The 56843-nt window shown below is 60.5% G+C and carries 52 protein-coding genes and 1 tRNA gene (2 of these 53 cut by a window edge); 17 read left to right on the top strand and 36 right to left on the bottom strand.

Annotated elements, in window-relative coordinates; genetic code table 11:
• The 13 genes from SFU85_11835 to SFU85_11775 form a co-directional block, all read right to left on the bottom strand.
• Positions 1–1931 carry the 5' portion of an Rne/Rng family ribonuclease gene (locus SFU85_11835; GenBank protein ID MDX6767468.1) on the bottom strand. It extends 859 nt beyond the left edge of the window, so 1931 of the gene's 2790 nt are visible here — the first part of the coding sequence; the start codon lies at positions 1929–1931; the stop codon falls past the left edge of the window.
• Between the two features lie 270 nt (positions 1932–2201).
• Complete coding sequence (gene rodA / locus SFU85_11830; GenBank protein MDX6767467.1) at positions 2202–3293, bottom strand: rod shape-determining protein RodA; 1092 nt, start codon at positions 3291–3293, stop codon at positions 2202–2204.
• On the bottom strand, positions 3286–5196 hold the full coding sequence (gene mrdA, locus SFU85_11825; protein MDX6767466.1) for a penicillin-binding protein 2: 1911 nt from the start codon (positions 5194–5196) through the stop codon (positions 3286–3288). Before mrdA ends, rodA begins: the two co-directional genes overlap by 8 nt.
• A gap of 4 nt (positions 5197–5200) precedes the next feature.
• Positions 5201–5746: a rod shape-determining protein MreD gene (gene mreD / locus SFU85_11820; GenBank protein ID MDX6767465.1), complete on the bottom strand. Its 546-nt coding sequence runs from the start codon at positions 5744–5746 to the stop codon at positions 5201–5203.
• A 2-nt stretch (positions 5747–5748) separates the two neighbouring features.
• The gene (mreC, locus tag SFU85_11815; GenBank protein MDX6767464.1) at positions 5749–6807 is read right to left on the bottom strand and encodes a rod shape-determining protein MreC; all 1059 of its coding nucleotides are present in this window, start codon (positions 6805–6807) and stop codon (positions 5749–5751) included.
• Positions 6808–6885: 78 nt separating this feature from the next.
• Positions 6886–7911, bottom strand: coding sequence for a rod shape-determining protein (locus SFU85_11810; GenBank protein ID MDX6767463.1), 1026 nt, complete (start codon positions 7909–7911; stop codon positions 6886–6888).
• Positions 7912–8442: 531 nt separating this feature from the next.
• Positions 8443–9771, bottom strand: a complete 1329-nt coding sequence (locus SFU85_11805) for a M24 family metallopeptidase (GenBank protein ID MDX6767462.1) — start codon at positions 9769–9771, stop codon at positions 8443–8445.
• A gap of 3 nt (positions 9772–9774) precedes the next feature.
• On the bottom strand, positions 9775–11841 hold the full coding sequence (locus SFU85_11800) for a carbon starvation CstA family protein (GenBank protein MDX6767461.1): 2067 nt from the start codon (positions 11839–11841) through the stop codon (positions 9775–9777).
• Positions 11842–12045: 204 nt separating this feature from the next.
• Positions 12046–14910 (bottom strand): DNA polymerase I, encoded by a 2865-nt coding sequence (gene polA, locus SFU85_11795; protein MDX6767460.1) that lies wholly within the window; start codon positions 14908–14910, stop codon positions 12046–12048.
• A gap of 104 nt (positions 14911–15014) precedes the next feature.
• Complete coding sequence (locus tag SFU85_11790) at positions 15015–15584, bottom strand: PrsW family glutamic-type intramembrane protease (GenBank protein MDX6767459.1); 570 nt, start codon at positions 15582–15584, stop codon at positions 15015–15017.
• 158 nt (positions 15585–15742) lie between these two features.
• Positions 15743–16207: a heavy metal-binding domain-containing protein gene (locus SFU85_11785; protein ID MDX6767458.1), complete on the bottom strand. Its 465-nt coding sequence runs from the start codon at positions 16205–16207 to the stop codon at positions 15743–15745.
• Between the two features lie 6 nt (positions 16208–16213).
• A complete protein-coding gene (locus SFU85_11780) occupies positions 16214–16528 on the bottom strand; it encodes a YbjQ family protein (GenBank protein MDX6767457.1) in 315 nt (104 codons plus the stop codon).
• Positions 16529–16601: 73 nt separating this feature from the next.
• The gene (locus SFU85_11775) at positions 16602–17081 is read right to left on the bottom strand and encodes a DUF309 domain-containing protein (GenBank protein MDX6767456.1); all 480 of its coding nucleotides are present in this window, start codon (positions 17079–17081) and stop codon (positions 16602–16604) included.
• 68 nt (positions 17082–17149) lie between these two features.
• Here SFU85_11775 and SFU85_11770 point away from each other — a divergent pair, with 68 nt between their 5' ends.
• The 5 genes from SFU85_11770 to SFU85_11750 all read left to right on the top strand — a co-directional run bounded on the left by SFU85_11770 (position 17150) and on the right by SFU85_11750 (position 20895).
• Positions 17150–17794: a hypothetical protein gene (locus tag SFU85_11770; GenBank protein MDX6767455.1), complete on the top strand. Its 645-nt coding sequence runs from the start codon at positions 17150–17152 to the stop codon at positions 17792–17794.
• Positions 17784–19268 (top strand): NAD(P)/FAD-dependent oxidoreductase, encoded by a 1485-nt coding sequence (locus SFU85_11765; GenBank protein MDX6767454.1) that lies wholly within the window; start codon positions 17784–17786, stop codon positions 19266–19268. The genes SFU85_11770 and SFU85_11765 overlap by 11 nt, the downstream gene beginning before the upstream one ends.
• Positions 19269–19309: 41 nt before the next feature.
• Entirely contained in the window at positions 19310–19540 is a 231-nt protein-coding gene (locus tag SFU85_11760) for a hypothetical protein (protein ID MDX6767453.1), read from the top strand.
• A 66-nt stretch (positions 19541–19606) separates the two neighbouring features.
• Positions 19607–20455, top strand: a complete 849-nt coding sequence (locus SFU85_11755) for an MqnA/MqnD/SBP family protein (protein ID MDX6767452.1) — start codon at positions 19607–19609, stop codon at positions 20453–20455.
• Between the two features lie 11 nt (positions 20456–20466).
• Complete coding sequence (locus SFU85_11750) at positions 20467–20895, top strand: CAP domain-containing protein (GenBank protein ID MDX6767451.1); 429 nt, start codon at positions 20467–20469, stop codon at positions 20893–20895.
• A 19-nt stretch (positions 20896–20914) separates the two neighbouring features.
• Here the strand turns inward: SFU85_11750 and SFU85_11745 are convergent, their stop codons facing one another.
• Both SFU85_11745 and SFU85_11740 read right to left on the bottom strand, forming a co-directional pair.
• Entirely contained in the window at positions 20915–21322 is a 408-nt protein-coding gene (locus tag SFU85_11745; protein ID MDX6767450.1) for a PIN domain-containing protein, read from the bottom strand.
• A 15-nt stretch (positions 21323–21337) separates the two neighbouring features.
• Positions 21338–21550 (bottom strand): hypothetical protein, encoded by a 213-nt coding sequence (locus SFU85_11740; GenBank protein ID MDX6767449.1) that lies wholly within the window; start codon positions 21548–21550, stop codon positions 21338–21340.
• A 121-nt stretch (positions 21551–21671) separates the two neighbouring features.
• Between SFU85_11740 and SFU85_11735 the strand changes: the two genes are divergently transcribed.
• Positions 21672–23066, top strand: coding sequence for a hypothetical protein (locus SFU85_11735; GenBank protein MDX6767448.1), 1395 nt, complete (start codon positions 21672–21674; stop codon positions 23064–23066).
• 15 nt (positions 23067–23081) lie between these two features.
• On the opposite strand, the gene lpxA is transcribed toward SFU85_11735, so the two are convergent.
• The 3 genes from lpxA to SFU85_11720 all read right to left on the bottom strand — a co-directional run bounded on the left by lpxA (position 23082) and on the right by SFU85_11720 (position 25560).
• A complete protein-coding gene (lpxA, locus tag SFU85_11730) occupies positions 23082–23849 on the bottom strand; it encodes an acyl-ACP--UDP-N-acetylglucosamine O-acyltransferase (GenBank protein ID MDX6767447.1) in 768 nt (255 codons plus the stop codon).
• 91 nt (positions 23850–23940) lie between these two features.
• Entirely contained in the window at positions 23941–25251 is a 1311-nt protein-coding gene (locus tag SFU85_11725; protein ID MDX6767446.1) for a bifunctional UDP-3-O-[3-hydroxymyristoyl] N-acetylglucosamine deacetylase/3-hydroxyacyl-ACP dehydratase, read from the bottom strand.
• 93 nt (positions 25252–25344) lie between these two features.
• Positions 25345–25560, bottom strand: coding sequence for a hypothetical protein (locus tag SFU85_11720; protein ID MDX6767445.1), 216 nt, complete (start codon positions 25558–25560; stop codon positions 25345–25347).
• Positions 25561–25719: 159 nt separating this feature from the next.
• On the opposite strand from SFU85_11720, the gene SFU85_11715 reads away from it, so the two are divergent.
• Positions 25720–26136 (top strand): secondary thiamine-phosphate synthase enzyme YjbQ, encoded by a 417-nt coding sequence (locus SFU85_11715; protein MDX6767444.1) that lies wholly within the window; start codon positions 25720–25722, stop codon positions 26134–26136.
• 31 nt (positions 26137–26167) lie between these two features.
• Here the strand turns inward: SFU85_11715 and SFU85_11710 are convergent, their stop codons facing one another.
• From SFU85_11710 to SFU85_11680, 7 genes are all read right to left on the bottom strand, one after another.
• On the bottom strand, positions 26168–26575 hold the full coding sequence (locus SFU85_11710; GenBank protein MDX6767443.1) for a dihydroneopterin aldolase: 408 nt from the start codon (positions 26573–26575) through the stop codon (positions 26168–26170).
• 26 nt (positions 26576–26601) lie between these two features.
• Positions 26602–27654 carry an HAD hydrolase-like protein gene (locus SFU85_11705; protein MDX6767442.1) on the bottom strand — a complete coding sequence of 351 codons (1053 nt, stop codon included), beginning with the start codon at positions 27652–27654 and terminating at the stop codon, positions 26602–26604.
• Positions 27655–27737: 83 nt separating this feature from the next.
• On the bottom strand, positions 27738–28196 hold the full coding sequence (locus SFU85_11700) for a L,D-transpeptidase (GenBank protein ID MDX6767441.1): 459 nt from the start codon (positions 28194–28196) through the stop codon (positions 27738–27740).
• A 27-nt stretch (positions 28197–28223) separates the two neighbouring features.
• Positions 28224–29258 (bottom strand): LOG family protein, encoded by a 1035-nt coding sequence (locus SFU85_11695; protein MDX6767440.1) that lies wholly within the window; start codon positions 29256–29258, stop codon positions 28224–28226.
• Between the two features lie 22 nt (positions 29259–29280).
• Entirely contained in the window at positions 29281–30159 is an 879-nt protein-coding gene (gene metF / locus SFU85_11690; GenBank protein ID MDX6767439.1) for a methylenetetrahydrofolate reductase [NAD(P)H], read from the bottom strand.
• A gap of 37 nt (positions 30160–30196) precedes the next feature.
• Positions 30197–31270 carry a 23S rRNA (adenine(2503)-C(2))-methyltransferase RlmN gene (gene rlmN / locus SFU85_11685; protein MDX6767438.1) on the bottom strand — a complete coding sequence of 358 codons (1074 nt, stop codon included), beginning with the start codon at positions 31268–31270 and terminating at the stop codon, positions 30197–30199.
• Between the two features lie 96 nt (positions 31271–31366).
• Complete coding sequence (locus tag SFU85_11680) at positions 31367–32761, bottom strand: sugar transferase (GenBank protein MDX6767437.1); 1395 nt, start codon at positions 32759–32761, stop codon at positions 31367–31369.
• Between the two features lie 92 nt (positions 32762–32853).
• Between SFU85_11680 and SFU85_11675 the strand changes: the two genes are divergently transcribed.
• Complete coding sequence (locus SFU85_11675) at positions 32854–34395, top strand: hypothetical protein (GenBank protein MDX6767436.1); 1542 nt, start codon at positions 32854–32856, stop codon at positions 34393–34395.
• A 79-nt stretch (positions 34396–34474) separates the two neighbouring features.
• On the opposite strand, the gene SFU85_11670 is transcribed toward SFU85_11675, so the two are convergent.
• Positions 34475–35089 carry a superoxide dismutase gene (locus SFU85_11670; GenBank protein ID MDX6767435.1) on the bottom strand — a complete coding sequence of 205 codons (615 nt, stop codon included), beginning with the start codon at positions 35087–35089 and terminating at the stop codon, positions 34475–34477.
• Positions 35090–35191: 102 nt separating this feature from the next.
• On the opposite strand from SFU85_11670, the gene SFU85_11665 reads away from it, so the two are divergent.
• Positions 35192–36034: a histidinol-phosphatase gene (locus SFU85_11665; protein ID MDX6767434.1), complete on the top strand. Its 843-nt coding sequence runs from the start codon at positions 35192–35194 to the stop codon at positions 36032–36034.
• A 58-nt stretch (positions 36035–36092) separates the two neighbouring features.
• Positions 36093–39575, top strand: a complete 3483-nt coding sequence (locus SFU85_11660; protein ID MDX6767433.1) for a pyruvate carboxylase — start codon at positions 36093–36095, stop codon at positions 39573–39575.
• Positions 39576–39588: 13 nt separating this feature from the next.
• Here SFU85_11660 and SFU85_11655 read toward each other — a convergent pair whose 3' ends face one another.
• Positions 39589–39945 carry a response regulator gene (locus tag SFU85_11655; GenBank protein ID MDX6767432.1) on the bottom strand — a complete coding sequence of 119 codons (357 nt, stop codon included), beginning with the start codon at positions 39943–39945 and terminating at the stop codon, positions 39589–39591.
• A 100-nt stretch (positions 39946–40045) separates the two neighbouring features.
• Positions 40046–40894: a tetratricopeptide repeat protein gene (locus SFU85_11650; protein MDX6767431.1), complete on the bottom strand. Its 849-nt coding sequence runs from the start codon at positions 40892–40894 to the stop codon at positions 40046–40048.
• Positions 40895–41004: 110 nt separating this feature from the next.
• Here SFU85_11650 and SFU85_11645 point away from each other — a divergent pair, with 110 nt between their 5' ends.
• Both SFU85_11645 and SFU85_11640 read left to right on the top strand, forming a co-directional pair.
• The gene (locus SFU85_11645; protein MDX6767430.1) at positions 41005–41649 is read left to right on the top strand and encodes a tetratricopeptide repeat protein; all 645 of its coding nucleotides are present in this window, start codon (positions 41005–41007) and stop codon (positions 41647–41649) included.
• 82 nt (positions 41650–41731) lie between these two features.
• A tRNA-Cys gene (locus SFU85_11640) sits at positions 41732–41803 on the top strand.
• 187 nt (positions 41804–41990) lie between these two features.
• Here the strand turns inward: SFU85_11640 and SFU85_11635 are convergent.
• Positions 41991–42575: a shikimate kinase gene (locus SFU85_11635; protein ID MDX6767429.1), complete on the bottom strand. Its 585-nt coding sequence runs from the start codon at positions 42573–42575 to the stop codon at positions 41991–41993.
• A 94-nt stretch (positions 42576–42669) separates the two neighbouring features.
• On the opposite strand from SFU85_11635, the gene aroC reads away from it, so the two are divergent.
• Positions 42670–43764, top strand: a complete 1095-nt coding sequence (aroC, locus tag SFU85_11630; GenBank protein ID MDX6767428.1) for a chorismate synthase — start codon at positions 42670–42672, stop codon at positions 43762–43764.
• A 219-nt stretch (positions 43765–43983) separates the two neighbouring features.
• Here the strand turns inward: aroC and SFU85_11625 are convergent, their stop codons facing one another.
• Positions 43984–44790, bottom strand: a complete 807-nt coding sequence (locus SFU85_11625; protein MDX6767427.1) for a prepilin peptidase — start codon at positions 44788–44790, stop codon at positions 43984–43986.
• A gap of 711 nt (positions 44791–45501) precedes the next feature.
• Here SFU85_11625 and SFU85_11620 point away from each other — a divergent pair.
• The 3 genes from SFU85_11620 to SFU85_11610 all read left to right on the top strand — a co-directional run bounded on the left by SFU85_11620 (position 45502) and on the right by SFU85_11610 (position 49774).
• On the top strand, positions 45502–48048 hold the full coding sequence (locus SFU85_11620; protein MDX6767426.1) for an N-6 DNA methylase: 2547 nt from the start codon (positions 45502–45504) through the stop codon (positions 48046–48048).
• Between the two features lie 3 nt (positions 48049–48051).
• Positions 48052–48594 (top strand): type II toxin-antitoxin system VapC family toxin, encoded by a 543-nt coding sequence (locus SFU85_11615; GenBank protein ID MDX6767425.1) that lies wholly within the window; start codon positions 48052–48054, stop codon positions 48592–48594.
• Between the two features lie 70 nt (positions 48595–48664).
• Positions 48665–49774, top strand: a complete 1110-nt coding sequence (locus SFU85_11610; protein MDX6767424.1) for a hypothetical protein — start codon at positions 48665–48667, stop codon at positions 49772–49774.
• A gap of 334 nt (positions 49775–50108) precedes the next feature.
• Here the strand turns inward: SFU85_11610 and SFU85_11605 are convergent, their stop codons facing one another.
• The 6 genes from SFU85_11605 to SFU85_11580 form a co-directional block, all read right to left on the bottom strand.
• Positions 50109–50999 carry a shikimate dehydrogenase gene (locus SFU85_11605; protein MDX6767423.1) on the bottom strand — a complete coding sequence of 297 codons (891 nt, stop codon included), beginning with the start codon at positions 50997–50999 and terminating at the stop codon, positions 50109–50111.
• Between the two features lie 227 nt (positions 51000–51226).
• On the bottom strand, positions 51227–52501 hold the full coding sequence (locus SFU85_11600) for an NAD(P)/FAD-dependent oxidoreductase (GenBank protein ID MDX6767422.1): 1275 nt from the start codon (positions 52499–52501) through the stop codon (positions 51227–51229).
• Between the two features lie 6 nt (positions 52502–52507).
• Positions 52508–53203 carry a hypothetical protein gene (locus tag SFU85_11595; protein MDX6767421.1) on the bottom strand — a complete coding sequence of 232 codons (696 nt, stop codon included), beginning with the start codon at positions 53201–53203 and terminating at the stop codon, positions 52508–52510.
• Between the two features lie 64 nt (positions 53204–53267).
• Positions 53268–54542: a hypothetical protein gene (locus SFU85_11590; protein ID MDX6767420.1), complete on the bottom strand. Its 1275-nt coding sequence runs from the start codon at positions 54540–54542 to the stop codon at positions 53268–53270.
• Positions 54543–54605: 63 nt separating this feature from the next.
• Entirely contained in the window at positions 54606–55853 is a 1248-nt protein-coding gene (locus SFU85_11585) for an MFS transporter (GenBank protein MDX6767419.1), read from the bottom strand.
• 101 nt (positions 55854–55954) lie between these two features.
• A complete protein-coding gene (locus tag SFU85_11580; GenBank protein MDX6767418.1) occupies positions 55955–56641 on the bottom strand; it encodes a zinc metallopeptidase in 687 nt (228 codons plus the stop codon).
• 152 nt (positions 56642–56793) lie between these two features.
• Between SFU85_11580 and SFU85_11575 the strand changes: the two genes are divergently transcribed.
• Positions 56794–56843, top strand: the start of a protein-coding gene (locus tag SFU85_11575) for a phosphoenolpyruvate carboxylase (GenBank protein ID MDX6767417.1). 2719 nt of this gene lie beyond the right edge of the window; 50 of the gene's 2769 nt are visible here — the first part of the coding sequence; the start codon lies at positions 56794–56796; its stop codon lies beyond the right edge, outside the window.

Genomic DNA, 56843 nt, shown 5'->3' with positions numbered 1-56843 from the left:
TTCTTGGCCTCCGCTTTTTTGCGGACGTCCATCCACAGGGAATGCAGAAACTCCATGTCCGCCAGAATTTCCGATTCCGCACGGCCCTCCCCAGCGGTCCGAATAATGAAGCCGCCTTGGATCGTATCGCGGCGCGATTGCAAAATGCGCTTCAAGCGCGCACGCTCTTCATCGCTGCCAATCTTGCGGGAAACGCCCGTATGCTCCACGGTTGGCATATAGACGCAGTAGCGGCCCGGCAGGGCGATATGCGAGGTGATGCGGGCGCCTTTTTGCCCCAAGGGCTCCTTGGCAATCTGCACCAATACTTCTTGGCCTTCTTTCAACAGTTCCGAAATGGAAGGCGGTGTGCGTCGCTCGCGTTTATCGTCGCGGCGATCTTCCCGCCGTTCCTCGCGGCGTTCTTCCCGTCTCTCCGGCTTGCGCTCACGGTTGCGGCTTTCGCCCGGCAACAATGCAGGCAACGATGCTGCCTCTTCCGCTTGGCCTTCGGGCAGGGAAGCAGCTTCAGCGGGTGCATCAACTTTCGCTTCCACTCCGCGTTCGCGTCCCCCGCGCCCACGCCGGCGGCGACGCCCACCGCGCTCCCGCGCTCCATCTTCCGTTCGCGGCTCATTCTGCCGCAAATGCGCGGAATAACCCAAGGCCGGCAACACAACGGCTTCGTCCCCTTCGTTAGATTCCTCTTCTCCTTCGGCGTCACCCGCCAATTCGGCTTGGACTTCTTCGGCCGCTTCCTCGCCGTCTTCCGCCAGCGCCGTCTCGTCAGATGCCGCTTCCTCTATTTCGTCCTCATCGCCTTCGTCTTCTTCGGCCTCTTCCGCCTCGTCGCCTTCCTCTCCCTCGTCTCCCTCTTCCGGATTTTCTTCCTGGCCCTCTTCTTCCCCTTCTTCTTGGCCTTCGTCCAAGCGCGCCGCTTCTTCGTAGTCGCGCTCTTCTTCTTTTTCGCGGGCAATCTCGGCCAGGTGCTGCTTCACTTCCTCCATCACCTCGGCCTCTTCTTCTTCGGCCAAGGCTTCCCGCGTCAAGAGATGGACAGGGGAAATGGTAGATTCCTCGGCGTGCCGCATTTCCGGCGCTTCGGCCCCGGCGCTCATAGCCAGCGGCGCGGCCTCGCTTTCGGCTTCTTCAGCCTCTGCCGGCTCGTCTCCGCCTACGGCCAAAGGCAGCACGATCGGCGTAACTCCCTTGGATTGCAATTTTTTCCGGGTTTCTCCCGGAAGCAGCACAATCTCTTCCGGCAGCGATTCCGGCTCTTCTTCCCCAGCCTCCTCGTTGCCTTCGGGTTCGCTGTCTTCCGACGGATCCGCGTACTTGCTCTCCGGAAAGCTACCAGGCTTTCCGTTGCGGCGACGGCGGCGGCGAGTGCCCGTGCCTCCGCTTTCGCTTTTCCTGTCCGCACTCGCCTCGCTCACCACTTCGATTTCCACGCCGTCCCCGAAACCCGCTAATTCGTTCGGGGCAAACTCGGCAATCGACTCATGCTCGATCAGTTCTTCAACGGCTTCCGAAGCTTCCGCCGGCGCTGCTTCCCTCAACGGCGCCTCGTTGCTTCTCCCGCGCCGCCCACGGTCACGCCCACGCCGTCCCCGGCGTCCGTTGTCTCCCCGGTCTCCCCGCTCGCTCCGGCTCGCTTCGCTCCGGCCGTTATCCGGACCGCGTTCCGCACCCCGGCCTTCAGTCACCTTTTCAATATCGTCCTCCTCGTCAAAGAAGTCCGACACATAAAGGAACGTATCCCGCTCCAAGCCAAGATCTACAAACGCCGACTGCATGCCCGGCAATACACGCGTTACCCGGCCTTTGTGTATGGAACCCGCCAGCGAGTATTCGTTCTTCCTTTGGAAGTAAACCTCAACCAACTGATCATCTTCGAGCACGGCCACGCGTGTTTCGTGGCGGCCACCCGCAATTACTAATTCTTTCGCCATCTCGCTTCTCCTTTAGAGAAGCCCTTCGCTGCACCGTCACCGTTCTGCGGACCTTACTCGGCCGCTGTCCCACTAGAATTTTCCAAGCTCTCGATTGCCTTCCCGGGGCGATCTCCCCCGGCGGTTTGGGAGTGTTTCTGGCTCCTTGCGGTTGGCCCTACTTGCTCTCCCTCACCTGAAATCTTTTTCGTTACGCTCGCTTCCAGTTGCAAAATCTGCTTTCGCCGGAACGGGTCTGGTCTCTTCTCTTCCGCGAAGAGCCTCACATCTTCATAACAAGAACCGCCGGAGCCGAACATTGTTCACAAGCCCCAGCATGATAAACACCGACAAAATGTTTGAGCCGCCATAACTCATTAGCGGCAAAGGAATTCCGGCTACGGGCATCAGCCCGGCAACCATACCAACATTCTCCAAAACGTGAAACAGCAAAATCCCTGCGACGCCCATACAAATGGCTGTACCGGCCCGGTCGGGTGCGGTCTGCGCGTTCTGCAGGATTTGCATCAATAAAAGGAAATATAACCCAAGTACGGTCACCACGCCGATAAACCCGTGCTCCTCGGCAAAGGCGGCGAAGATAAAATCCGTATGGGCAAAGGGCAAAAACTGCAATTGGATCTGCATTCCCCGCGTCACTCCCGCCCCCCACATGCCGCCTGATCCAACTGCGATCTTCGACTGCAACACCTGGTAGCCAGAGCCCTGCGGATCCTGCGCCGGATCCAAAAAGCTGGTCAAACGCGCGCGCTGGTAATCCTTTAGGACAAACCAACCCACCGGCAAAACCAGCATCACAATCAGCAACAACACCACCGCCTGCTGCCGGTTCATGCCAGCCAGCAGTAAGCCCACCGCCAGCACGGGCAGGTAGCAAAGCGAAGTGCCCAAGTCCGGCTGCAAATTCACCAGCACAAAGGGCATGAATACAATCCCCATTAACTTCATCAGGTCAACGTTGTCCAAAGACTCGGTCTTCAAATCTGCCAAAAAACGCGCCATGAAAAGCACCAACACGATCTTCATGAACTCCGAGGGCTGCAGTTTCATCCCTCCCCCCAGCGAAATCCATCGCTTCGCCCCGAGCACTACCCGGCTGAAAATCATCAAGCCAAACAGTATGACCGTAAACACCACGTACAAGTAAGGCGCCTGGCCCAAAAACGAGTGGTAATCAAAATGGCTGATAACCCAAAAAACCAGCAGTCCCGCCCCAACGAAGATCAACTGCTTCCACCAAAGGCTGCTGCCCTCTTCGCTCTGTGTCGCCGAATAAATCTGCAAAATGCCAATCCCCGCCAGCAGCAGGGCAATCAGCAGCATCGTCCAATCCACATCACGCAAGCCACGGGATTCAGTCATTTTCCGCGGTCCTTTCCCCACTGGACAAGCCCGCGGGCTGTTCCAACTTAACCTGCACACCCTCACCCGCACCTTGCGAATACTGCTTCCGCGCCCGTTTATCCAAATACGCCTTCACCACATCGCGCGCGATTAAGGCCGCATCCGGCCCGTGCTCGCCTTCCTCCCACAACACGGAAACCACAATCTCCGGGTTCACCCGCGGGGCAAACGCCACAAACCAGGCATTGTCCTTCAAGCGGATTCCTTTGGCCTTCTGGTATTCGTTCGAAGCGATTTGCGCCGTCCCTGTCTTACCACAGAATTCCCCGTTCGGCAAACGCGAACGCCCCGCCGTGCCTCCGCCATTCACCACATCGCACACGCCGTCCATAATCGTTCGCACGTGCGTCAAGTCTATCTCGGCTTTCCGCGCAGCCTTCTGTGGCGCGTCACCCTTACGCAAGTGCGGCGTATGCCAAACTCCCCCCATCACCAACCCTCCCATCCCGTGCGCCAACTGGATCGGTGTCGCCGTCAAGTAGCCTTGGCCGATCGATACCGATATCGTATCGCCGCCATACCAGCGCTCCCGCAAGGCGCGGATTTTCCATTTCGTGGAAGGTAGAGTCCCCGATGCCTCCGCCGGCAGGTCAATACCTGTCTTTTTCCCAAAGCCCGCAATCTCGGCCCACTTAGCAATTTGGTCAATGCCGATGCGGTTTCCCACCTGATAAAAGTACACGTCACAACTTTGCGCCAAAGCCTTTTTCAAACTCGTCCCTCCGTGCCCGCTCTTCTTGTGGCAATGAAAATAGCGGCCAAAAAAATTGAAGCCGCCGCCACAGCCGAAGCTCGTATTCTCGTCCACCTCGCCGGATTCCAGTGCGCTCAGCGCCACAAAGGGCTTGAACGTGCTCCCCGGCGCCAACTGCGCTTGGATGGCCCGATTCAGCAATGGCTTCTCTGGGTTCGTCGTAATCTCTCTCCACTCCGCCCCGCGATCGCGCGAGGCCAACTTGCTCAAGTCATAACTTGGCCGCGAGGTCAAAGCCAGCACTTCCCCGTTGCGCGGGTCCAAGGCCACCACCGCGCCGCGCTTGCCTTCCATGGCCAACTCGGCCACCGTTTGCAAATCCAGATCAATCGTCAATTGGATGGACTCCCCCGGCACCGCCGCCTTAAAGCCCAACACTCTCCGCTCTTCCCCTTTGTTGTTCACCAATACCTGGCGCTGCCCATCTTCCCCCGTCAAGATGTCGTTGTATTGGCGCTCCAACCCGGTCTTGCCCACCAAGTCGCCCGGTTGGTTTTTCACGAACTCCGGCTGGTTTAATTCGCTCTCGCTGATTTCTCCCACATACCCCAACATGTGCGCCGCAAAGCCATTGCCCGGATACACGCGACGCTCCGTGTGGATCAACTCCAACTCTGGAAAAGTATCCGGGTCCCGATGCGATTCCACAAACGCGATTTCCGCCGGCGTCAATTCCTGCTTCAAAATCAATGCCTGATACTTTGGCCGCTTGCGAAAGCGGTTCAAGCGCGCCACCAATTCCTCGTAGTCCAAATTCAGGCCCTCGGCAATCGGCGCCAAATGTTCTTCCTGCAAGTTTTCCCGGCTTAACAACACACTGAAGCTCGAATGGTTGTCAACAATCACCCGCCCGTCGCGGTCCAAAATCTTTCCCCGCGCCGCCGGTATCGGAAAGCTCTTAATGCGGTTCCGCTCCGCTTTTAATGAATAGACGTCCTCGTTGCGAATTTGCAGATTCCAGTAACCACCAACCAGAAATAAGAACACCCCCACCGTCACGTACTGCAAGAGCCCAATTTTGCCCTGCGCAAACTTTCCTTCGTCCCGCTGTAGGCTCAAGCGCTCTTGGTATTCTTCCCGGCCGGCTCGGCCAGAGGCACGAAACATCAGATTAGTCCTCAGAATCCTCTCTCAGTCTATCCAAGAGCCAAAATAAGGGAATCGCCAACGCCGAGTTCAAAGCCGCCTTTACCATCTCATCCATCACATCGATCGAAGGCGCCAAGCCCAATAGGGCCTTCATCATCACCCAGTAAAAGAACTGGTGAAACAGGAAGAAAAACATGGAAAGGCCAAAGCGCATCGCCGGGTTGTTCACATCAAAGCGCAGGCTGACACTCGCCGAAAAATAACCCACCAGCGTTTTCACAATGCCAAAAATCCCCAGCGGCTGTTGGGAGAGCGAGTCCTGCATCAAGCCAATGGTGGCCCCAATCGCAATGCCGGCGATTGGCTGCCGCTTCATCAACGAAAAGTAGATGGTCACCAGCAGGGGGAAGGCCAGCACTTGGCTCCACTCCACAAATCGCCGCAAGAAGACATCGAGCAGGACGCTCAACAGCGGGATCAAGAAAAACACGATGGGCCGGAAGGAAGAAGTATTCTTCTTTCGCCGCCCATCCAGTAGATGAGAATCCGAATAATCCGGGCTCGCCACGTTCAGTTCTTCTCCGGGGCGGGCTTGGGAGTCTTCGGCGCATTGAAATTGGGGATCTTTCCCCCGGCTCCAAACGTCACGCCCTGCTCCGCACCTAATTCTTTATAGCGGTTCAACAATCGGTCGGCATCGGTCGTTGGCCCTACGCCTTCGCTTGAGGTGGAAGCTGGGGCTGTCGCGGGAGTGGGGCTAGCAGGCACGGGGACCGCGTCACCGCTTCCTTCCGGCGGCGGCAACGGCTTAGCCATGGGCCCTTCGCCCGTTTGTAAGTTCCACTCGGGCAATTGCTGGTGCACGCCCTCCAGCACCACCAGCACCTCTTCCAAGCCTTTGTCGAAAGCCGTTGGCGCTATGTAAACCTCCTTGAAAAGCTTCCCCGGTTTCGCCACGCGCACCGTGCCAACCGGCAAGCCCTTCGGGAAAATTCGGTCATCTCCCGAGGTATAGAAAACTTCGCCTACCTCAACCGTCTGCTCGTTCTGAATATAGTCCACCAACAGCTGATTGTTCCCCTGCCCTTTGGCCGTTGCGTGAATTCGGGTCTTATTGGAAATCACCCCGCAGGCAAAAGTGGGGTCGGTGATCATCACCACCATGGAACCCGTCGGATAGGCAGATGTTACCTTCCCTACGATTCCATCTGGCGTAATAACGGCCATCCCTCGCATCACCCCGGAGGTCGAACCGCGATCAATGAACACCACCTTCGAACTGGCGCCGGCGCCCGCGCCGATAATGCGTGCCCCAATCGTTTTCGAAGGGTTCCGCTGCACAAAGGCCGCCATCGCCTCCGCGCGCTTCGCCGTGGCCAGCTCTTCCCGCAGATAGTGGTTTTCCAACTTTGTCTTGTCCAGTTCCGCCTGCAATTGCTTGTTCACGGAACGCACATTCCACAGTTCCCAATACTCGCCCGCCAAGCCAATCGTATTGGCCCGCACCCCCTCCAGCACGCGTGCCAACGGCGTGATGGCCGTCACCGCCCACACCCGGATCAGTCGCACATCCTGGTTATTCTTCACCTGCACGGCCAGCAACACCAATTGCGCCAGGAGCACAATCACCAGGACTGTCAGATTGCGATATCGGGTTAGGAATCCTTCCATAAGCGCTTGCCCTTCCGGGCCGCAAACTACCCTCGCTTACTCAATCGCAATCCGCCGCAGCAGCTTGAAATCGGAAAGCATTTTCCCGATGCCCAGCACCACGCAGGCCAGCGGATCTTCGGCAATCGACACCGGCAATCCCGTCTCCTGACGGATCCGCAAGTCCAGGTTTTTGATCAACGCTCCCCCGCCCGTCAAAACAATTCCGCGATCCGAAATATCCGCGGAAAGTTCCGGCGGCGTGCGCTCCAGGGCCACTCGGATGGCATTGACAATTGTGTCTACGCCTTCTTTCAATGCTTCCCGGATTTCTTCGTCGCCAATGCCCACCGTCCGCGGAATGCCCTCAATCAAGTTCCTTCCCTTGATTTCCATCTTCAAGGGCTTATCCAAGGTAAAGGCAGAACCCAAATTTATCTTGATCTGTTCGGCTGTTCGTTCCCCCACCAACAGACTGTACTTCTTTTTCAGATATTGGATAATCGCATCGTCCAATTCATTGCCCGCCACGCGCACCGAGCGCGAATAGACGATGCCCGCCAACGAGATGACAGCCACGTCCGTCGTGCCGCCGCCAATGTCCACCACCATGTTGCCGCCCGGCTCGGACACCGGCAAACCCGCCCCGATCGCCGCCACCATGGCCTGCTCCACCAAGTGCACTTCGCTCGCCTTGGCCCGGTAAGCGGAATCAATCACCGCACGCTTTTCTACTTGCGTAATCTCGCTCGGTACCCCGATCACAATCCGCGGGTGCACCATCATCTTGCGGCCATGCGCCTTTTGGATGAAGTAATTCAACATCCGCTCGGTCACCTTGAAATCCGCGATCACCCCGTCCTTCATCGGCCGAATGGCCACAATGTTGCCCGGCGTGCGGCCCAACATCTCTTTGGCTTCTTTGCCCACGGCTTCCACTTCGCCGTTGGTCTTGTTGATCGCGACAATCGAGGGCTCGTTCACCACGATCCCTTTGCCCTTGGCATACACCAGCGTATTCGCCGTCCCCAGGTCAATGGCCAAGTCCGAGGAAAATAAACTAAACAACGAACGTATGTTCATGAAAACGAAATAGTTATAGCTTTCCGGAAAATTGCGAAGCCCACCGCTCGTCTACGGCGCGCGGCTAGCCCTAGTTTGAGCGTAGCAACACCGCCTGAAAATTGCACCAACACTGAAAAATTTGGTGCCGATTGCAATACCCTCTTTTGCGGGTAGCCCCAACCCTCACCAAACGTTGAGATTTCCCACCCCCGCAGGCTTTAGTCCCCTAGGCGAAAAAGGCTACAAATGAACTCACTAGAGGAAATATCTCGCAATGCTTATCGCCAACGAAGACTCGTCCATACCCCCCGCGGGCCCGACTTTGTGCCGCGAAGTCGGCAAAGACTGCAAGAGTTGCGTCGCCTCGAACGCCTCTACCCTGGCATTTCTATGCCCCTCCCTTGAACCATCGGCGGCGCAGCACTTTTTCTTCAAAATTTATCCCTCGCCCGGCTGCTCCCCCATGGCGCGCAGCTTTGTCCGGGAGTACCTCAGCGCCATTGAACCCGTTTTCGAATCTGCTTTCGAACCCGTTGTCGAACTATGCGCTTAACGAATCAAGTGGTATTGCTCTTGCCGGCGCAAAATCCAACTCACCTTGCCGTCCGGGCCCAGCATCGCATCCTCTTCCATGCCCACAAACAGTTCCTGTCCGTCCCATTCGGGTATCGGGGTCCGGCACGAAAGCTCAATCGAAAACCAAGTTTGGGGCTCCAGTTTCACATCGCCTCGCCCCGGCACTCCCTGCTGCCGGTCCCACAACCCAATCAACGGGCCCGCACCATGTCCGTGGTCCCCGATCGGATGCGTATAAACCGTACCCTTAATTCCCAAGGCGCGAATCTCCGCCAAGGCTTCGGCCAATACTTCGTTGCCCGTCCGGCCCGGGCGCATCTTCGCCAACACGATGTCCTGCATCTTCTTGGCATTCGCCAAGGCGGCCAGAATTCCGGGCGGTGGCTGTTTTTCCCCCTCCCGCAAAACGTAGCCCACATGCTGGGTGTCCGTAGCCAAACGCATCGCCGTTAGGCCATAGTCCACCCACAGCACATCACCCCGCTCAATCACTGTCGGCGCGTCCTCGCTCAAAATCTGCAGCGCCTTGCCCCGCTTGCGCTGCACGCGCAACGAGGGTTGAAACCAGTTGCCAAAGCCGAGCCGCAAGTTTTCCTGCCGCAACCACCAGATCACGTCCTGGTCCGTCGTCTTGCCCGGTGTAATCACTTCGCGCGAAAAAGCCCGGCTGATAATCCAGTGCACATACTCCTGCATCCTCCGGTATTGCGGCATCATTTCCGGCAGGCGCAAGGCCACAAAATCCAGCGCCAATCCTTCGCTCCGCACCATCTTCGCCCGGTTCTCCTCGCCCAGCGCCTCTTCGAGTTGCTCGCGCTCGCCGGCGCTTAGCCCGTCGGAAAACGCGTGGGTGTGGCTAATGTTCACGGCAATGCGCTTCGGCTTGCGCTGGTCCACCAGTTTCCGCAGCAGCGTCCACTGAGAGTCTCCGTACAGTTCAATGCCGCTATCCGGATCCCGGTACACCTCATAAATTCCGCCTTGCGAACCTCCGCCCAAGGCCAGCCGCTCTACCCCTTGCTCCGGCCCACGATCATGAAAAACATAAATCGTGCGCCGCCGCGCCGCGAACATGGTGGGCGAAACCATGGAATAGAACACCGGGTCTTCGTTGTATTCGCGGCTCACCACCAGCCACATATCCACCCCGTATTTGCGCATCAACGGCGCCAGGTTGCGCTCCAGGCGGGCTTTCACCCATTCCTGCTGCACCGCCGCCTGCTCCCGTAGCGTGGGCATCGCCATGGGGCGCTCTCCCGCCTGTGCCTGCACCAGCAGGGCAAACAATACGGCGCTGGTCATGGCCTATACCTCTTCCGGCCGCAATTGCGACATTACGAACGGCGTTTCGGTGCTCTTGTTCTCCCGCGCACCACTCAACACGCCCCACCAAGCCCGGCCCGATTCCACCAGGATGATCGCCGTCAACACCAGGAACAGCCCGCAAACTGCTGCGTCCATGCGCTCATTGAAGATCAGCTGCTTCAATTGCACCGCGTTCGCCGGATTTGCCGCCAGTTGGCCCTCCAAAAATTCCGCGCGCGCCAAAAATCCCAAACGCGGATTCTCGGCGAAAATTTTGATCCACCCCGCCGAGAACGTCACGCTGATCATCCACGCCAAGGGCAAACCCGTCACCCAGGCGTACTTCCAGCGGTACATCTTGATCAGTACTGTCGTCGCCAAACAAAGCGCAATCGTTCCCAACAACTGGTTCGCAATCCCAAACAGCGGCCACAGGCTATTGATGCCCCCCAAGGGGTCCATCACGCCCTGGTACAAAAACCATCCCCAGGCCGAAACCACCAACGCACTGGCCACCACCACGCCGGGTATCCAACTCGTCCGGCCAAACGGCTTATACACCTGCCCAATCAAATCCTGCAGCAGGAAGCGGCCCACCCGCGTACCCGCATCAATGGTCGTCAGTATAAACAGCGCCTCGAACATGATGGCGAAGTGATACCAAAGCGAGAGGGCGGACTTGCCGGGGATGACCTGGGCGAACATGTGGGCCATGCCGACGGCAAAGGTGGGGGCGCCGCCGACCTTGCCGATGATGTGGGGTTCACCGAGGTCGCGGGCAAGCTGGTTCATTTGCTCCAGTGTGACGCTGTAAGCCGGGCCATAAGAATTGATGGTGGCGAGCTGGGCCGCGACTGCGGAGGCATTGTTGGGGTCGACCGGGGCGTTGATGGCGAAGTAGACCCCGGGCTGGAGGGCGCAGGCGGCGATGATGGCCATGAGCGAGACAAGCATTTCCACCACCATCGAGCCGTAACCGACGAGGCGGATGTCGCGTTCGCGGCCGAGCAGCTTGGGGGTGGTGCCGGAGGCTATGAGGGAGTGGAAGCCACTGACCGCGCCGCAGGCAATGGTGATGCAGACAAAGGGGAAGGCGGGTCCGGGGACGACGAAGCCCCCGCCGTGGATGAAGGGGGTGAGGGCCGGCATGTGCAGGGGAGGCGCGAGGATGACTATGAAAACAGCGAGGACCGCCACCGTTCCGAGCTTCATGAACGTGCTCAGGTAGTCGCGGGGAGCGAGCAGCATCCAGACCGGGAGGACACTGGCGGCAAAACCGTAGATCATGATGGCCCAGGCCAGGTCGGTGGACTTGAGGGTGAGGGCGGCAGTCAGTCCCGGAGGGAGGTATTTGCCGGCGACGACGGCGGCACACAGACCGAGCACACCGAAGACCGAGGCGGCGGTCACGCTCGCTTTGCCGCTCTTGATCATCAATCCCATGGCAAAGGCCAGGGGAATGGTGGCGGCGATGGTGAACAAGCCCCAGGGACTTTCGGCCAGGGCCTTGACCACGACCAGTCCGAGGACCGCCAGGAGGATGGTCATGATGGCAAGCAGGCTGACCATGGCGACAAAGCCGATGACCGGATTGAGTTCCTCCTTGATCATCTGGCCGAGGGATTTGCCGTTGCGGCGCATGGAGGCGAAGAGAATGACGGCGTCGTGCACACCCCCGCCGAGAGTGGCGCCAATAAGGATCCAGAGCGTGCCGGGCAGGTAGCCGAACTGGGCCGCGAGCACCGGGCCGACCAAAGGGCCGGGGCCGGCGATGGCGGCGAAGTGGTGGCCGAAGACGACCCAGCGGGGTGTGGGCACGTAGTCCTTGCCGTCCTGGCAAGTGACGGCGGCCGGTGCGCGGGAGTCGTCGAGGGTCAGGACCCGGGCCATGATCCAGGCCGAATAGAAGCGGTAGGCGACGGCGAAGGTGCAGGCTCCGGCGACAACAAGCCAGAGTGCGTTGACGGGTTCGTTGCGTTGGAAAGCGGCGATACCCACCGCGGTAGCACCGAGGAGGGAGATGGCGGTCCAGAGCAAAATCCGGAGGAAGCGGGCGGGTTTGGCCATACGAGGAAACAGGACTCTGGCCCCCGGCATCGGGCAAGAAAAGCCCAAAGGAAACGCCGGGGAAAAAAGAGGAATCAGGATCCGTCCAAATGTCTATCTTCCAAGAGTGGCTCAGCGGGAGCTTCGCCCTCCCGCAAAGAAAAAACGGCGCCCAGTCACCGCTTCGCGACCTTCGCGTTCTTCACGGTGAGAACAGCCCTGGCTTCAGTGCGCTTCGAGCCAGTTGCTTCCGGTGCCGATTTCGATTTCGATCGGGACGACTTTCGAAACTTCCGGCAGGGCGTGGGGCATGATTTCCTGGAGCAACTCGCGCAGGGTTGCTTCTTCACCCGGGGCCAGTTCGAAGACCAATTCGTCGTGCACCTGCAACAGCATCCGGCTTCTGACTGCTAACTTCTGCATGCGTTCGTGGATTCGCGCCATGGCGATTTTGATCAGGTCGGCCGCGGTGCCTTGGACGGGCATGTTGATGGCGTTGCGCTCAGCGGCCCCGCGCACGCTCTGGTTGGCGGAGTTGATGTCGCGCAGGGGACGGCGACGGCCGGTCAGGGTTTCGACGTAGCCGTGTTTCCGGGCGAAGGCGATGGTTTCGTCCATGTAGGCCTTGATACCGGGGAAGGTGTTGAAGTAGCCGTTGATGAGTTCAGCGGCCTCGGTGCGGGGGATGTGGAGTCGTTGGGAGAGACCAAAGGCGGAGATGCCGTAGACGATGCCGAAGTTCACCATCTTGGCTTTGCCCCGCATGGCTTTGTCGACGTCCTCCAAATGGACGCCGTAAACCTTGGCCGCGGTGGCGGCGTGGATGTCGTGACCGGCCTTGAAGGCGCTGATCATGGCTTCGTCGCGTGACATGGCGGCGATGAGGCGGAGTTCGATCTGCGAGTAGTCGGCGGAGAGGATCTTCCAGCCCTTTTCCCCCGGCACGAAAGCCTTGCGGATCTCGCGGCCCATTTCCGTACGAATGGGGATGTTCTGGAGGTTGGGATCGGACGAGGCCAGGCGGCCGGTGCTGGTGGTGGCCTGGTGGTAGGTGGTGTGGACGCGGTTGGTTTTTTTTGAGACCTCGTTCGGCAGGGCATCGACGTAGGTGGACTTGAGCTTGGTGGCCGCGCGGTAGTCAAGCAGACGGGCGACGATCGGATTGTCGGCCAGGTCGGTCAGGGTTTGCTCGTCGGTTTTGTATTGGCCGGTGGCGGTCTTCTTCGGTTTGTCGATGAGCTTGAGTTCATCGAAGAGGACGACGCCGAGTTGCTTGGGTGAGCTGAGGTTGAATTCGTGTCCCGCGGCGGCGAAAACGTCGGCCCGGGCTTTTTCAATTTCGATGGCCAATTGCTGGGAAAACTCCTCCAGGGCAAAGATGTCGATGGCGATGCCGGCGGATTCCATGGCGACGAGTGCGGGAAGGAGGGGCATTTCGACCTCACGAAAAACTTTTTCCTGTTGGCGTTCCTGGAGCAGGGGGAGGAGTTTCTCGCGGAGCTGCCAGGTGACGTCGGCATCTTCGGCGGCGTAACGGGCGACCTCGGCCGGGTCGGCTTCGAGCATGGTGCGCTGTTCCTGGCCTTTTTCTTTCTCGCCGATGAGGGTGGTGATGGAGATGGGGCGGTAACCGAGATAAACTTCGGAGAGAAAATCCATGCCATGGCGCTGGTCGGGCTCGACGAGTGCGTGGGCGATCATGGTGTCGAAGAGTTGGCCTTTCACTTCAAGGCGATGGGCGGCGAGGACGGCAAGGTCGAACTTGAGGTTGTGGCCGGTGATTTCGCGAGAGGGGTCGGTGAAGACCGGGGCGAATTCGTGCAGAATGGCCTCGGCTTTTTTCCGTTCGGGGGGAAGGTGAAGAAACCAACCGGTGCCCGCCTGCCAGGAAAAGGCGAGGCCGACGAGGGTGGTGTCCTTGGGGTCGAGCGAGGACGTTTCGGTGTCGAAGCAGAAGGCTTGTTCCTTCTTCAACAGTTTGATCAGTTCGGCGCGTTCAGATTCCGTGGTGGCGCGGCGGTAGTCGACGGTGACATCGGCGATGGTGCGGTAGACGGTGGTGTCGATGGTCTCCGGTTTCTTGTTTTCGGTTTCCTGTTTGCGTCCAGGTTTGCGGTCAGGCTCCGACTCCAAACTGAATTCCGCTGTCGTCTGTCCTCCGTCCTCCGTCCTCCGGGCGGCATCCGCCGCGCCCGCACCGCGGGCGACCTGGAAGGTGTCGCCGAAGACTCGTTTGCCGAGGGTGTTGAATTCGAATTCGGCGAAGAGGGCGCGGAGGGCGGGTTCGTCCGGGGCGCCGACTTTTAATTCATCCCAATGGGGATCCATGGGCACGGAGCAGTTGATGGTGGCGAGCTGGCGGGAGAGACGTGCCTGGTCGGCGAATTTCTCCACGCTTTCCTTTTGTTTGCCTTTGAGTTGGTCGGTGGAGGCGAGGAGGGCGTCGAGCGAGCCGAACTGGGCGATCAGTTTGGCGGCGGTTTTTTCGCCGATGCCGGGAATGCCGGGGATGTTGTCGGAGGTGTCGCCCATGAGGCCGAGGAGGTCGATGACCTGTTCCGGGCGTGCGATGCCCCAGCGGGCGCAGACTTCTTCCGGGCCCAGGATCTCGGTGTCCGCGCCCTGGCGTCCGGGTTTGTAAATGAAGGTGTGTGCGTCGACGAGCTGGCCGAAGTCCTTATCGGGAGTGACCATATAGGTGGTGAAGCCGTCCTTCTCGGCCCGTCGGGCGAGGGTGCCGATGAGGTCGTCGGCTTCGTGGCCATCGAGTTCCAGCACGGGAATGTGGAAGGCGCGGACAAGGGCTTTGACGTGGGGGATGGCGGCGGCGAGGTCCTCGGGCATTTCCTCGCGCTGGGCCTTGTAGGCGGGGAAAGCGGTGTGGCGGGCGGTGGGGGCGGCGGTGTCGAAGGCGACGGCGAGGTGGGAAGGTTGGCGGTTCTGGAGGATGTCGAGGAGGGTGTTGGTGAAGCCGAAAGCGGCTGAGGTGACCACGCCTTTGGAATTGACGATGGGTCGGGTGGCAAACGCGAAGTGGGCGCGGTAGACGAGTGCCATGCCGTCGAGGAGATACAGAGTCTTGGAGGACATCGGGAGAGTTTACCGCGAAGCGTGCGGAGGGCGCGAAGAAAAAGGCGGGGAAGACAGATGAGCGAAATGGAAATGAAAAAGCGGGGAAAAGAGGGCCGTAGGGATCAGGCTTTGGGGAAAAGGAAGCTGTCGCCGAGGATGGCAAGGAGGTTGTAACCCCCGTGCAGGACCATGGCGGTGGCGAAGAAGGGGTAGGCGGTATCGAGGTCGGCGGTGTGTCCGGTGCGGATATCGCGGTGCCAGATGCGCATGAGACCGAGGGAGGCGATGGCGCTGCAGACCAGATGCAGTGCGGTCGGGGCGGTCCAGCGGAAGAGGAGGTAATCCATGGGGTGTTTCAGACGGGCCACATCGACATAGACATGGACGTAGAGAAGGTTTTCGCAGACGGCGAAGATGAAGGCGGAGGCTATGACGACGGCGGCCAAGGCCGGGCCCGAGTGGAGACGGTAGGGGCATTTTTCCAAGAGGTAGATGGCACCGGAGGCCTTGAGGAGTTCCTCGCAGACGGGACCGAAGACCAGGGTGTTGAGCCAGCCCCAGCCGGAGTTTTCCGGGAGGATGAGGTTGACCAGGAAAGCGCCGGTGACGGCGAAGAGTCCCCCGAGGAAAGCGGCGGCGAGGTGGGTGAGGCCGTCGCCCAGAAGGCTGTTTTGGCCGCGCTGCCGAAGCATCCACGCCAACCGATGAGATTGCGCTCTACCTCCAAGATAGGATTCGCTGGCTACCGAGTCTCGCAGGCGCTCGGCCTCGTCACGATTCGCGTCTTGTGAGGGCGGCCTGGTTGAGGGCTGGAAATGCGGTTCGTGTCGGATGGAATGGAGGTCGTCGCTCATTCCGCGAGAAGGGCGGTGCCGTAGGCGATGACCTCGACCGAACTGGGCTGGCCTTTGGTGTTGCCGATGGTGCTGGTTTCGAGCCGGACATTCCAAACCGCGTTGGTCCCGGCGGCGCGGGCTTCTTCGAGCATGCGGACGATGGCCTGGCGGCGGGCGCGTTCGACGAGGGTTTCCATGCTGCGGATGCGTCCGCCGAAGAGGTTGCGGAGCGAGGCGGCGTAGGTCTTGAAGTAGTCGGTGGAAATGACCGAGATGCCCCCGACAAGTTGGGCCTTGCTGGCATTCCAGTTGGGGGGAAGGGTTTTGAGATTGCTGATGAAAATACCCGAGAGTTCCTTTTCCTTCTGGTCCAAGTATTTCAAATGGGCTTTCTCGCGGGCCGAGCCGACGAAGTAACCGACGCCGAGCAGGACGGCAAAGAAGCCGATGTTGATGATGAACTCGATGAGGTCGCGCATGGTGGGTCAGCCGACGACGACGGCCGTGCCGTAGGCGTAGAGCTCGGCGGCTCCGGTGGTGACGGACGTGGTGGCGTAGCGGACATTGACGACGGCATTGGCGCCGAGTTCCACGGCTTGGGAGATCATGCGTTCCGTTGCTTCCCGGCGTGATTCGACCAGGAGTTCGGTGTAGCCCTTGAGTTCCCCGCCGACGAGATTCTTGAGGCCTGCGGCGATGTCGCGTCCGACGTGTTTGGCCCGGACAGTGCTGCCTTGGACCAGACCTTTGACTTCGACGATTTGGTAGCCGGGGATGGTTTCGGTGTTGACCACGATCATGGGTGGAACGTTAGACCCGGATGGGGGACTGGCGAGATGAAAATAGGGGCTTCTTACAACTGTTTCCTATCGGTCATGATGGATCCGGAGGATCAGACGGTGCGGGCCAGGGGAGATGGGGAGCGGTGCTGGTGGACCAGGGGTTGGTGGTGCAGGCGGAGGCTTCCAGACGCTCGAGAGTGGCTTGGCAGAGGGATTGGAAGGCAGCCAGATCGAGGTCCTGATGGCGGGGACCATAGGGAGCGGTGTTCTTCAGGGCCAGCCGGAGGAGGCGGGTGGCGGGGGCGAGTCGCTGCCCGTGGACGCTGTGGGAGGGTTCGGCGTGGTGCAATTTTAGGTGGACGAAGGCCCCGGCGGCCTGGATGAGGCCCTTGTAAAAAGCGTAGTTGGGGCCGGTTTTGCCCCCGGCCAGCCAGAGTTCTTCCAGGACATCGTGGGCTTCGTAGTAGAGCTGGCGGTTGAAACAGGAAAAATAGGCCACGTAGTGCGGATCCCAGACGGGGTGGTGGCAGCCGGCCATCAGCTCGAGGATGCGCGGGGACTTCTTGCTCACCGGATGAGGATAACGCAGGAGGGTTATTTTGCACTTCAAACCGGAGCGGGGTCGCGCATGATGATCAGGTGTATCAGCGACTCAATGCCTACCGGGTCCCCATCAATGTCTCGATCCTAGACAACAGCGCTGAAAAAGTGCTGTCGGAATCGGGGGATGCGGAGAAGTTGCTGGAAGCGCTGGGTTGGGGCCGGGAATACCTGGGTTTTGTCCTCGCGGGACTGCCCCCGGTCAAGGACAGCAAAAAGTTCATCCAGATGATCAAGGACCAAGAGGTGCGCAAGCGGATGAAAGAGGAGCGCACCGCCAAGGGATATCCCGACTGGGTGACACCCCGCAAGGGAATCAAGGGGTGGATGCAAAAGAAATTCAAGGACCCTAAGGAACTCCAACTGCCCATTCTCATGGATATCTTTGTCTGGCTGCGCGAACAGCCACGTTACCAATTGTTGGTGGCGATGCATGATGCCCTCCTGAGCCAGGTGTCCTCGGCCGAGCCGCGTTTGATCGGGAGTGACCACCAGCTGAACGAGTTTGTCCACCCACTGGCCGAGTTGATGCAGGCCAAAGACATGGCCCGGGCCGAACGGTTGCGCGCGGCCCTTGGCAGTCCCCTGCCTTCTGTCTCGCCCGCCTGCTTGATTGACGACATCACCGGGAACGTTGTCAGCTACGACCGCAAGAACGGCGTGGGGTATTTCTATGGCGGGTGATCCGCCACGGGGGCAGGTGGTGGTGGCCGGAGCCGGGCCGGCCGGGTTGACCGCTGCCGCCGAATTGGCGGAGTCCGGCTTCCACGTCGACGTCCTGGAAAGGGATCCGGAATACGTGGGCGGCATTGCCCGCACCGTGCATTACAAAGGATACCGTTTCGACATCGGCGGACACCGGTTCTTCAGCAAGAGCGCGGAAATCACCGCATGGTGGCGCCAACGCCTTCCGCACGACTTCATCCAGGTCCGGAGGATGTCGCGCATCTACTACCGGGGAAAATTCTTCGACTATCCGCTCAGGGCCCTCAATGCCCTGACCAACCTCGGGGTCTTCACCAGCGCCCTCTGCATGCTCAGCTACCTGAGGTCACGGCTCTTCCCCATCCATCCGGAAAAGTCGTTTGCCGACTGGGTGAGCAACCGTTTCGGGAAGCGACTTTTCCTGATTTTTTTCAAGACCTACACCGAGAAAGTCTGGGGCATGCCGTGCGAGCAGATTTCGGCCGATTGGGCGGCGCAGCGGATCAAGGGGCTTTCCCTGATCCGCGCGGTCTGGCACGCCCTCTTGCCGCAAAAAAAGCAATCCGGCGGGGCGTTGGTCAAGACCCTCATCGATTCGTTTGAATACCCGCGTCTCGGGCCCGGGATGATGTGGGAGAAGACGCGCGACGATCTCCGGAACGCCGGTCACGGGGTGCACTTGGGCACGGCGGTCGAAGCCATCCTCCACCAAGGAGGCCGCGTCAACGCCTTGCGCACTCGGGATGCCCACGGCCACGCCCGAGAATGGGCGGGGGATGCCTTCATTGTATCGCTTCCCCTGCGTGAGACGGTTCTGTTGATGGAGCCGCCCCTGGCGCCCGAATTCCAGGAGGCGGCACGCCGGCTGCAATACCGGGATTTCCTGACCGTGGCCCTGATGGTGCGGCGGACCGGGTTGTTCCCGGACAACTGGATCTACGTCCATGACCCCGCGGTCAAGCTGGGCCGGATCCAGAACTTCAACAACTGGAGTCCGGAGATGGTGCCCGGCAGCGACACCACCTGCCTGGGATTGGAGTATTTCTGTTTCGAGGGCGACGGGCTGTGGTCGATGGACGACCCCGCGTTGATCGAGTTGGGAAAAAAAGAACTGGCCCAACTGGGGCTCGTTCGCGCGGAGGAAGTTTTTGACGGCTGCGTGGTCCGCATGCCCAAGGCCTACCCGGTTTACGGCCCCGGCTACCAGCAGGACGTGGACCTCATCCGTCGTGGCCTGGCCCCGCTGGCCAATCTCCAGGTGGTCGGCCGCAACGGCATGCACAAATACAACAACCAGGACCATTCCATGATGACCGCGCTGCTGGCGGCACGGAATCTGGCCGGGGAGCGGTTCGACCTGTGGAAGGTCAACACCGACGCCGAATACCATGAGGAAGGGGAAAGCGGATCCCAGGTTAAAGGACGGTTGGTGCCCCGGGCGGTCGATTCCTGAGCGCGCTTGATCCCCGGCCACCCCGGGCTAGGTTGATCCTGATGTCCGAAGACTCCCCTTCCAGCCGAAAAGAGGCCGCCGCACGCATCCTGGCATCGCCGAAGAACTTCAAGGTCTGCGAGTGCTGTGGCTCCATCGTGGTGCAGAAAGCCGCCGTCTGCCCGAACTGCAACGCCTACCGCTTCGACCCCCAGACGACAGTGGTGGTCCGGCAGGCCGAACTCCTGGCCAGCCGCGACCCGCTCTCCATTGATAAAATGGACTATCAGTGAATAAGTGGATGGCAGATGGCGAATAATTGAACTCAAACCCTAATACTTAAAAATTAAAACTTTCTCATGAAAATCAGCTTGGGCCACAGCCCGGACCCCGACGACGCCTTCATGTTCTACGCCATGGCCCGGGGCCTGGTCGACACGAGTCCCTATCAATTCGAACACATCCTTCAGGACATCCAGACCCTGAATGAGCGGGCCGGCCGGGGGGAATTGGATGTGACCGCCGTCTCGATCCATGCCTGGGCCCACCTGACGGAAAGCTACGCCCTGATGCCCTGCGGGGCCAGCATGGGTGACAACTACGGTCCGATGTTGGTGTCCCTGCGGCCCTTGGTGCCGGCCTGTGAGTTGCCGAACCTGCGCATCGCCGTCCCGGGCAAGCTGACCAGTGCCTTCCTGACCCTCCAGCTCTTCCTCGGGCGGAAGGACGCGGAGATCGACACCGTGGTGGTGCCGTTTGATGAAATATTCGAGGCGGTGCGAACGGGCCGGGCCGATGTCGGACTCATCATCCACGAAGGGCAGTTGACCTATGCGCGCGAAGGGTTCCACCTCGTGGAGGACCTGGGGCAATGGTGGTTCCGCGAGACGAAGGGACTTCCGCTGCCGCTGGGCGGCAACGTGGTGCGCAAATCTTTGGGTGCGGAACACGTCCGTGCCGTGACGCGCATCACCCGGGACAGCATCCGTTACGGACTGGAGCACCGGGCGGCGGCGGTGAAGCATTCCTTGCCGTTGGGCCGCGGGCTGGATGAGGCCGAAGCCGACCGCTTCATCGGGATGTATGTCAACGAGCTGACCCTGGACTACGGGGAGCGCGGGCGCGCGGGCATCCGCGAATTTCTGCGACGGGCCCACCAGCAGGGCCTGATCCCGGAGCCGGTGGCCTTGGAGTTTGTGGAGATTTGAAAAGCACGGGGATGAAAGAAGCCCTTCTTTTGCTTCTGCTTGCCCTGGGGTCGGCCGGTTCAGCCATCGCGGGGGCACCGGTCGGATTGTTGGATCAGATCAACGCCGCGCGTAGCGAAGCAAGCCTGGCGGCGGTCCAGGCGGACCCGGTACTGGACGAACTGGCCGGTGTATGGGCCGGGCACGCCGCAAAAAACGAATCCATGGCCCACCGCAAAGATCTGCCGGCGTTGGCCCGGGAAAAGGGCTGGCGGTTGTTGAATGAGAATATCTATGCCGGCACCGGGCCGGTGGACGCCGCCCGTGTGCTCCGGGCCTGGAAGAACAGCCCCGGCCACTGGCGCAACCTGATGAATCCCGCCCTGACCCATGCCGGCTTGGGCGCGTCCGTCAGTGCCGGAGGAGAGACTTACGTCGTCTTCAACGGCGCGGTGCGGTAGCACTACCGGGTGGTCCGGGTTAATCCCAGGAATGCAGCTTCACTTCCTTGAAGCGCTTGAAATCCAAGTCGAAGCTGGCAATGGCAACTCCCTCGGCGAAAGCTTCTGCGGCCAGCATGGCATCGCCGAAATCCACATTTTTGGATTCCACCCGTTCCAAGGCGTCCAGAACAAGAGGCTCTTTTTCCACGAGGAAGATTCCCGTCTGGAGGAGGTTTGCCAACAGGCGGGCTGCCGCGGGACGCGGAATCTTGTAGGAGGCCCGCAAGGCGTAGAAAGCCTCGGCCAGGGTGAGAACGGATACAGCCAAATCCAGTTCCCGGCGCTCTGCCCGGGTGAAGAGTTGTCTGGCTTGGGCAGATTGGACGGGCTCGTCGTTCCTGAGAAAGCGCAGAATGACGTTGGCGTCCAGATGCAGGCGTTTCATGGTCCCGGGACAGGATTACCTGCCCCAAGCGTTCCGCGCCTTGATTTTTTCTTTGGGATCGCGGGGAGTTTGGGTTTTGGCCGAGCCAAAGAGATCCTTGAGATGGGGCGCGGGCCGGACCCTGGCCGAGCCGTCCGGGCACGATTCCCAGATCACGGTCCGGGAATTCCACTGCTTGCGGAATTTTCGGGGAACGGTGGTTTGTCCCTTACTGGTGATGGAAGTCATTACCATACTCAAAAAGTAATGCGCTGGCGAAGAATGTCAATGCTGCGAGGCAGCAGGGTGAGCAGTCGGTGGAAGCGGAATTGGGGGTTTTCGTTTCCTCGGGAAATGCTATCAAGGGATTATGAATCGGATTCCCCTGGTGGCGCTGTTTCCCTTGTTGTTGATGGCGGGATGCGGCGGCACGCCGAAGATTGACCGGGAATTGAAGGCATTGAAGGAAATGGGGAGCCCGCTGACCTTGGAGGAGATGGGGATTCCCAAGGGGAGAGTGATCCATCCGGACCGGGAAAAACTGATACAGGCGGCGGGAGAGTTGAAATCGATTCGGAAAGACACCGAAGCGCTGTACAAGTTGTCCAACAATTTACCGACAGGATCGGGATGGAAGGCGCTGGTTTATCAGCGCCAGGATGTGGATTGGAAAGTCATGAAGGAGACCGCTGAACGTCTGCGGCCCTGTCTGAACAAGTTCCCCGGCCCATTGCCTGCGGGGGAACACTACGAACTTCCAGACTACAGCCAAGGGCCGCTCACCAAACTGGACCTGCTTTCACCCGCTTTGGATTATGCCAAGACGCGGGCCAGGTTGGCCTATGTGGAAATACATGAAGGGAAGACCGGGGAGGCGGCCCGGGGCGTGGCCACGGCAAGGACAACCGTGCGTTCGATGATCCAAGGTGATTTATTGATCGAACGCTTGGTATTGGTGTCGGTGGATGGACTTCTTGCCGAAGTCACGCGGGAAATACTCGAGCATCCCAAATGCAAACTGGAGGATGTTTCGGTATTGGAAACGGCTTGGGCTGTCAGCACGACGCCTGAAGATATACGCAGAACCTGGAGAATGGAACGGGTCTGTTTCTGGCCATGGTTCCGGAAGATCTATCAAGGGGACAAACATTTGATTGATAATTTTTATACATCCATGGGTGGAGGGTCCGCCCTTAACGGAGTTCTTTGGAAATGGTGCGGATGGTTGTTTTCAGATTCGGACGGAGAGGCGTATTTGCGTTCTTTCCGGCGCCTGGAGGTGAGCTTGGGCGAGTGGTGCCGGACTGGTGACCACCGCACGGTACGACAGACGACCCGGAGCATTGAGGCGGAAATCAACGGATGGGACAGCTGGGGCCGATGCGGGCACTTGCTGACCTCCCTGGCCATGCCGGCGGTGCTCAATGCGCAGGACACCTTCGTGTTGGGCATGACCCAAGAGCAACTGGTGCGTACCGCGGTGGCGTTGAAGCACTATCAATTGAAGAATCGAGAACTACCTGCCGATCTGGAACCGTTGATACCCGGATATCTCAGCTTGGTGCCGGTCGATTGGATGGATGGTTATCCCCTGCGCTACCACAAGACCGCATCCGGGGGCTTTCTGCTCTACAGTGTTGGGCTGGATGGAGTGGATGATGGTGGAGACGGACATTCCGTGGCGGTGGTTGCCGGGAAGCCTGATTACCGCCCCAAGTCCGTCAAAGACATCTTGTGGCTGCGGACCTCTGAGGCGACCCGCTGAATCTGCCTGATTCTTTTATCGGATGATGCCGCGTTTGGTGGTGCGGACGAAGTCGACCATGTGACGGACTTCGGTGACCGAGCCGAGCTGGTCCTCGATCTTCTGCATCGCCTGGCTGGTGTTGAGGGTCTTGTCGTAGAGCAGGCGGAGGGCTTTCCGGAGGGCGGTGATGGTCTCGTCGGGGTATCCCCGGCGCTGGAGGCCGACCTGGTTGATGGCCCGGACCTCCGCGGGGTTTCCATCGGCGACACAATAAGGCGGGACGTCCTGCACGATTTTGGAGCACCCGCCGACGATGCTGTGGCGGCCGACGCGGCAGAACTGGTGCACCGCCGCCAGCCCGCTGATGATGGCGTAATCCTCCACGGTGACATGGCCGGCCAGGGTGCCGTTGTTGGAGAAAATGCAGTGGTTGCCGACGATGCAGTTGTGGGCCACGTGGGCATAGGTCAGGAAAAGATTGTCGTGCCCGATGATGGTTTTTTCCCCGATGGCGGTTCCGCGGTTGACGGTCACATATTCGCGGAACTCGTTGCGGTCGCCGACCTCGAGCAGGGTGGGCTCACCGGTGTATTTCAAATCCTGGGTTTTGCCGCCGATGGAACAGAAGGGGTGGAACAAATTGCCGGCGCCGAACGTCGAGGGTCCCTGCAGGACGACATGGGACATCAGGCGGCATCCCGGCCCGAGAGTGACGTGATCGCCAATGACACAGTAGGGTCCGGCTTCGGTGTCGGGAGGTACCACGGCACTTGGAGCAATCAGGCAGGTGGGGTGGATCATGGAAAGACCGGATGACGGAGGATGGAGGGCAGAGGACGGCGGGGGCCTGTTCCCGAACCTGAAAACTGAAATCTGAAACGGGAAACCATGATTACTGGATGGCGAAGGTCATTTCGCCTTCGGAGACGACTTCGCCGTTGACGGTGCACTGGCCGACGGCCTTGGCGATCTTGCCGCGCGACTTGGTCAGCTCGACCTGGATGATGAGGGTGTCGCCGGGCGTGACGGGTTTGCGGAACTTGATGCCATCGGCGCTCATGAAGAAGCCGATGCGGCCGGCCTCGTCCATTTTTCGCAGGAAGAGGATGCTGGCGAGCTGGGCCATGGCTTCGATCTGGAGCACGCCGGGCATGACCGGCAGGCCGGGGAAGTGGCCCTGGAAGAAGGGTTCGTTGATGGTGATGTTCTTGACCCCGACGGCTTTGTTCTCGCCCTCGAATTTGAGCACGCGGTCGATCATGAGGAAGGGATATCGGTGGGGCAGGATCTTCATCACCTGGTTGGTGTCGAGCGCGCCCTCGCCCACCGGGATGTTTTCCACCGGCATGAGGGTGGAAAGGTATTTGCGGTGGCTTTTGGCGATGGCTTTGGCCATTTCGACATTGAGCGCGTGGCTGGTCTTGGCGGCCACGATGTGGGCCTTGAGGCGGAGGGGGAAAAGGGCGAGGTCACCGACGATGTCGAGGATCTTGTGGCGGGCAAATTCCTCGGGGTAGCGCAGTGGGTCCTTGCTCAGGACGCTGTCGCCGCGGATGACGATGGCGTTTTCCAGGCTGCCGCCCTTGATCAATCCTTTTTCGAGGAGCGGCTGGACTTCCTCATAAAAAACGAAGGTGCGGGCGCGGGCGATCTCGGCGGCGTAGGTCTCGGGGGTGATCTCGGTGCTGAAATACTGCGTGAAGAAGCCGGTGTGGTTGGCGTTGGTGCAGGAGACCTTGAAGCCGTCGTGTGGGAAAGCGGCGATGTAGGACCCGTCCTTGCCCTCGACGACGATGGGTTCCTTGAGTTCGTAGGAGGTGCGGGGGGTCTCGAGGACCTTGCGTCCGGCGTGGGAGAGAAGCTGGAGGAAGATTTCCCCGCTGCCGTCGCCAATCGGGGGTTCGTTCGAGTCCATGTCGATGAAGGCGTTGTCGATGTCGCACCCGCGCAGGGCGGAGAGGAGGTGTTCGACGGTGTGGATCTTGATGCCGCCGTGGCTGAGGGTGGTCGAGCGTTCGACCTGGTTGACGAGGTCGACATGGGCGGTGAGGGTGGGCCGGTCCTTGAGGTCGACGCGGCGGAAGATGTAACCGGCGTCCGCCGGGGCGGGGCGGACAGTGAGGACGACTTTATTTCCGGTGTGGAGGGAGGAGCCTTCGACGGAGGATTCGCGTTCGAGGGTGGTTTGATAAGAGACGGGCATCGTGGGGTTGTAACACGCGAAAAATGCCATTGGCAAGCGGTGCCTTCCTTCCGTCACAAAGCCGGGGGGAGAAAACGGCCCCCGCTTGGGGGATTAACTGCGCAGATGGACCCGGGTCCGGCCGAGGGCCTCGCCGTAGCCGTAGGCCAGGGTGACGGCGGGAAATTGGCGTTTGGTCACCGGCTCGACGATCCGCTCCGAAGGCTGGAGGCGGCCTCCGGCCCAGCGTTCATGCAATTGCGACAGGCTCAGCACCTCCGTGGGGCGGTCCTGCGGGCAAAACACAAACAACATCGCATCGGTGACCATAGTCGAGGAAGACGGTAGGCAGCTTGTGTGCCAAAAGCGTTCCCTCTTGGAAAAGCTGGCAAGACTTCCGGGTGGCGGGTTTGTTCGGATCACAATGGAAGTGATCGTGACATCATTCGGACTCGCGCAACCGGGCTCATGCGGGCATGGTTTTTCCTGATGAAGACCCACCGCAAAGAACTGTGGTTCAACGTGCCCGCCCGCCGCAAGATCGTTCGCATCACCGGGGAGGTCGAGGAAGCACTGCGTGAAAGCGGCATCCGTGAGGGCTTGTGTCTGGTCAACGCCATGCACATCACCGCCTCGGTCTTCATCAACGACGACGAATCCGGGCTGCACCACGATTACGAGGTCTGGCTGGAGAAGCTGGCGCCGGAGAAGCCCCACGGGCAATACCGGCACAACGGGGCCGAGGACAATGCCGATGCCCACCTCAAACGGACCCTCATGGGCCGGGAAGTGGTGGTGGCGGTGACCGGTGGGAAACTGGACTTCGGCCCCTGGGAACAGATTTTTTACTACGAACTCGATGGCCGCAGGAAGAAGCGGGCCCTGGTGAAAATCATCGGGGAGTGAAATCTAACCAGACAAAAAGAGTTTAACCGATTCAGTCTGTTTCCGGTGTCCGGAACTTCTCCGCGGCTTTCGGGGCCTTGATTTTTTTGCGCTTCCGTTTGATCGAGAGACTGACGGCCTCGGCGTCGGGGAGGATGAATTTGCGGATTTCCAGATCTACGGCGAAGAGGGCGAAATCACGCAGGATGACGGAGGCGATATCCTCGGCCAGGGTTTCGAGGAGGCGGCGGGGCCTGGCCCTGGCCACTTCCTGGATGCGTTCGCTGATATTGAAATAATTGGTGGTGAGGTGGATGTCATCGGCGGCGGCGGCCTGGGGGACGGTCTCGGCCTTGAAGGACAGCGTGATCTCCACAACTTGCGGGCGTGCGCGTTCTTCGTCGGGAACGCCAAGGTGGCAGGGAACGCGGAGACGGTGGATGGTGATGCGATCGGACATAAAAATCCAGTTTCAGGTTTCTGGTTTCAAATTTCAGGTTTCCGATTCTTCCAAGCCTCCAAGAGAATGCGGGTGGGTTGGTTGAGGTCGAGGCTGAAGGCTTCATCGATGGAGACCCAGCGGAAGGCGTAGGCTTCGTCGTTGAGGACCACGTCGGTGCGGTCGGTCCATGCGTAGTAGTTGAGCAGGACGAAGTGGGCTGGTTTGAAAAACTCCTTCGAACCGATGCAATCCTGAACCAGGGCGAATTCGACCCGGTGGAGCGTCAGGCCGGTTTCCTCGCGGATTTCGCGATGGAGGGCGTCGAGGGCGGGTTCGTCCGTCTTGATTTTTCCTCCGGGGATGCCCCACTTGTGGCTCCATTTGTGGGTTTGGATCATGAGGGCACGGCCTGCGGGATCGAAAATGAGGGCGCCCACGGTGGCGATGGGGAATCGGTCGGGCTCGCTGCGGTGGCGGTCAAGGTGGGAGAGCAATTCGGGAAGGCCGCGGAAGACATAGTCCGGGCCACAGGCGGAGAGTTTGGCCAGCGAATCGTAGCCGGTGAGGACGGCGGCGCTGCGTATGCCGCCGTGTTTGGCCGTCTCGATGTCGTGCTGCATATCACCGACAAAGAGGGTTTCGCGGGGATCGAGGTCGTGATCGAGGAGTATCTGGTGGATGGCCTTGCGCTTGTCGAGGATCTGGACGTAGGCCCGGGTGAAGTATTCCTTGATGCCGAGCCGGGTGGCCTGGACTTCGAAGTGCTCGGCGTGGATGGTGCTGAGGAGGAAGATCTTCATCCCGCGCCCGCGGCAGTGCTCGAGGATGTCGCGCGCGCCGGGAAGGAGGGGGATGTCTTCTTGCAGGAGCTTGAAAGAGCTGTGGTAGTAGTGGTCCAACTGGACCATGGTGGCTTCAGGTAGGTGGATCTTGTAGAATTCGGTGAACGGGAGAAAAAACTTTTCCCGGAATTCCTCCGCCGACCAGGCGGGTTTGCCGTATTGGCGGAAGATCTCATTGGTGGCCTGGAGGACGGGCGCAAAGTCATCGGCCAGCGTGCCGGACCAGTCGAAGATGATGTTTTTGATGACGGACATAATTCACCGCGAAGGTCGCCAAGAACGCTAAGTCAGATGCCCACAAAAACAAGAAGCCTTCGCGAACTTCGCGTGCTTCGCGGTTAGTCCTCCCGGATTTCGACCGGGGTGGCGGGGGGGACGAGGTCGTAGAGGGCGAGGATGTCGTCGTTTTTCAAGCGGATGCAGCCGTGGCTGGCGGGGGTGCCAATTTTCTCCTCGTGGTTGGTGCCGTGGAAGTAGATGTAGCGGTTCTTGGTGTTGAGGTTGTGGGGCTCGTCACCGGCCAGCCAGAGGATACGGGTGAGGATGAGGTCGGATTCTATGGACAGCCCCGGCTGCCAGACATCGCCGGTGGGAACACGGGCCTTGAAGACAGCACCCCAAGGGGCACCGCCGCCAATTTTCTCGTCGATATGGAACAAACCGAGCGGAGTGCGGAAGCTGCCGGGGATCTCGCCGGTGCCGAACTGGGAGGTCGAGACAGGGGCGGACCAAAGAAGGGCATCGCCGTCGCGGAGTTCGACGGTCTGGCGGGCGATGGAGACATTGAGGCGGGGCATGGAGAGCAGGAGCAAAGTTGGGAACGGTCAATACAGATTGATGCGGTCGATGAGGAGACGGAGGCGGCCGTAGGCTTTGCGGTTGAAGTGGAGGCAGAGGCGGGGGAGGTGGGCGATTTCGGGTTCGTTGATTTCTTCCGGCAGGGTCGGACACATGGCCAGGGGTTCCTCGGAAACCAGGATGTCCTGGAAGTCCTCCCGCAGGCGGACGAGCGCGGCGGGGGGGATTTCCCGCTGCATGCGGATGACCAGGATGTCGCGCACGTAACGATAGGAATGGAAGTTGTAGTAGAAGGTGACGACCTCCTTGCGGGCTTCTTCGATATTGTCGGTGATCTTGATGAGGTGGAAGTCCTCCGGGGAGATGAGGCCGTCGAGGAGGAGGTGTTCGCGGAGGTAGCGTTCGAAGGTGCGCCAGAAGTTGCCCTTGGGGGCGTCGACCATGACCACCGGGACGATGGGCGCCTTGCCCGTTTGCATGAGGGTGATGGCCTCGAAACCCTCGTCCATGGTGCCGAAGCCTCCGGGGAAGAGGGCGATGGCGTTGGAGTGCTTCACGAAGTTGAGTTTGCGGGTGAAGAAGTATTTGAAGTTGATGAGCTTGGGGTCACCTTCGATGGTTTTGTTGGCGTGCTGTTCGAAAGGGAGTTGGATGTTGAGGGCGAAGCTGCGTTCCCGGCCGGCTCCGGCCTGGGCCGCACCCATGATGCCGTCTCCGCCGCCGGTGATGACCATGTAGCCGGACTCCATCATGAGACGGGCGAAGTCGTGGGCGGCCTGGAACTCGTTCCGGTGGCTGGGCGTGCGGGCGGAGCCGAAAATGGAAATTTTCCGGTTGGCGGAATAGGGTTTGAAGACGGCGTTGGCGTAGCGCAACTCCTTCATCAAGGTGTTGAACTGGCGGATGTCGCCGGGGCGGGGCTCATCCTTGATGTATTTCAGAATGGTCACGACCATCTCACGGAAAAATTCACGGTCGGTTTCTGCGCCCCAAAGGTCGAGGAGGGCGTCGATTTGTTGTTCGGCCTCGGGATGGCCGGTGGTGTATTTGCGCTCGGGCATGGGAATGGAAGTTTAAATCCAACTATAGAATCGCGCCTTTCATGGCGAGGTTTTCATGGATGCGGCGGGTGGCCCCGGCTTTGTTGAGCGTGTAAAAATGGATGCCCTGCACGCCGTGATCGATGAGGTCGCGGGTCTGTTCGGTGGCCCAGTGGGTGCCGACGCGGGCGACTTCGTCGTCGGTTTTGGCCCGTTCCACCGCACGGAGGAGACCGGCGGGGATGCGGGCACCGGCGGCCAACTCGGCCATGCGGACCATGCCGGAACGGGTGGTGATCGGCATGATGCCGGCGATGACCGGCACCCGGATACCGGCCAGTTCGCAGCGTTCGCAGAAATCGTAGAAATCCCGGTTGTCAAAGAAGAGCTGGGTGACGATGTAGTCGGCACCGGAGTCGACCTTGGCCTTGAGATGGTCCATTTCCCGGAGGCGGTTGGGAGTGCCGGGATGGCCTTCCGGAAAACCGGCCACGGCCACACCCATGTGGGGGAAACTTTTCTTGATGAAGGCGACCAAATCGGCGGCGTACGGAAAGCCGTCGGGCGCGCAGGTCCAGGGCTGGCCCTTGGGGGGATCGCCGCGAAGGGCCAGGATGTTGTGCACGCCGGCGGCGTCATAGCGCTCGAGGATGGCGCGGATTTCGTCGCGCGGGGCGTTGACGCAGGTGAGGTGGGAGACGACGGTGATGCCGGTTTCCTGCTGGATGCGGACGACGAGGTTGTGGGTGCGTTCGCGCGTGCTGCCGCCGGCACCGTAGGTCACGCTGACGTAAGAGGGTTCCAGTTCGCCCAGGTCGGAGATGGTTTGGAAGAGCGCGTCCCACTCGGCTTCGGCCTTGGGTGGGAAGAATTCGAAGCTGAACGCCGTCCGGGTGCGGGCGAGGATGTCTTTGACCAGCATGCTGGAAGGGTAGTTTATTATTTTGCGTTTGTAAGTTCTAAGTTGGAACGGATTCCCCGGCCTTTTGGAGTTCCTTGAGGCGGAGCTGGCCGCAGGCGGCGTCGATGTCGTGTCCTTTTTCCAACCGGAGAGTGACGGTGACCCCGCCGTGTTCGACGATGTCGCGGAAGGCCTCGATGACCGCCGTCTCGGGTCGTTCCCAAGGGAGGCCCTCGACGGTATTGTAGGGGATGAGGTTGACCTTGGCATCCAGCCTGCGTGCGTGCCGGACGAGGAGGCGGGCCTCTTCCGGGGCGTCATTGACTCCGCGGATGAGGATGTATTCGAAGGTGATTTTCTGCTTCTTGCGGGCGTGGAAGTAGGCGCAGGCTTCGAGCAGATCTTCCACGGGGTGCTTGCGGTTGACGGGCATGATGACGTCGCGGACGGCGTTGCTGGCGCCGTGGAGGGAGATGGCCAGGCGGAGCTGGCGGGGCTGGTCGGCCAGTTCGCGGATGCGCGGGACGACACCACTGGTGGAGATGGTGATGTGGCGGGCGCCGAGATTGATGCCGTCGGGTGCGTTGATGACGTCGATGGCGGCCATGAGATTCTGGAAATTGGCCAGGGGTTCGCCCATGCCCATGAAGACGAGGTTGTTGATGCGCTGGCCGGTATGGCGTTCGGCTTCCATGATCTGTCCGATGATTTCACCCGGGGTGAGGTGGCGTTTCCAGCCTTCGAGCCCGCTGGCGCAGAACTTGCAGCCATAGGCGCATCCGACCTGGGTGGAAACGCAGAGGGTGTGGCGGTCCGAGGTTTCGCCGTAGAGGGCGGGGGAGGCGGGGATGACCACGCACTCGATGTAATCGCCCTGGTTCAGCTTGAAGAGGAGTTTCTGTGTGGTGTCGGCGGCACCCTGGACCCGGACAAGTTCAAGGCCGCGCAGGCGGTATTTATTGGCTAGATCTTCACGCAGCGGTGCGGGGAGATTGGACATGCCGGCGAAGTCGTCGACGCGGCGGGCAAAGACCCATTCGGACAGTTGCCTGGCCCGGTAGGCGGGGGCGTCGCCGAGATTCCAATCTGCGGGCGGAACATCCAGGAGGAGTGGCCGGGGATCGGGGGGCATGGGTGGCGGAGGTTTGAGTTTTAAGAATTAAGTTTTAAGTGGAGGAGGAAAGAAGTGTCTTTCAGCTTAAACCTTACAAACTTAAATCGTAAAACTTCATTTGGCCCCCCTGCGGGCCAGGACGGCGGGGATGGTTTTGAAGAGGATCTCGAAATCGAGCCCGAGCGACCAGCGGTCGATGTATTCAAGATCCATGCGGACCCAGTCCTTGAAGTCGGAGACCTCGTTGCGGCCGCAGACCTGCCAGAGGCAGGTGAGGCCGGGTTTGACGCTCAGGCGGCGGCGCTGGGCGTTCTCGGACATGGCGAGGGTTTCGTAGACCGGAAGGGGGCGGGGGCCGACCAGGCTCATTTCGCCGCGTAGCACGTTCCAGAGCTGGGGGAGTTCATCGAGGCTGGTGGCGCGGAGCCAGCGGCCGAAGGGGGTGACGCGGGGGTCCTTGCTGATCTTGAAGACCGGCCCGGACATTTCGTTGTATTGCTGGAGTTCCTGACGGGTCTGTTCCGCATTGCTGACCATGGAGCGGAACTTGTACATGAGGAAGGGCCTTCCATAGCGCCCGCTGCGTTCCTGCCTGAAGAAGACGGGCCCGGGCGAGGTGATGCGGATGACAGCGGCGATGACGGCAAACATGGGGGAGGAGCAGACCAGAAGCGCGGCCGCACCGATGCGGTCGACGAGATTTTTCAACAGGAGTTGCCAGGAGCTGTCCGGAGTGGAGCGGAAGATGAGGACCGGAAGTCCGGCGATATAATCCACTTTCAACTGGGCCAGGGAGGTTTCAATGAATCCGGTGGTCATCCAGACCTCGATGCCTTCCTGCTCGCAGGCCTGGATGGCTTCGGTGACCTTTTGGATCGAGCCTTTGCGGATGTCGAAGATGACGAGTTCGATGGAGCCTTGGTGAAGGCGGTCGATGAAGCCGGCAAGGTCGAAGTTCTCCAGGCTCATTTCGTCGGCGACGCGGAAGGCGAATTCGGGATGGCTGTCGAGGTATTCGGGCCAGGTGGTGGAGCCGGGGCGGTCGCTGACCACCATGAGGCTGTGGCGGTGGGCGCCGCCCTCGGCGATGCGCAGGCGCCACCAGCGGGTGACGAATTCCCGAAGGCAGAGGCAGGCGGCGTAGGTGGGGACGAAGATGATGAAGACCAGCCGGCTCAGTTGGACCTGGATGAGGAACTGGGTGACAACCATGAGCAGGAAAAGGATGAGCGAGGCCTGGAGGGCGAGATTGACGACGTGGGAGAGATGTTGCTTGACGCTCTGGCTGTAAAAATTGAGCCGGAAGAGGATGAGGGGGGAGGCGGCCAAAAGGAGGGGAAGGAACTTGGCATACATGCTGAAACTGCCGATGTAGTTCAGTTCGAAGGCGGGCAGGTAGGGCAGGAGCCAGTCGCGGATGCCGAAGGCGACGGCAAAGGCCAGGCAGGCCAGCATGCTGTCGAGGCATTGAAGGCCCAGGCGGTGTTGGCGTGCGTGGTCCAGAAGCATAAGGCGCGGGCGCCTATTCTGTCCCTACCGATCAAAGCGTCAAGGGGGTTTGCGGATTGCCGTAAAGCGTGTCCTCCCGCAAAGTGCACACCATGAAAGCGCGCTGGCTGGTCCGTGGGGATTGGGATGGTTTTTTTGGTCTTTTCATCGACAACATCCTGCAACTGCTGCTCATCCTGAGCCTTTGTCCATTGGCCGCTGGGATTCCGGCCACATTTGTGGTTTCGACCATCCTGCCGGGGGCGGCGGTGTCGATCTTGGTGGGCAATCTCTTTTATGCGTGGCAGGCGCGGCGACTGGCAGAGGCCAGCGGGCGTCAGGATGTGACGGCACTGCCCTATGGGATCAACACGCCATCGTTGGTGGCCTTCATTTTCCTGATCATGGGGCCTGTCTACCGCGAAAGCGGAGACCCGATGCTGGCATGGAAAGCGGGTTTGGCGGCCTGTTTCTTGAGCGGGTTGATGGAACTGGGGGGGGCCTTCGTAGGAGATTGGCTGCGGCGCAACACCCCGCGGGCGGCACTGCTGGCCTCGCTGGCCGGGGTGGCGGTCACCTTCATCGCGATGGGATTCGTTTTCCAAATTTTCGCCTCACCGGCGGTGGCCCTGATCCCGATGTTGATGATTGTGGCGGTTTATGCGTCGAAATCGAAACTTCCGTTCGGCATACCCGGAGGACTGGCGGCGGTGCTGGTCGGGGTTCTCCTTTCCTGGGCTTTGCGCTGGGCGGGATACGGAAGCTCGGGGATTCCGGCAGAGGCGTCGTCCCTGTCCGGGCCGGCCTGGCATCTGCCGGTGTGGTCCGGGTCCGAGTTGTTTTCCTTTCTCGGGGGACCCGATGGATGGAAGTATTTGTCAATCATCGTGCCGATGGGGCTCTTCAATGTGATTGGTTCCCTCCAGTGTTTGGAAAGTGCGGAGGCCGCAGGCGACCGGTTCCCCACGCGATCCTCGCTGGCGGTGAACGGGCTGGGAACCCTGGCGGCCTGTCTGTTTGGCAGCGCTTTCCCGACCACCATCTATATCGGCCATCCGGGTTGGAAGAACATGGGCGCAAGATCGGGCTACTCGATCCTGAACGGTCTGGTCATCACCGCACTGTGTCTGGCGGGAGGGGTTGGCTGGGTGTTGCAGGTGGTGCCGCTGGAGGCCACCCTGGGGATCGTGCTTTGGATCGGTTTGATCATTCTGGCACAGGCTTTCCAAGAAACACCGGCCCGGCACGCCCTGGCCGTGGGGCTGGGTTTGCTGCCCGCCCTCGCCGCCTGGGCTTTGCTTTTGATTGAAACCACCCTGAGGACGGCGGGGACCACGTTGACGGCGACGATTGATCGATTCGGGGCGGAACTTTACATCAAGGGGGTGTTGTCGTTGAGCCAGGGATTCCTGCTCACATCCATGCTGCTGGCCAGCATTCTGGTGCATGTGATCGAACGGCGGTTCATTCTGGCGGCGGTCTGGTGCACGGCAGCGGGGGTGTTGTCGTCCCTCGGTCTCATCCATGCCTACAAAATCGGTCCCGTGGGTGTGGAAAACCATTTTGGTGTCTGGGTGGCGCCCGATTTTGCCCTGTCTTACTTTGCCGCCGCCGGGGTTTTTTTGTTGTTCAAGCGGTGGTCAACAACCACCTGAGCCGGGGATCTTGGCAAAAAAAGGGCCGCCCTGATGGGCGGCCCTGGAAGAGGCGAGCGAGGCGGATGCGGCGGGAGGATTACTTTTTAGCTCCAGCGTAAAGCTTTCCAACTTCGTCCCAATTCAGCACGTTCCAGACGGCCTTGAGGTAGTCCGGGCGCTTGTTCTGGTATTTGAGGTAATAGGCGTGCTCCCAGACATCGATCCCGAGGATGGGGGTGAGGCCGTCCATGACCGGGCTGTCCTGGTTGGGGGTGGAGACGACCGCGAGTTTGCCCGTGGCATCGACGATCAACCAAGACCAGCCGCTGCCGAAGCGCTTGATGCCGGCGTCCTCGATTTTGGCCTTCAAGTCGTCGAGGCTGCCGAAAGCGGCCTTGATGTCATCGGCGAGTTTGCCCGTGGGTTCCTTGGAGCCGCCGGGGGTGAGGATATTCCAGAAGAGGGTGTGGTTGGCGTGACCGCCACCGTTGTTGCGGACGGCGCCGCGGATGGCTTCGGGAACCGAGTTGAGGTTGCGGATCAGATCCTCGATGGACTTGGAAGCCAGTTCGGGGGCCGATTCCAGTGCTTTGTTGAGGTTGTTGACGTAGGCGGCATGGTGTTTGCCGTGATGGATTTCCATCGTCTGGGTGTCGATGTGGGGCTCGAGGGCGTTTGTGGCAAAGCCGAGTTCGGGAAGGGTATAAGCCATGGGTTCTCCTGTTTGTGGGTTGGATGGACAAGCTAGTCCACGCAGGAAGTCTGGCAAGTCCTGGGTTGGAATCTCTGGAACGGGCGCTAGCGTGGGATGCCCATGGAGCCTGCTTCCGAATGTCCCCCTCGCCTGGTTTACGAAACGCACAGCCACACCCCCCTGTGCAAGCATGCCGAGGGCGAACCGGAGGATTATGCCCGCCGGGCCTGGGAGCGGGGTATGAAGGGGTTGACCATCACCTGTCACGGCCCGCTCCCTGACGATTTGTCGGCATCGGTGCGGATGACCCCTGAGCAGTTCCCCCAATACCTCGATTTGGTGGCTGGGGCGCGCGAAGTTTGGGCGGGACGGGTGGATGTCCTCCTCGGTTTGGAGAGTGACTACCTTCCGGGATTGGAAGATTGGATTGAAGCGCTGCACAAGCGGGCGGATTTCCATTACGTCCTGGGGTCGGTCCATCCGCACATCCGGGAATACCGGGAGCGGTATTATTCTTCCGGCTGGGCGGATTTTCACCGGGGCTACTTTGGGCATCTGGCGGATGCAGCCGAGACGGGTCTGTTTGATTGTCTGGCCCACCCCGACATCGTGAAAAACCTGGGTCCGGCGGAATGGGATATCGATGCGTTGATGTCCGACATCCGGCGGGCGTTGGACCGGATTGCGGCCACCGGTATCGCGATGGAACTCAACACCTCCGGAGTGAACAAAGTGGTGCCGGAAATGAACCCGGCACCGCAGATCCTGCGGGAGATGTACCTGCGCGGAATCCCGGTGGTGGTGGGGGCTGACGCCCATGTGCCGGAAAGGGTGGGTGACGGCTATGCCCGGGCCTACGACCACCTGGAAGCGGCGGGATACGACCGGGTGCACCACTTCATTGGCCGGCAGAAGCAGTCTCTGGCGATCACCGAGGCCCGCCTCTCCCTGCAGGCCGCCTGACTGGGGTTGGCCCCGCTTGCATCCCGGTTCGGGGCCGCTTATAAACGGAAACTCCTGTATGCGCTCCGCCAAAAAACCTCCTGTATCCCCCGTCCGTCCCATCCAAAAACTTCTGGCGGCGAACCGGAACGAAATCGCGATCCGTATCTTCCGTTCGGCCACAGAATTGGGTCTGCGCACGGTCGCGGTTTATGCCCAGGAGGACCGCTTTTCCATCCACCGGTTCAAGGCGGACGAGGCCTATCTTCTCGATGCCCACAAAGGACCTGTCGGCGCCTACCTGGACATCCCCGGCATCGTGCAGGTGGCCAAGGACCACGGGGTGGACGCCATCCATCCGGGTTATGGCTTTCTCTCCGAGAATGCCGCCTTCGCCCGCGCCTGCGCCGAAGCCGGGATCACCTTCGTCGGCCCGCGGCCGGAACTTCTGGAATTGATGGGCGACAAGGTGGCGGCGCGGGCCTTGGTCAAGAAGCTCGGCGTGCCGACCCTACCCGGCACTGATGAACCGGTTTCCGATCGGGCCAAGGCGCTTAAACTGGCCAAGGAGATCGGCTTTCCTTTGATCATCAAGGCGGCCTTTGGTGGGGGCGGGCGCGGCATGCGCGTGGTTCACAAGGCGGTCGATCTCTCCCGATTGTTGGATGAGGCCTGCAATGAAGCCGAGCGCGCATTCGGGAACGCGGCGGTTTTCCTGGAAAAGTTCATTCCCAAGGCCAAACACATCGAGGTCCAGATCCTGGGCGACCGGCACGGCCAGGTGGTGCATCTTTATGAGCGGGATTGCTCGGTGCAGCGCCGACACCAGAAGGTGATCGAGATGGCGCCATCGGTGGGTGTGGATGAGTCCGTGCGGCGCGAGCTTTGGGACGCCTCGGTGCGCATCGCCCGGGAAACCCGCTACGATAACGCCGGAACGATTGAGTTCCTTTACGATGTCGATTCCAAGGAATGGTTCTTCATCGAGATGAATCCGCGCATCCAGGTCGAGCACACGGTGACCGAGGAGATCACCAACATCGATATCGTGCGTTCGCAGATCCTGGTGGCCCAGGGGCATGCCCTGCATGGGCCGGAGGTATCCCTGCCCCAACAGGACCAGATCCCCTGTTTCGGCCATGCGGTGCAGTGCCGCGTGACCACGGAGGACCCCGAGAACGGTTTCACCCCCGACTACGGGGAAATCCTCACCTACCGCTCATCGGCAGGCTTCGGCATCCGCCTGGACGGTGGGATGGGCAGCGCGGGCACGGTGATCACACCTTTCTACGACTCCCTGCTGGTCAAGGTGACCGGGCGGGGCCGGACCTACCACCAGGCCCTAGGCCGCCTGGAGCGGGCCCTGCGTGAATTCCGCATCCGTGGCGTCAAAACGAACATCCCCTTCCTGGAAAATGTCCTGGCCAACGAACAGTTCCGCCGTGGCGAGGCGACGACCCGGTTGATCGATACCACCCCGGAGTTGTTCCACTTCCGTCCACGCAAGGACCGGGCGAGCAAGCTGCTGTCATTCCTCGGCGATGTCATCGTCAACGGCAATCCTCATGCCAAGGGATACCGCCCCTCTGGGCCGCTGCCCGCGCCGCCGCTGCCTGCATGGAATCACCGCCAGGCACCCCTTCCCGGCACACGGCAGATCCTGCTGGAGCGCGGCGCGGAGGGTTTTGCCCAATGGGTTCTGGAACAAAAGAAGCTCCTGGTGACCGACACCACCTTCCGGGACGCCCACCAATCGTTGATGGCCACGAGGGTGCGCAGCCGGGACATGCTGGTGGTGGCCGCTGCCATGGCGCGCCGCACCCCCGATCTCTTCAGCCTGGAAATGTGGGGCGGGGCGACCTTTGACACCGCCATGCGGTTCCTGCGCGAAGATCCGTGGGATCGGCTGCGCCAGTTGCGCGAACGTGTGCCCAACATTTGCTTCCAAATGCTTTTCCGCGGCAGCAACGCGGTGGGTTATTCCAATTACCCTGACAACGTGGTCCGCGGATTTGTCAAGCATGCCGCCGCCGCCGGCATGGACATCTTCCGCATCTTCGACTCACTGAACTACCTGCCCAATCTGGCCCCGGCCATGGAGGCGGTCCGCGGCACCCACGGCGTCTGCGAGGGAACGATCTGCTACACCGGCGACATCCTGGATCCCCGGCGGACCAAGTATTCGCTCAAGTATTACCTCAATCTGGCCCGCGAACTGCAAAAGATGGGGGCGCACATGATTGCCATCAAGGACATGGCCGGTCTGTGCCGCCCCTACGCCGCCCATGCCCTGGTCAAGGCCCTGAAAGAGGAAATCGGCCTGCCGGTGCACTTCCATACCCACGACACCAGTGGGATCAATGCCGCCTCCGTCCTCCAGGCCAGTGATGCCGGCGTGGACGTGGTCGACCTGGCGATCGCCTCCATGTCCGGTTCGACCAGCCAGCCCAACTTGAATTCCGTGGTGGCCGCGCTCCAACGCACGCGGCGTGACACCGGGCTGGACCTGGCCGCGCTCAATGAATACGCCGATTACTGGGAAACCGTGCGGGAGTATTACCGGCCTTTTGACACCGCCCCCAAGACCGGATCGGCGGAAGTTTACCTCCATGAGATGCCCGGCGGGCAATACACCAATCTCAAGGAACAGGCCGCCAGCATGGAAATCGGCCACCGCTGGCCGGAGATCGCCCAGACTTACGCCGAAGTGAACCAGCTTTTTGGCGACATCGTCAAGGTCACTCCCTCCAGCAAAGTGGTAGGAGACATGACCATGTTCCTCATCACACGCGGGATCAGGGCTTCCGATATCCCCAACCTGCCCCCGGGCACGGCCTTCCCGGAATCGGTCATCGACATGTTGGCGGGCGGCCTGGGCCAGCCCGTGGGCGGATGGCCCAAGCATCTCCAGCGACTGGTTTTGGGTAAACAGAAGCCCCTTACCGGACGCCCGGGCAGCCGGACCAAGGCGGTGAACCTCAAGGAAGTGCGCGAAGAACTCGCGGGCAAGTTGCGTCACGAGCCCAGCGACGACGAACTTTACAGCTACCTGATGTATCCGGCGGTGTTCCTCGAGTTCGCCAAATTCACCAGGGATTTCGGGGACGTTTCGGTCCTGCCCACCCCGGCCTTCTTCTACGGATTATTCCCGAAGGAGGAAATCAACCTCGAACTCGAGGAGGGCAAGACCCTCTTCATCAGTCTGGCCAATGTCAGCGACCCCGACGCCGAGGGCCGGCGGTTGGTGTCTTTTGAGTTGAATGGGCTGGCCCGGGGCACCAGCGTCGTCGACCGGACGATCAAACCCAAGACGCAGGCCCGCCGCAAGGCCGATCCCTCCGACCCCTTGCAGGTGGCCGCACCGATTCCCGGCATGGTCACTTCGATGGCGGTGGGTGTGGGCACCAAGGTTTCCGTGGGGGACAAGCTCCTGACCCTGGAAGCGATGAAGATGGTGACCACGCTCAACGCCTCCGCCGAAGGGGTCGTCGATGCGGTCTGCGTGAAGGTCGGGGAAACCGTGGAGAGCAAAGACCTGGTCATCCAACTCCGCAAGGGCTGAGTTGGGGGGCGTTTCAGCTTTCTTCCATGGCCCGGAGCACCGCGGCAAACAATTCCTCAGGCGGCAGGCTCTTGCTGACATATCCCTTGGCCCCGGCCTCGAGGGACTTTTGCATCAACTTCTCGTCATAGCCCAGCCCGGTGAGCATGACCACGGGCACCTTGGGAGAAAGTTGGTGGATGATGGGCACCAGACGGGTGCCATCCGTGTCCTTGAGCCGGATATCAAGCACGACCACATCCAGAGGATGGTGGGTCAGGTGTTTTTCCGCTTGCAGGGCGTCCGAGGCCGTGTCGACGTCGAATCCCTTTCCCTTGAAATACATGCTCAGGAAACTGACCACGTAGTGGTCATCGTCGATGATGAGCACCCTTCGTTTTTTGGTCGCGTGTGAATCCACTGCGACTCGATACTAAAGTTGGAGATGCCCGGGGCGCAAGCAAGTTTCTAGGCAGAAAGGGCTGCGGTGGTCAGGGTTGGGCCGGCTGGGTCCCTGTCTTGCTGTCTTCCTTCTTTTTGCCCGGGGTCAGATTCGGCAGAAGGCTTTCCAACGACAGGGGGTCGGGTGCGGGCGCGGCTTTTTCCGGCTGGAATTCCTGCGACATGCTGTTGAGGGCGGAGGCATCGATGGCTCCGATCGAGGCGATCTCCTCTTTTTTGACCCAGCCGAGTTCGACCATGCTGTCGGCAAAGGCCGCATTCATCCCGCCTGGATAGATGCTGAATGCCGATTGGATCAGCTCACGGCCTTTGCTCTCGCGGCCTTCCTTGAATTCGACGGCGGCTTGGGCGAAGTAATAAAAAGGATTCGAGATGGTTGGCTGGAGGTTCTCAACCGTTTTGCGCGCGGATCCGGGGTCGGCCCCGAGGAGTTCACAGAGAAAGACTTTGTAGCGGCCGAGGGCGTTGTTTTCGTTGCCTGGCAATTGGAGAAATTTGCGGAAAGTGTCGCGGGATTTGCCGTAGTCCTTGCGGAGGAAGCTGACCTCGGCGGAATTGAAAGTCGCGATGGCATTGCTCGGGTCTTTCTGGAGGATGCGGGCAAAGGAAGCCTCGGCCCCGTCGAAGTTCTTCTTCCGCACATTGACCGCTCCCTGGATGTTGAGGGCGGGGGCATTGTCGGGATCTTTGGCCAGAAGCTCGTTGATTTTTTGCAGGGCCCCGTCGAGATCGGCCTGGTTCATCAGATTGATCGCCTCGGCATAGAGGATTTCAGTGGGCGATGGGGTGGCTTCGGGATTCTGTCCCCATAGCGTGAGTGGGGGGAGCATGAGGAAGGGACCGAGGATCAGTGCGGTCAGGAAGGGCTTCAAGGGCATGGACGGAACTTATCATATCCGGGATTTGAGACAATGGCTAATCCCCCCGATCCCCGCTTGCCAAAGGGGCCCGGGGTGGTTATGGGTGGGGCGTGAATCAAGCCCTTTGCATGGCGGCAAGCTGGCTGGTTCTGGCCGCGACACCCGTCCCGGCCGCCGAACCTGCGGTGGGAAACGACGACGCCTACCAAGAAGCATTCGTCGCCTTCAAGTCGGGCCATTTCGACGAAGCCTTGCACCGGGTGGATGCGTTGTTGCTGAAAGCCCCGCCCCCGGCACGGGTCTTGGAATTGAAAGGCCGGATCTTGCACCGGATGGGTTCGCCGGACAAAGCCGAGGGCTTTTTCTTCATGGCTTTGGAGCGTGATCCCGAATTGGTTTCGGCCCATTTTCATCTGGGCGAGGCCGCCTTCCGTCGCAAGGAATGGAGCGACGCCCTGCAATATTACCTGGTGCATTTGAAGAAAGTCCCTGGTGCCAAAGCCACCCTCCTCAAGGTGGTCTACTGCCAGATCGCTTCCGACCAACTGACCCAGGCGGCCCAGTTCATCCTCGGCCTGGATCCTTCCGACGAATACGAACCGGGTTATTACTTCGCCCGGGCCGCCCTGGCCTTGGCCTCGGGCAAGGAAAAGGAGGCTGCCGACGCGCTGGCCCAGGCGCGCACCATTTACGGAAATGAGGTCTTTTTCAGCTACGAGCCCGATTTCCTCTTCCTGCGCAAGAACGTCACCTGGCCCAAGCCCGGCAAATAACGCATTGCCAAAGACCCCCTCTTTGGAGATATTTTCCCCTTCGCCATCACCATCCCCGGTCCGGGGATCGGCTCGGCACGACGGCGGAGTAGCCAAGTGGTAAGGCAGGGCTCTGCAAAAGCCCCATTCGGCGGTTCGATTCCGCCCTCCGCCTTCGTGAGCGGACGCCCACTACGGCGGACACGTCCGCCCTGAATACCGAAGGCGCCCGCCGTAGCCTTGGCGTAGGCGGGAGGTGGGTCCAGCCGCGCAGGGGAGGAGTGATCTGCGACTTGGTTTGGTAGGTTCCCTTCTGAAAGGAAACGGAGACCGCACCACGAACCTTCGTGAGCGGACGCCCACTATGGCGGACTTGTCCGCCCGGGTTCACGCTCCAGCCTGCTTTCCAAGCCGCACCGCACCGACTCCGGAATCCGTTTCCAGATTTCTTCGGCCACCACCCGCGGACGCATGGTGGACACGTCGACGATGGTGTCGGCTTCTTCATAGTAGGCCTTCCGTGCTGTCTCCAGGTCGCGCAAAACCTGCAGGGGGTCTGGCTTTTGCAAGAGCGGCCGCGAGGTGTCCCGCTTCAAGCGTTGGTAGAGCACTTCGGGTGAGGCACGCAGGTAGACGATGTATCCGGACGCACGCAATGCGGCCCGGTTCTCCGGCAGGACCACCACACCCCCGCCTGTGGAAAGGATGGCCGGTCTTTCGTCGGCCAGAACCCCGGCCAAGACCTCGCGTTCGAATTCACGGAAGCGCGCCTCGCCCCATTCGGCGAAGAGGGCGGAAACGGTCTTCCGCATACGCCCTTCGATGGCGGCGTCGGTGTCGATGTAGGGGGCACCGCTGCGGGCGGCCAGGGCGCGGCCCACGCTGCTCTTGCCCGACCCCATCATGCCGACCAGCACCAAGTGCCGCGTTGTCCTGGATTGTGGCATGGGGGAAACTGTCGCGCCAAATTTGTGGCAGGAAAAGGATTTCCCGAAACCGTGCCGGCGTTTTTTTCGTTCGCCACACCCCCCGCCCTGTGGCATGACCATCCCCGTGCCCAATTCATTCGGTCATCTCTTCCGCATCACCACCTTCGGGGAATCGCACGGAGGTGGAGTCGGCGTGGTGGTCGACGGCTGCCCACCCCGCATCCCCCTCAAGCCCGAACAGATCCAAACCGATCTCGACCGCCGGCGCCCCGGCCAGAGCGCCATCACCACCCCGCGCAAGGAGGCCGACCGCTGCGAAATCCTCTCCGGTGTCTTCCAGGGCAAAACCACCGGCACCCCCATCGCCGTCCTCGTGCGCAACGAGGATGCCCGTCCCGAAGCTTACCGCGAAATGGAAACCCTCTTTCGTCCCTCGCACGCCGATTTCACCTACCAGGCCAAATTCGGCATCCGCAACCACGAAGGCGGGGGCCGCTCCTCCGCCCGCGAGACCATCGGCCGTGTCGCCGGGGCCGCTGTGGCCAAACAGGTTTTCCGCAAGTTCCTGCCCAAATTGGAAGTCGTGGCCTACGTCCGCCAAGTGCACAAACTCACCGCCAAGGTCGATCCCGGCGCCGTATCCTTCGCCGAGGTCGAATCCAACATCGTCCGCTGGCCGGACGCCCGGGATGCCGAACGCGTGGTGAAGCTGATCCAGCGCGCCCGCGCCCGCGGGGATTCCCTCGGGGGCATCATCGAGTGCGTCGTCCGCAAATGCCCGGCGGGCCTGGGCGAACCCGTCTTTGACCGCCTCGAGGCCGATCTGGCCAAGGCCATGCTGAGCCTGCCCGCCACCAAGGGCTTCGAGATCGGTTCCGGCTTCGCCTGCGCCACCCAGACCGGTTCCGAGCACAACGATGCCTTCGTCAAACGGGGCGGGCGGGTCCGCACCTTGACCAACCGCAGCGGCGGCGTTCAGGGCGGGATCAGCAACGGTGAGGACATCGTTTTCCGCGTGGCCTTCAAGCCGGTGGCCACCATCGCCCAAGCCCAGCAAACCGTCTCGGTGGCCGGCAAGGCCGGGGTGCTCAAGGCCCGCGGCCGCCATGATCCCTGCGTCCTCCCCCGGGCCGTGCCCATGGTCGAGGCCATGACCCACCTCGTCCTGGTCGACCACTTCCTCCGCCAGCGGGCCCAGAATGCTTAGAGCCTATCCGGATAGGCTCTAAGCCGGAGAAAAGCACTTCACCGCAAGGGGCGCTAAGAACGCGAAGCTGAAACTTTTGGCGTTGAGGGTTTTAGATAGCAGTTCAACCGCATTGCAGATGAATGGGGATTGACTGACCGGTGAGACGATATGTTACCTGTTAAAAGTCCAATGACTTCGCGTTCTTCGCGCCCTTTGCGGTGAAACGCATTTCCCGGCTCAAGGCGATTTGATCACTGCCCAATAGGCGTCCATCCAGGTCGATCCGCCCAGCATCCAAATCATCGCCGCCGCCACCAGGTAGGGCCCGAAGGGGATGGGAACGCCCCACCGGCCCCGCCGGGCCAGGATCATGGCCAGGCCGAAGGAGGCCCCCAGCATCGAGGAGACGGCGACGATGAACAACACCGCCTCCCAACCGAGGAAGGCGCCCATCGCCCCAAGCAATTTCACATCGCCCATGCCCATGGCATCCTTCTTCATCACCGCCGTGCCGATCATGGCGATGAGCAGAAGGCCGCCCGCGCCGATGAGCAGGCCGAAGAACGAAAGCCCCAGCCCGCCCCACCAAAAGCGCGCGCCCTGGAGCGCGGGGCACAGCGCGCTGGCCAGCAGACCCGCCACACACCCGCCCAGCGAGATTTCATCCGGGATGATGAAGTGGTCGAGGTCGATGAAGGCCGCCACCAAAAGAGAGCAGCCGAAAGCGGTCAGGAGGAGGGCCTGCAGGGGATCGGCCCCCTGCACGCGCCAGACGGCGGCGAACCAGCCCGCGGTCAGCAGTTCCACAATGGGGTAGCGGGCGGAAAGCTTGACCAGTCCGCAGCCGCAACGGCCCCGCTGGGCCAGCCAGCTCAGGACGGGGAGGTTGCGCCACCAGGGAAGGACGATCCCGCAGGCGAAACACCGTGAAGCAGGCAGCGTGATGGACCGCCCCAACGGCATGCGGAAGATGCAGACATTGAGAAACGACCCGATGCAGAGGCCGACGGCAATGACAAAAACGAAGGGGAGAAATCCGGACATAGGAGTAAGTCGCCATTCAAAACGAGCTTCCGCAAACCCCAAGCAAAATCAGCAAGACCCCCTCTGTGTAAGTCTTAGAAATGCAGTCGAATCACAGAGAGCACACAGGCATAAGAGGGAAATGAGTGGAGGGCTATCGGCTGTCAGCCATCAGCTTTAGGCTTCCCAGAGGGCCGAAGCGCCAGGGAACCGCGCGGCGACTTCTGCTATCTTCACCCTGTAGGGGAAGCGGGCCGCGTCCCAGGCCATTAAGTCATCCGCCTCTCCCAACTAGAAATCAGAAACAGGAAACCAGAAACCAAAAACACCCCTTCTCTTGTGGAAAGACGATCTCCCCAAAAAGCTGTGCGGGATTGCCGGGTATGCTAGAACGAAAATCAGCATGGGACTTGCGAAGCAAAAGGGGCTGGCGGGTGGAGGAATGGAATGGATTTGAAAGTATCGAAATCTGTCAAAATTTCAGGTGTAGACCCTGTGAGCCATTGACACCGCCTCGAATGGTTCGGGGAACCATATTGCGGCAATGTGCATTTTGGTCCGATATCAGGAAACCTTTTCGAGCGAATCCTCGGTATGATTTGCACCCCGCCGCGATGAAGTTAGACGCAGGCTGAAAACTAAGTGTTTGGATGATTCAACTGAACATACCGAAATATATTCCATGCGGCATTGCCGCAATGAATCTATTTCTGTATTAACTTTGGTGTCAAAATGCACGACTCTATCACCAGCGAACGCCATCAGCGATTGTTCAATGATGTTTTAAGCAGCATCGGACGGCTTGGCTATCGCGGGTCGCTGCTAAAGCGCGATTACCAGTTCACCGACTGGTTCTGCTCGACTGCGGAACAATCCACGATTCCGGCGGCGGCGTTTGGTCGAACGCCTGTGGACTATGACTCGGCATGCATTGCGGTGTTTTTTCAAAACGGCGAAAGCCCGCCACTCCGTTACCGTGCTCTTGGAGCGCCATTTGCGATTGAAGTTCAGGAAAGCGGAATTGTCCCATGGTTCATCGGGCATGGTACAGACAGCACAAGACAGGCAGCTAAACGAATTCCCCCTGATGCAGTGGACCGTTTCTTCAGCGATGTCGCACAGAAATGGAGTCCAGCGGAGGTGATGCGAGCGAAGAACATTGGCAAGCCAGTCGGCCCGACAGAAATTGACTGGGTGGATCATGGTCTGATTCCCGCACTGGAAAAGGAAATCAGCGGCAAGCTCGACCGTCTGTTGCGCGAGGCATTGACCGCAGGGCAGAAGGCATACCGTAGGAGCACCGGGCAGGCTGTGGAAATTGAGGCGCTTTATCGGCTCGTCTTCCGATTCGTCGCGGCAAAAGTGTTTCATGACCGGCGTGTGCCAGGGTTCATTCAGTTGGATGCGAATGAAAATGCCCGGCACGTGCTTCAATCCGTGTGCAGCTTTTACAAAGAGCCAAACAACCATGTCACTGACCAAGCCACACAGGAAGCCGTCGCCGCTGCGCTATGGACGAAGCTTGGTTTTCAAAATCTCTCCGTGGACGCGCTCGCGCTTATCGCCGAGGACACTCTGGTGGATGGCGATCTGCGGAGGCAACATGGTATCCATAGCACACCGCGCAGCATCGCCCGCTATATTGTTGAGCACCTGCCCATCAGTGACATCGTGGAAGATGAGCGCCGCATCGTTGAGCCCTGCTCGGGCCACGGAGTTTTTTTGGTTGCCGCGCTCAAGCGATTGCGCGATCTGCTTGGACCAGATTGGACGGAGCAGGAACGTCACTGCTACTTCATCAAAAATCTCCATGGCTACGAGCAAGACGCGTTTGCACGCGAAGTTTGCAAGTTGAGTCTCACGCTGGCAGACTTCCCTAATCCAAACGGATGGAATGTGCATCCAGCGGACGTGTTCACGTCTCGCAAGTTTGTCGATGCGCTCGCTGAAGCTCGCGTGGTGCTCTGCAATCCACCTTTCGAAAACTTTAAGCCGAAAGAAAAAGCTCGATACGGTTCATTCGTCGGCACATCCAAACCGCACGATGTTTTGCAGCGCACGCTGCGTTACTGCCACAAGGATGCTTGCCTCGGATTTGTTTTGCCCCGTGCTTTTATAGATGGACAGAGTTACCGGCAAATCCGTCGGGAGCTGTTAGAGCGGTTTTCAGCTATCGATTTAGTTGCATTGCCCGACAAAGTTTTTCGCCATGCCGAAGTCGAGACAGTCTTGCTGTTAGCACATTCGCCCGAACCGCATGACCGTACTCGCGTCAATTTCAGCGAAGTATTGCAACGCCAGCGCAATCATTTTCTAGAAACTGGTGAAGTTAGTCGAATAGACACGACTTCATTCGATGCGGCGGCAGCAGAAATCAAAGGTCTTCACGTTCCAGTAATGCAGGAGATTTGGGAGCGGCTGGCACATTTGCCAAAGTTAGGCTCAATCGCGGAGATTCATCGTGGCGTGGAGTGGCAGCCCCCGTTTGACCAGACAAAATACATTTCGGAAAAAGAACGTCCGGGTTGGCTGCGTGGTTTGCTCAATGTAGAACAGGGGCTTGAAGCGTTTTCTCCTCCAAAAGCTTGCTGGCTGAACCCAAATCCGAAGCACCAACGAGGTGGCGCTTGGTCTCTTTCTTGGGAAAAAGCAAAAGTCATTGCTAATGCAGCGACTAAATCTAGGACAAGTTGGCGGCTTGCAGCAGCACCTGACACGTCGGAATTGGTTTGCACACAAAGATATCACTGCCTGTGGCCGCTGAATGGATGGAGCGTAAACGCATTGGCTGCTTTGCTCAATTCACCAGTCGCATCTGCATTTATTGCATCGCGCGAGAACAAACGTGACGTTCGCATAGTTACTTTGTTGGAGTGCCCTGTTCCCCAACTTGACCAAAACGACATGATTGTCCTCGAAGGACTTGTGGACGATTATATGGCCGCGCTCAACGACAAGCCTGAAGCCCGTTTTGAACTATGGGGCGGCGGAAGCTGGGAGCAACGAGCGAAAAAGATACTGCTCCAGATGGATGCACTCATCCTCAAAGGCTACAGTCTTCCGCCATGGCTGGAGCGTCGGCTGCTGGATTTCTTCCGTAGTGAACGGCGACCCGTGCCTTTCGACTTCGGTGATTATTTTCCGGCAGACTTCACCGCGAACATCCCTCTCTGGCGCTACGTCTCATCTGCATTCCAATCCAGCCGCACGGACTTGATTCGTCCGTTCATCCCGAAGTTCAACGACCCGGCTGTGACCGAGGCATTGGAGGAGTTCTAACCGATGAGCGACGTCTACCTCCTTGATACCAACGTTATCTCCGATCTCACGGACGAGACACGCACGGGGCATGCCTCGCTCAACGCCCGTTTCGCGTCCGTCCAGGACCAGGTGCTTCTACCCAGTATGGCTGTTGGCGAAATCCGCTTCGGCTTCGCCAAAGCGCCCAATCTCCGTCCTGACAAACGCGCAACGATTAACACTTTCATTGCTCGCTTTGACCAAGTGCCGTTCGACAAGGATTGTGTAGAGCCTTACGCAATTGTCCGTGCGGAGCTTTTCAAGATGCACGGAACGCCGGATGGGAAGCGCTCGAAATTTATTGAAAAACATCCCGAAGATCTGGCCGAAAAAATCACCGGAAAAGAACTCGGCATTGATGAACCCGACCTCATCATCGCCAGCATTGCGATGGCGATGAATTTGATTCTCGTTACCAGCGATGCCAAATTAGGAATGAACCGTGTAAAAGAAGCGGCTGAAAATGTTTTCCATGACGGTAAGTTTCCGGTTCGACTGAGAATTGAAAACTGGTCATCAGCCTAACTTCTTGCGCATGCGCAAAGTATCGGCCCTGCTTGTGGTCACTTTTATCAGCTGAAAAAATAAGAGACCCATGGCAGAACCCCTGAAAAACGCCTTCGGGCCGGAAGTTGCCGCGGGGATTGCCCGGCAGATTCTTCGGGTCCATCGAGCTTTTCCTATCCAACCTTTCCTGCGCGATGTCCGGAAGGGCTACCATGCGCTCAACCTGATGGCCCGTGGCCGCCACATCGCCCACGCACTCAAGAAGCACTTGCCTGCCGAGTATCCCAAGGCCGTCGGCATTCTTCAGGAATCGCTCGGTTCGCGCCCGGATTCGACGGGCAATGCCCTGGCCTCCTTCTTCTATCTGCCACACACCCAGTTTGTTTCGGAGTTCGGCCTCGAGCACCTGGCGGTTTCACTCAAGGCGCAATACGAATTGACCAAGCGGTTCACGGCCGAGTTCAGTATCCGGCCGTTTCTGGTGCGTTATCCCAAAGAAACCCTGGCCCGGCTGCATGAATGGTGCGAGGACCCGGATGTGCATGTCCGTCGCCTGGTTTCCGAGGGCACCCGTCCGCGCTTGCCCTGGGGAATGCGCCTGAAGCATTTCCAGCGCGATCCCTCACCGGTGCTGGCCCTCCTGGAAAAACTCCGGGACGATCCCGAGCTCTACGTCCGCCGTTCGGTGGCCAACAACTTGAACGACATCGGAAAAGATCATCCCGATTTGCTGGCCCGCACGGCGGCCCGCTGGCTGAAGGGAGCCTCGCCGGAACGGCGTTGGATCGTGGGCCATGCACTGCGTTCGGCGGTGAAGCGCGGAGAGCCCGGGGCTCTGCGGGTGCTGGGTTGCGACCGGCCGGTGAAGGTGGGGATCGGCGATGTGGTCATCTCGCCGGGCCGTCCGTCCATTGGCGGTGCGGTCCGGGTGGGATTTTCGCTGCGCAATCCCGGGAAAAAGGCCCAGCGAATCATGGCCGACCTGCGCATCCACTTCGTCAAGGCCAACGGGAAAACCTCGCCCAAGGTATTCAAATTGAAGCAACTGGAATTGGGGCCGGGGGATAGCGTGGAATTGGGCAAAAAAATCAGTGTGGCCGTGCAGACCACCCGGAGACCCTATCCCGGGATTCACCGCGTTGAGGTTCTTTTGAATGGACGGCCGCAGTCTTTGGGGAAATTCTGGTTGCGGGAGTGAACGGGTTGGGACGGTCTCCCTGGCGACAGGATAGCTTTCAATCAAAACCCATACACTAGCATGCAAAAGGAACAAAATTGTATGGAACAACCATACAAATAATAAAAAGATTCAGTGTTTTTGTGTGAGGGCGGGGCATGGCCCGGGAAACAATCGAAAACCCCGGTCTTTGCCGTCGCCCGGGCAGGACGTTTTGAGTGCAAGTTGAGAAGATTGGGGCATTTTGCATCTAATCTACCACTCGTTCTCATACTCTTACTCGTTCTCGTGCTCTCTGAATGGGAGAGAACGAGCACGAGTGCGAGTAAGAGAAACCAGTGGAAACCACTGCCAATCAAACGCGGTGCGCTTTAGCCTCTGCCGCCAGCGCCTGCCGCATTTCCTCAACGGGCGCTTCTTTTCCGGTCCAGATTTCAAACGACAAGGCGCCCTGGTGGAGCAGCATGGAAAGGCCGTTGGCGGTCCGGGCCCCGGCCCGGGCGGCTTCCCGCAACAGACCGGTCGGTGAGGGGTTGTAGATGGTGTCGTAGACCAGATGGTCAGGTCGGAGCAGGGAGCCCGCCAGGGCCGGGGGATCTTCCGCTTTCAACCCCACCGAGCTGGCATTGACAATCAGGTCGGTCGCATCCAAGGCCCCGGCCAGTGGGCCGTTTTCCCACGCCACCACACGGACACGCTCCGCTTGGTCCAGTTCCCTCGCCAGCTCGTGGGCGGTTTCAAGTGTGCGATTGACCAGAACCAACGACCGGCATCCTTCCCTCACCGCTTGGTGGGCAATGGCCCGGCCCGCGCCGCCGGCGCCGAGCAGCAAGATGCGCTGGTCCCGGACCTCGACGCCGAAATCCTCCCGGATGGCCCGCGACCAACCCGCGCCGTCAGTGCTGTGCCCTTCAAGCGTTCCATCCCTGTTGACGACCGTGTTGACGCCACCGATCGCTTCCGCGCTGGCCTCCACCCGGTCCATCAACGGGAAAAGGGCATTCTTGTGCGGAATGGTGCAGTTCCAACCGGCAAAGGGAAGGCGTCGCATGGCTTCCACACCGGCGGCCAATTCCTCGGGGGCCAGGGCGATCTTCAGGTAGCGGGCGGAAAGGCCGCAGGCGCGGAAGGCGGCCTCCTGCATGGCTGGGGAAAGCGAGTGCGCAACCGGCCAGCCGATGACCCCGTAGAGAGGCACATCGCCCCGGAGGTTTCCCAAACTCTGTGCGGTGATCACCTCGGACATGATCCAGAACGATAGCCCGCCCTGCGGCTCAAGGAAGTGCAAAGCGGCGCTGCCCGCTAAACACGCGTGAAAGCGCGAAAAAATGTTGGAACAGGCCAAACAAGGCGAACATACGTGGTCCAGTATTCCGTGACACAATCTTCAATCTTCGGCCTCCCCCTTGAGGCTTTTATAGATCCGGCTTACGAGTGTTTCGCGGGCAATCTGCCAAAAGTTGCGGACAAGGATCAACCAGCCCGGGCGGCCGCCGTCCCGGCCAGATAACCGGTGGTCCAGGCGGCTTGGAAATTGAATCCGCCCGTGACCCCGTCGATGTCCAGGGCCTCGCCGGCGAAGTAAAGCCCCGGCACGGTCCGGCTTTCCATGGTCCGGAGGTCGACCCCGGCCAGGTCGACGCCCCCGGCGGTGACGAATTCCTCCTTGTTCATGCTTTTACCGGCCACGGAGAGGGTGGTTTGTTTCAAGCGGTCAGTGAGGATTTTTTCGGACTCGCGGCTCCATTCCGACCAATTGAGGGAACAGGCGGCCAGACGTTCCCAGAGGCGCTGGGGGATTTCCGGGAAGGGGCTCAGGGTGCCGACCTGCTTGCGGTTCCATTCCGCCCGCACTTGGCGGAAGCGCTCGGCCAGGGCATCGGGCCCGTGGTCGGGCAGCCAGTCGATCTTCACGGGGAAGTGGTAGTTCTGTTCCTGCATCCAACGCGCGCCCCAGGCCGAGAGCCGGAGGATGGCCGGTCCGCTGAGGCCGTTGTGGGTGACCAGCAGGGCGCCCTGTTGGCGCAGCCCGGTTTCCGGAACCGAGGCCGCCACCCGGGCCATGCTCAGACCGGCCAGGCCTTCCAAGAGCGGATTGCGGATGTGGAAGCTGAAGAGCGAGGGCGCCGGAGGGATGATCACGTGTCCGAGGGCGGAGGCCAGGGTCTCGCCACTGCGCGTTCCGCCGCTGGCCACCAACACCCGGGCGGCGTGCAGGATGCCGGCCGGGGTGTGCACGGCAAAACCGCCGCCGGTCTGTTCCAGTCGCTCCGCCCCGCAGCCGGTCCGGACTTCGACCCCCAGACGGCGGGCCTCGCCCTCCAGGCAATCGATGATGGTTTGTGAGTGGTCGGTGAGGGGAAACATCCGCCCGTCGTCCTCGGTCTTGAGGCGGACGCCGCGGGCCTCGAACCAGTCGACGGTGTCGCGGGGTTGCCAGCGGGTGAAGGCCCCGATGAGGGCCCGGCCGCCGCGCGGGTAGTGCTTCACGAGTTCGCGGGGTTCGAAGCAGTGGTGGGTGACGTTGCAGCGCCCGCCGCCGGAGACGGCCACCTTGGCCAGGGTGCGCGGGCTTTTTTCCAGGATGAGGGTGCGGGCCTGCTTGTCTTGGCGGGTGGCGGCAAAAGACAGGGCGCCGAAGAATCCGGCGGCCCCGCCTCCGATGACGATCAGGTCCCAGCCATCAGGAGACGGCTTGTCCACCGCGGGCCGGGCGGAGGCGGAAGGACGGGGGACGGAGGACGGCATGGAAAATCAGCGGAAGGCGATGCGGGTGATTTTTTGGCCAAGGGCCTGTCCCAGTTTGGCGGCCAGACCGGGCTCGCGCTTGAGTTGTTGGGCACGGATGGAACTGGTGGTGCGGCAGACGGCCAGACCACGCACGGCATCGACGTAATCCAGGGTGGAATCCTGCGCGGCCTCGGGTCCGACCACTTCGGCCCAGATTTGTTGCATGCGCTGGGGATTGCCCGATTGGTTGCGACGGATCTTGTCCATCAACCCGTGCATCCAGAGGGAACGCACGCGTTTGGCCCGTTCCTGGGGGGTGAGCGGGCTGTGGTCGCGGTCGCGGCTGATGCGGGCGTAAAGCTCGCGCTCGTGCGTGGTCATGGCCCGCCCATGGGATTTCTGGAAGGTGTCGCCCACACCGCGCATCTCCGAGGACTGGGCCAGGAGGCGGTCGTATACCATCTGCTCGTGGCGCACGCGCAGGAGTTCGCGCGCGGCGGGATCGGGTTGGTCGCGGGCGAGTTCGGCATCGACTTCCTTCCAGACCCGGACGTAATCGGCCCGGGCGACTTTCAACCACGGGCGGTCGGGGTCGCTGCCGCCGATGAAAAGATGCAGGCCACCGGAGGCGAGGGCGTCGCGCTTGGCCCGCGACTTGTGCTGGCGCTGGAGGTCGAGCTTGCGGTAGGTGGCCCACTCGCGTTTTTTCTCGGCTTCCATGGGGGGATTCAACCACGAAGGGACGCGCGAAACACGCGAAACTGTACAAAGAAGCGGGGGAGGATCAAACCGCGGGGGTGTGGGGTGGGGTTTGTGCTTTCCATGCCGGAGCGAGGCCCAGGGCCCTGTATGAGGCCGCGATGTCCGGAGCCAGGCTACGTCCGAGTTCGAAGGCCAGGCGCAGGGCCAGCATCCAGGTGGCAACTTGGACGGCGAGGAACACCTGGCCCTCCATCGAGTTGACCAGATAGCCGACCGCCAAGACCAGAGCGGCCAGCCAGCGGAGCGATTTATGCGAGGCCAACCAGGGAACCGCGAGATAGAGGAGAATCAGGCGGTGGGGCCAGTTGTGGCCGAGCGCGAAGGCTGTCAGATAAAGCATGGTTCCCATACGGAAGAGGACCCGGTTGGGATCATCGGGGGTGGGGGGGGCGTTCCATCCGCGGCGGAGCCCTTGCAGACCGAAAAGCAAAGGGCCGAGGAAGCCGGCGACGAGCAAAAATTGATAAAGCCCATGGCACCAGGATGGGGATTGAAAATGGCCGTGGCGCGGAAGTGCGTTGGACTCTTCCGGGTTGGCCGAAAGGGACTGACTGAGGCGGGAGCCGAGCACTCCGCTGCCGAAGGCGCAGATATTGGGCCGGGGGGTGGACCGGTTCAGTTGCTGCAATTCACCCTTGTGGCAGGCGAACCAGGCTGTGCAAATGACCAACCCTGCGGCCACCCAGAGGAGGGTCCGGCGCTTTCCGTCCACGAGGACGGGTAGGGCGGCGAAAGGGATGATCTTGAGCAGGGCGGCCAGGACCACTAGAGCGGTGGAGGCCCCCCGGCTTCGGGCGGCGAAGTGGCCTGCGGCCACCATCAGGGCAAAAATGACGATTTCATTGTTAGCCGAGGCCATGGCGTTGAGGGAGGGCGGGGAGAGCAGAAAGGCCAGACACCAGACGGTCTGTGCGGCTTGAAACGGCCGGAAGCAAACCATCCAAGCGACCAGGTAGAGTGCGGCCAGAGCCAGCCCGAAAGGGCGCGCATCCTCCACGCCCAGGCCCAGATGACGGATCCCGGCCCAGATAGAAGGGTAATTATTGAGGTAGGGCCCGCTTTGCCCCCGGGCATCCCCGTAGGGGTCCCTGCCATCGCGGACGGCATCTGCCATGTGCAGCAAGGCCATTTCGTCATAAAAATTGGGTTGTGCCAGCCAGGGAAGATGGCCGAAGGGCAGGGCCGGCCAACGAGCCACATCCAGCCCATTGGCGGTGCCCATGATGAGCGAAATCCAAATGGCAACGGCCACGAGGGCCGTTACCGCCGCCCACCCCAGTTGCCGTGTCCGGTCCATGCGGTATAAAAACACGGCCCACCGTCCCGGGCACGCAGAAAAAAGGGAACGGGCGGTGGGGACTCAGGCCGCCTGCGCTTTGGGTTTCCAACGAATGGCGATAAACACCCCCAGACCGACGATGAAAAATACCGTGTTCACCATGGTGGCGGTGCGGAGGCTCCAAATCTCGGCCCCTTGGCCCAGGGCCAGCGGGCCGACGACCGCGGCGAGTTTGCCGAACAATCCCCAGAACCCGAAGTATTCCCCGGATCGGCCGGCCGGGGTGAGGCTGGAAACGACGGCGCGACTGGCCGACTGGGTCGAGCCCATGACCAGGCCGGCACAGGCCCCGATGATCCAGAAGGAAGTCTTGTCCGTGCACCAACCGGCGGAAAACGACACCACCACCCAACCAAGGAGGGAGGCGATCAAGACGGGGCGGGCACCCCAGCGGTCTTGGAGCCAGCCAAAGCCCAGGGCTCCGAGGGTGCTGGTGACCTGGAGTGCGGCAAAAAGGATGATCACCTCCTCCTGGGTGAATCCGTAAAGGTCGCGGGCCACGATGGCGGCGAAGGCGAAGACGGCGGACAGGCCGGTGATATAGAAAAAGAAGGAGACGAAGAACCAGGCCAGGGTGCGGTGGTGGCGGATTTCGTGGAAGGTTTCGACCAGTTTGCCCCAGGCCGCCCGGGCCGCCCCGGCGGCGGAAATACCGGGCTGTGGGACCGCGCGTTCGCGCAAGAGGAGGAGGGTGGGGAGACTGGCCAGGAAAAAGAAGGCGCCGGTCATGGCGAAGGTCCAGCGGACGGGGTCGGCCAGCGCTGTTCCCTTGATCAGGAATAGCGCCAACCCCAGGCTGAGCAGGCCGCCGCAGTAACCAAAGCCCCAGCCGTAGGCCGAGATGCGTCCGACGTTCTCGCGCGTGCTGATCTCCGGAAGGAAGCTGGCGCAGAAATTTTCCCCGATGGAAAAAGCGATGTTGGCCAGGAAGACGAGGGCACAGGCCAGGAGGAGGGTGCCGGGTCCGGTCCAGAAAAGCGACGCTGTGGCCAGGCTGCAGACCCAGGCGGAGAGGGCGAGGAAGGTTTTCTTGCGTGCGGTCACGTCGCCGACGGCACCCAGCCAGGGCGCGGTGGCGATGACCACGATTTGGGAAAGGGCGAGGACGAGCGACCAGAGTCCGTAGCCGCCGGGTTTCCCGCCATTGACCGATTCGACAAAGTAGATGCTGTAAACCACGGTGATGATGACCGTGGTGAAGGAGGAGTTGGCGAAGTCGTAACAGGCCCACCCGAAAATCTCTCGCCGTCGGACGGGAACGGAAGACATGAATGAAATTAGATTTCCGATTTTAGATTGGCGAGGGTAAAGGGAGGGCACAAAAAAGGCGGGCCCTTTTGGTGGGGCCCGCCTTTGGGGAGAGGTCCGGTTCAGTCGCTCCGTCGGCCCATGAGGAGGGGCAGGAGGTAGTAGAGCATGTAGGCCAGCGAGGTAATGAAGGCGGCCACATAGGTCCAACCGGCGGCGTTCAGGACTTTGCGGACGCCGATATCGGCTTCCTCGGTCGTGACCAGTCGCATCTTGTTCAAGATGACCACCGCGCGGCGCGAGGCATCGAATTCGACCGGCAGGGTGACAAGGTTGAAGAGCATGATCACGCCCCAGGCGATGGCCATGATGAGGAACATCTGGGGAGTCGAGATCAGGCCCATGAACAAACCGATGATCGGCAGCCACGTGACGACCTGGTTGGCGTAGGTGGTGACGCCGACCGAGGCCATGCGCCATTGCAGGGGGGCATAGGCGATCTTGTGCTGGATGGCGTGACCGCATTCGTGCGCGGCCACGCCGAGGGCGGCGGCGTTGTCGCCATGGAAGTTTTCCGAACAGAGCACCAGCTGCTTGTTCATGGGGTTGTAGTGGTCGCCGAGGAAACCCTGGTGTTCGACGATTTCGACGTCGTCGATCCCGGCGGCGGCGAGGATGCGGGCGGCGGCGGTGGCCCCGGTGAGGCCGGAGCCGGCCGGGACTTGGGCGTATTTGTGGTAGGTGGACTTCACCCGGGCGGCGGCCACGAGCGAAATCACCATGGTGACGATGAAGATGATGAACAGCATTTTAACTCCTTTGGTGCGACAAATTACTGAGTGCGACCGGCAAGGCAAGGGCAACCGGTCGATTTTTTACAAAGGCTTGTGCCAGAAAAATTTATTCTCCCCGAAAGCTTCCGGTTTGCCCTGAGCACGGATTTTGCTCATCCTCCCCCGCCGTGACTGCACAGGATTTTCGCGAAGTGGGTTTTTCCAAGCTGGACCAGGA

The organism is Candidatus Methylacidiphilales bacterium (assembly GCA_033875315.1).
Lineage (GTDB): Bacteria > Verrucomicrobiota > Verrucomicrobiia > Methylacidiphilales > CAZTYG01 > JANRJG01.
Note: the sequence above shows the minus strand (reverse complement) of the source record. Positions and strands in the feature narration are given on the sequence as shown.

Excerpts from the sequence above, each read along its gene's own strand:
- SFU85_11715 (MDX6767444.1), top strand. The coding sequence starts at position 25,720 with ATGAAGACCCACCGCAAAGAACTGTGGTTCAACGTGCCCGCCCGCCGC.
- polA (MDX6767460.1), bottom strand. The coding sequence starts at position 14,910 with ATGTCCTCCAAGACTCTGTATCTCCTCGACGGCATGGCACTCGTCTAC.
- SFU85_11780 (MDX6767457.1), bottom strand. The coding sequence starts at position 16,528 with ATGATCGTGGTCAACACCGAAACCATCCCCGGCTACCAAATCGTCGAA.
- SFU85_11735 (MDX6767448.1), top strand. The coding sequence starts at position 21,672 with ATGAATCGGATTCCCCTGGTGGCGCTGTTTCCCTTGTTGTTGATGGCG.
- SFU85_11600 (MDX6767422.1), bottom strand. The coding sequence starts at position 52,501 with ATGCCGTCCTCCGTCCCCCGTCCTTCCGCCTCCGCCCGGCCCGCGGTG.
- SFU85_11605 (MDX6767423.1), bottom strand. The coding sequence starts at position 50,999 with ATGTCCGAGGTGATCACCGCACAGAGTTTGGGAAACCTCCGGGGCGAT.
- SFU85_11590 (MDX6767420.1), bottom strand. The coding sequence starts at position 54,542 with ATGGACCGGACACGGCAACTGGGGTGGGCGGCGGTAACGGCCCTCGTG.
- SFU85_11595 (MDX6767421.1), bottom strand. The coding sequence starts at position 53,203 with ATGGAAGCCGAGAAAAAACGCGAGTGGGCCACCTACCGCAAGCTCGAC.
- SFU85_11585 (MDX6767419.1), bottom strand. The coding sequence starts at position 55,853 with ATGTCTTCCGTTCCCGTCCGACGGCGAGAGATTTTCGGGTGGGCCTGT.
- SFU85_11710 (MDX6767443.1), bottom strand. The coding sequence starts at position 26,575 with ATGTCCGATCGCATCACCATCCACCGTCTCCGCGTTCCCTGCCACCTT.
- rlmN (MDX6767438.1), bottom strand. The coding sequence starts at position 31,270 with ATGCCCCCCGATCCCCGGCCACTCCTCCTGGATGTTCCGCCCGCAGAT.
- SFU85_11805 (MDX6767462.1), bottom strand. The coding sequence starts at position 9,771 with ATGACCAGCGCCGTATTGTTTGCCCTGCTGGTGCAGGCACAGGCGGGA.
- SFU85_11675 (MDX6767436.1), top strand. The coding sequence starts at position 32,854 with ATGAAAGCGCGCTGGCTGGTCCGTGGGGATTGGGATGGTTTTTTTGGT.
- SFU85_11665 (MDX6767434.1), top strand. The coding sequence starts at position 35,192 with ATGGAGCCTGCTTCCGAATGTCCCCCTCGCCTGGTTTACGAAACGCAC.
- SFU85_11745 (MDX6767450.1), bottom strand. The coding sequence starts at position 21,322 with ATGAAACGCCTGCATCTGGACGCCAACGTCATTCTGCGCTTTCTCAGG.
- SFU85_11740 (MDX6767449.1), bottom strand. The coding sequence starts at position 21,550 with ATGACTTCCATCACCAGTAAGGGACAAACCACCGTTCCCCGAAAATTC.
- SFU85_11615 (MDX6767425.1), top strand. The coding sequence starts at position 48,052 with ATGAGCGACGTCTACCTCCTTGATACCAACGTTATCTCCGATCTCACG.
- SFU85_11670 (MDX6767435.1), bottom strand. The coding sequence starts at position 35,089 with ATGGCTTATACCCTTCCCGAACTCGGCTTTGCCACAAACGCCCTCGAG.
- SFU85_11695 (MDX6767440.1), bottom strand. The coding sequence starts at position 29,258 with ATGCCCGAGCGCAAATACACCACCGGCCATCCCGAGGCCGAACAACAA.
- SFU85_11810 (MDX6767463.1), bottom strand. The coding sequence starts at position 7,911 with ATGAACATACGTTCGTTGTTTAGTTTATTTTCCTCGGACTTGGCCATT.
- SFU85_11625 (MDX6767427.1), bottom strand. The coding sequence starts at position 44,790 with ATGTCCGGATTTCTCCCCTTCGTTTTTGTCATTGCCGTCGGCCTCTGC.
- aroC (MDX6767428.1), top strand. The coding sequence starts at position 42,670 with ATGACCATCCCCGTGCCCAATTCATTCGGTCATCTCTTCCGCATCACC.
- SFU85_11580 (MDX6767418.1), bottom strand. The coding sequence starts at position 56,641 with ATGCTGTTCATCATCTTCATCGTCACCATGGTGATTTCGCTCGTGGCC.
- rodA (MDX6767467.1), bottom strand. The coding sequence starts at position 3,293 with ATGACTGAATCCCGTGGCTTGCGTGATGTGGATTGGACGATGCTGCTG.
- SFU85_11750 (MDX6767451.1), top strand. The coding sequence starts at position 20,467 with ATGAAAGAAGCCCTTCTTTTGCTTCTGCTTGCCCTGGGGTCGGCCGGT.
- SFU85_11680 (MDX6767437.1), bottom strand. The coding sequence starts at position 32,761 with ATGCTTCTGGACCACGCACGCCAACACCGCCTGGGCCTTCAATGCCTC.
- SFU85_11620 (MDX6767426.1), top strand. The coding sequence starts at position 45,502 with ATGCACGACTCTATCACCAGCGAACGCCATCAGCGATTGTTCAATGAT.
- metF (MDX6767439.1), bottom strand. The coding sequence starts at position 30,159 with ATGCTGGTCAAAGACATCCTCGCCCGCACCCGGACGGCGTTCAGCTTC.
- SFU85_11705 (MDX6767442.1), bottom strand. The coding sequence starts at position 27,654 with ATGTCCGTCATCAAAAACATCATCTTCGACTGGTCCGGCACGCTGGCC.
- SFU85_11765 (MDX6767454.1), top strand. The coding sequence starts at position 17,784 with ATGGCGGGTGATCCGCCACGGGGGCAGGTGGTGGTGGCCGGAGCCGGG.
- SFU85_11725 (MDX6767446.1), bottom strand. The coding sequence starts at position 25,251 with ATGCCCGTCTCTTATCAAACCACCCTCGAACGCGAATCCTCCGTCGAA.
- SFU85_11650 (MDX6767431.1), bottom strand. The coding sequence starts at position 40,894 with ATGCCCTTGAAGCCCTTCCTGACCGCACTGATCCTCGGTCCCTTCCTC.
- SFU85_11785 (MDX6767458.1), bottom strand. The coding sequence starts at position 16,207 with ATGCGCGACCTCATCGAGTTCATCATCAACATCGGCTTCTTTGCCGTC.
- SFU85_11755 (MDX6767452.1), top strand. The coding sequence starts at position 19,607 with ATGAAAATCAGCTTGGGCCACAGCCCGGACCCCGACGACGCCTTCATG.
- SFU85_11660 (MDX6767433.1), top strand. The coding sequence starts at position 36,093 with ATGCGCTCCGCCAAAAAACCTCCTGTATCCCCCGTCCGTCCCATCCAA.
- SFU85_11700 (MDX6767441.1), bottom strand. The coding sequence starts at position 28,196 with ATGCCCCGCCTCAATGTCTCCATCGCCCGCCAGACCGTCGAACTCCGC.
- SFU85_11760 (MDX6767453.1), top strand. The coding sequence starts at position 19,310 with ATGTCCGAAGACTCCCCTTCCAGCCGAAAAGAGGCCGCCGCACGCATC.
- SFU85_11720 (MDX6767445.1), bottom strand. The coding sequence starts at position 25,560 with ATGGTCACCGATGCGATGTTGTTTGTGTTTTGCCCGCAGGACCGCCCC.
- SFU85_11610 (MDX6767424.1), top strand. The coding sequence starts at position 48,665 with ATGGCAGAACCCCTGAAAAACGCCTTCGGGCCGGAAGTTGCCGCGGGG.
- SFU85_11635 (MDX6767429.1), bottom strand. The coding sequence starts at position 42,575 with ATGCCACAATCCAGGACAACGCGGCACTTGGTGCTGGTCGGCATGATG.
- mrdA (MDX6767466.1), bottom strand. The coding sequence starts at position 5,196 with ATGTTTCGTGCCTCTGGCCGAGCCGGCCGGGAAGAATACCAAGAGCGC.
- SFU85_11645 (MDX6767430.1), top strand. The coding sequence starts at position 41,005 with ATGGCGGCAAGCTGGCTGGTTCTGGCCGCGACACCCGTCCCGGCCGCC.
- lpxA (MDX6767447.1), bottom strand. The coding sequence starts at position 23,849 with ATGATCCACCCCACCTGCCTGATTGCTCCAAGTGCCGTGGTACCTCCC.
- SFU85_11800 (MDX6767461.1), bottom strand. The coding sequence starts at position 11,841 with ATGGCCAAACCCGCCCGCTTCCTCCGGATTTTGCTCTGGACCGCCATC.
- SFU85_11790 (MDX6767459.1), bottom strand. The coding sequence starts at position 15,584 with ATGCTTCGGCAGCGCGGCCAAAACAGCCTTCTGGGCGACGGCCTCACC.